Below are 45,468 nucleotides of genomic sequence, written 5' to 3'. Positions count from 1 at the left end.
CATCTGACTCTCCGTGGGTTCGAGTGTGGAAACCCAAACCTATCGGAGAGGCCACGCTCACCGCCCATGGAATCTACGAAGACGCGAAAGCTAATTCGCCCGCAGCGTCACTGGTGCGACCGGCTGCGCGGCCAACGCTTCCCCAAGCTCGCTCTGCTGCGCACGGGGGATCGAGAAGCAGACGCTGAAGCCGTCCGAGGTCGTCAGCGTCATCATGCCCTGGGTCGGGTCGGTCGACTGCTCGATGGTCCAGGAATCCAGTGGATAGGCGTAACGCAGGCTCCGGTCGCCGAAGCGGGTCTGCAGCGCCTTGCTGATCAGCCCGGGCAAGGTCATCACCAGCGCGCCGACCTGGCCGACCGACAGGCGGATGGTCGCAGGCTCGCCCCTGGAATCCTTAAAGCCCAGCGAGATGGCGCAGCCATCGGCCGCGACTTCGCAGCTGGTGAGCTCCTGGGTCTCGATATTCATGACGGCACTCCGGTCATCGCATCGATATATTCACCTGAATATATCGATGGAACGTCACCATCCAGCCGTTATAGGGGGCGTGCGGCCCGCCGCAATCGGAACGCGGCTAGAATATATCGAGGGTCTCGAGGACGGCGGAAAGCGAGGGGCGAACGCTTACAGCGTCTCCTGTTTGTGGCCGCAGTTCTTGCAGGCGAATTTCACGCGGGACTGGCCCTTTTCGGCCTGGACGCGGTTCGGCGCGCCGCATTTGCCGCAGACGGCCTCGATCCGGGTCGCGCCCTGCTTGATGACGAGGTTCCGCTTTTCCATGGTCTCGCGGATCAGGCGCTCGGCCTCCTCGCGCATCGACTGCTTCGACATCGTCCACACCGGTGATTGCTGAGGCCGGCGTCATAGCACGACCGGGTGACGCTTCAACAGCGGATATGGGGCCGCAGCCACCAAATCTGCACCGGCTACCTCGCCTCCGGGGTCAGCGCCAGCAGCCGCCGCACCAGCGCCAGCGCGGTTTCGGTGGCGGGATCCGCCGCCGTGACCGGCACGGCCAGCACGATCAGGTCGAGCGGATCATGCGCCAGCACGATGACATGCGTGGCGCTGTTCGCCGTCATCAGCGAGACCATGCGCTCGACCGCCGGGTCGATGGCAACAAGTCCCCAGGGCGCCTCGGAGCGGCGCAGCACGCGGCGGCTCGACAGGAAATCGCGCAGCAGCGGCGGGTCGTACAGCGCAAGCGCGCTTTCGCGCAGGCGCGTGGCGCTCTCGAAGATCGGATGGCGCGCCAGTTCCGCAATCAGCTGATCGCGCGTCTGCGCCGGCGAGGCCGCCACCGAGTTCAGCACGCCCGGCTCCTGCGACTCGAACAGCGCCCGCAGCGCGTCCGTCATCAGGCCGATGGTCAAGACGCCGGCGACCGCGACCGAGACGAAACGGACGATCTGCGCGGCATCGACGTCGCCGGCCATGAAGGCCGCGGCGAAGCCGAGCAGGCCGGAGGAGACCAGCCGCAGTGCCATCATCGAAAGGCCATGCCGTCGCGTCTCGGCGCCGCCGCCGGCGATCAGCATCACGGTGACGGTCAAGAGCGCGCCGAGCGCCCCGAGCCGGACCGGGATGTCCGGAAACAGCGTGCGGAAATCGGTGAGGATGAAGGGGATCACGACCAGCGCACCGACCGCGAGCCGGCCGATGCTGCGGTTTTCCGAGGCCATCAGCGCGGCACGGTCGCGGGTTGCCAGCAGCAGGGCGCAGGTGATGAAGCCGGCCAATTGGAAGAGCGCCAGCGTGATCGCATAGAGCGTAACGAACCGTTCCAGCCCAAACAGGCCACCGAGCCCCAGCAGAATGGCGCCGCCGAGTGCTGCGATCTTCACCGCGCGCGGCGCGTGCCGGCGCAGGATGCCCTCGGTGACGATGAGCGCGCCGAGCGGGATCAGCGAGGCCGGGATCACCGAGATGCGGTCGAGAAACGCGCTTGCAGTCCACCAGGCCAGGCCGCGATCGAAAAACAGCCATGCGATGACGCCGAGCGCCAGCAACAGCCGCCGCGTCAGCGGGCTGCGCGGATCCCTGCGATAGAACGTCATCATCGCGACGCTCATGCCGATCGCGCCGCAGAGATTGACGATGGAATCGGCGATCACATCAGCGGTCATGGGCCGCTCGTTTGGCGGCGCGGCCGCAGCGTGCCGAACGGGCGCGTGTCATCGAGCCAGTAAACCACCGGCAAGACGAGCCGCTGCAGCGCCAGCAGCGCCGAGGTCGCGAGCAGCGCCGGCAGCGAACCGTGCGGCACCTCGCTCAACAGATAACGCCGCGCGCCGGCGAGGTCGATGCGGCCGAGCTGCAGCACGTCGTCGCCCCTGTCGTAGTCGAGCTCGCGCTGCAAGAAATCATTGTAGATCGCATTGCGATGTTTCGGCGCGATGTCAAATGTCTTCTTCAGCGCGTCCGAGCCGCCGGTATAGGCATTGGTGATGACGAAGCGGGATTCGTCGAAGCTCGCCTCGTCGCCGACGCCGAACACCGCGCGGTGGCCGGCCATGATGCCGCGCGCGAGCTGCAGATGGGCAAAGCTCTGCCGCGCGCCGGGCAGCGGCGATGGGTAGACGTCGGAGAAGGTGTCGCTGACCATGCCGACCACCGACGGCACCTGCGTGACGTTGGAAATCCATTTCGGCCGCAAGCCATCGCGGGCGAACAGCACCAGCGCGGTCAGGCCATAGAGCACCCAGGACAGGCCCTGCCCGCGCTCATCGGGATCGACCATCACGAGGCCGAGATGCGTGACCTCGACCGGCTCGCCATCGAGGCCGACGTCCATCACCGACAGCGCGTTGAAGGCGATCGGCCGTCCCGTCTCCTCCTCGCAGATCAGGGTGATGATCGCGCGCGACAGCCGCTCCGGCTCGCCGGAAAAGATGCCGTAGGTCAGTTGGTCCTGCGGCAGCGTCTTGGCGGCGACGATGCGCAGTTGCGACACCAGGTCGTCGAGCTCGGTCTTCGGCAGCGCACGGCCCGGCTGCTCGACGATACGGGTGCGCAGGCCGGCATGGGTCCGCAGGGTCAGGTCGATGGTCGGCTGCGACAGCGCCTTCAGCCAGAAGCCCACATAGCCGTGCAACGCGGACAACGCCGCGCCCACGCGCGCAAACCCCGTTGCGCGCGGCGCCGGCTCGTCATTGTCAGAAGTCGCCATGTTGCCTGCCCGTGATCGACGGCGATTGGTGCACGTGTCCCATTAAGGAGCGATGAGCACCGCCTGCCGTCTGATGTCGCAGGGTAAACGATATCTTCAGGGAATGAGATGACTTCATCCTATCACGCCATCCCATGCTCTATCCCCTCATCCTGAGGAGCTTGCGACGCAAGCGTCTCGAAGGACGAGGCCACAGTGGGGCCGCATGGTTCGAGACGGCGCTTGCGCGCCTCCTCACCATGAGGGTTGAGAACGTCGCAAGCTGCGACAGCGGAAGCGGCGGGTGACTTGCACCCGCCGCTTCTCGCGCCTCCTTTCCGGCTTACGCTGCCTTGGAGACCTCCATCAGCAGACGCTCGGCCTTGGCATCCTCGATGCGGTTCACGAGGCGGCCGCTCTCGTGGTTGTCGCGAACGGTCTTGGTCAGGGTGACGCAGGTCTGCAGCAGCATCACGATGCCCATGGTGAGGTAGCCCTTCATCCAGAGATCGATCGGCAGGAAGAACACGCCGATGGCGACGAGGAAGGCGGAAGCTGCGAACGAAGCGTAGGTGAAGGTGACCCAGGCGCCGCTGTGGGGTTGAATGGTCTGGTTCATGGTCGGTCTCCAATGATCTCGGGGTTGATGATGTCCGGGGTTCGAAGTTCAGGCACGAGGTCTTCAGGCGGCCGGCTTCTGCCGGGCTTTCAGCCGCGACAGCACGTCGTCGGCGGTCGATTTCATGCGCGGGCCAAAGCCCTGCTCGGCGAGCTTCTCGGCGGTCGCGAGCGGGCCGGAGGCGGCGTCGATCTCGATCAGCGCCTCGTCGGCGGCCTGGGCTTCCATCTGCCGGTCGCGCAACCGCTTCAGCGTGTTCTCCGCGTCCGGCAGCGTCGATTCGTAGGGACGCGCCGCCTCGATGCCGCTGCGGCGGAGCGAGCGCACCGCTTCCGAGGCGCGGGCAATGCGACGGCCGCGATCGAGCTCGTTGATGCGCGCCTCGGCTTGGGCGACGTGGCGCTTCAGCCGGGTGATCTCGGAGGCGAACAGCGTGCGCGCGGTCATCGCAGCATCGCGCTCGGCCTCGAGATTGGCGATCGCCTGCGCCGCTTCGCGGGCGAGGTCCTCGCGGCCGCCATCCAGCGCCGCAGTCGCGCGCACCTCGAGATCGGCGATGCGGGTGTTGGTGGTCTCCAGCCGGCGGCCTTCCTGCTGGTCACTGGCGATCGCAAGGGCCAGCGTCCGCTTGGAACGATCCACGGCCGCGGCCGCATCGCGCATCTGCTGGTCGAGGATCAGAAGGGCGGTGCGGTCTTCCAGTTCCTCACCGGCGGCGGCGACGCTGCCGCGGAAAAGGGTCAAAACGGTCTTGAACATTTTTAGCTCCCTGTTATGAGCATCGCTCATGAAACTGGTATAGCACATCCTGAGCATTGCTCAAGAATTATTTGAGCGACGCTCATGACTGGGGTTAACGGCAGGTAAATCATGTCCAAAGCATTGGAAAGACGTGCGAAACTGCGAGAGGCGCTGATCGAGGCGGCCGAACGCGCGATTGCGGCAAAAGGTCTCGCGGGGCTCAAAACCCGCGAGCTGGCGCAGGAAATCGGGGTTGCCAATGGCGGCGTCTACAATCTGGTCGAGGATGTCGACGAGCTGATCCTGCGGGTCGGCTCCCGCACGCTGGCGCGATTGGATGCCTCGCTGTCGCTCGCCGAGATCGGCGGCTCCTCGAGCCCGCGTGAGATGCTGGTGCGGATCGCGGTCGCCTATTGCGACTTCGCCGCCGAGAATCTCGAACTGTGGCGCGCGCTGTTCGAGCATCGCATGCAGACCGGCAAGCCGGTGCCGGACTGGGCGGTGAGCGAGCAGATGGATCTGTTCCGCCACATCTACAAGCCGCTCGCCGCCCTCTTCCCGCAGCGCGCGCCCGCGCAACTCGGCATCACCGCTCGAAGCCTTTTCTCAGCCGTGCACGGCATGGTCGCGCTCGGGCTGGAGCAGAAGCTGATCGCCGTGCCGCTGCCGGCGCTGCGCAGCGAGATCGCCGCGCTGACGCGCGCGATGATCGACGGAATGACGGCGAGGAAGGAGTAGAGCATGATCCGGAAAAGTGTGAAGCGGCTTTCCGAAGAGATCATGCTCAAACAAAGAGCTTACGCTTCCGTCGTGTAAGCGCGCCCGGGCTTGAGCGCGTAGATGGCGAGGAAGCGCAGCGGGCGCTCCGGATCACAGTTGCGAAACAGCGTGTGCGGAAGATCGGCGCGATCCCTTAGCGTCTCGCCCGCGCGATAGCGCCGCGGCGCCTCGTCGCCATAGGCGGACTCGGCAACACCCTCGACGATGAAGACCACGCCGTCCACGGGATGCCGATGCAACGGCGCCACGCCACCCGGCGGATAGGTGACCTCGGACACGACAAGCTCCCTCTCGTCGCCGGGCAAAGCGAGACGTTCGAGAATTTTCCGCGTGACGCCGGCAAAACCGGCTTGCGGGGCCTTCGCCGGACCGTCGGCACTTTCATTCATCGACATTCCTTCCATCGAACATTGAACCGCCGCGCCGAACAGGTCGGCGCGCCGCTGATGATAGGAATGCGGCGAGGGCAACAAGATGGCGGGCGAGATCCCGGCGCTGACACGCGCGTGATCGACAGCAGCGTTGGCTACCCGAACTGCTTCGCCAACACCGTGCGAAGCGATCGCGGCGCGCGGCCGCCCAGGCGTTCAACGTCGCCAGTCACGATGTTGAAATCCCCTGCCACGAAACGCCGCTCGATATCGATCATCGCGGCCACATATTGTGGCGGGACGTTCGCCTGGAGCATGCCGCCGCGAAGCTGCGCTTCAGCCATGACGGCAAAATGCACCGGCTTGCCGATGATCTCCGCCAGCAGCTCGGCGCGTTCCCTGCCGCCGATCGCGGCCGGACCGGTTGCGTTGTAGATCGCGCCGGCGTGACCGTCGCCAAGCAGGATGCCGGCCGCCGCGGCCGCCACGTCGGCGCGCGACACGAAGGCGACGTCGCTCTCGCCGAGCCCCGGCACGACACCCGAGCCGATCGACATCGCGGCGACCTGCGCAAATGATTCAGCATAGTAATTCATCCGCAGGATGCTCCACCGCCGGGCGGTTCGCATCAGATGCTGCTCGCCGCTAAAGTAGGCTGCGAACATCTCATGCGCGTCGACCTCGCGCGAGGCAGCAGTCGACATCATCACGATGTGTCCCACGCTGGCCTCGGCCGCAGCGTCGATCGCGCTCAGGAAATGGCGATCGCGGCGGCCCGCCTCGACCTCCGAGCTCGGAATGATCAGCAACCGGTCCAGGCCGCGATAGGCCGCAATCAGTGTCTCGGGCCGGTCGTAATCGCCATGCCGCGCCTCGACGGCGGCATGAACTGTCGCGGGGTTGCGGGATATGCCGACAATCCCGTGCCCGCTGCCGCGCTCCAGCAATTCGGCCACCACCGCCTTGCCAAGATGACCGCTCGCTCCGCTGACGCCGATCTGCATTTTCGATATCCCTCTCTTCGTAACGAACAATTTGTTCGTGACGATATGTTCGATATCGACTAGACCCGCAAGAACGCACAATTTGATGCGCCGCGCACATTTTTGATCGTGCGTAGACGGGTGGGAAACGACGATGAAGCGCATCAAGCTCCGGCCTGGGATGGCAAGGCCCGGATGGGATGATCCCGAAGACTGCCGCGCCGTACTCAAGGTGCTGGACCGGATCGGCGACAAATGGACGGTGATGGCCGTTGGCGCATTGGCCGACGGTCCGATGCGTTTTAATGCGGTCCTGCGCCTCACCGGCGCGTCGCATCGCATGCTGACGCTCACGCTGCGCGGCCTCGAGGCGGAAGGGCTCGTGAAGCGGACCGCCTATGCGACGATCCCGCCGAAGGTGGAATACGAATTGACCCGGCTCGGGCACTCGCTGATCGAGCCATTGCAGAGCATCGCGGCCTGGGCGAAACGCAATCGTCGTGCCATGGAAACCGCGCGGGCGAAGTTCGAGGCGGCCAAGGCAGAATGACGCCTGCCGTCTTTCACCGCATCAAGGCGCAGCGGCGCCGGTGAGCGCGGCGGCAGGCGCCGCCTCGCGTGGCGCGCGGCGGCCGTTCAGCACCACGCCGACAAAGGTGAAGCGCACCAGCAGATGATAGCTCGCCAGCATCACGGGAAACGCAACGGCGAGGATAGTTGCGAACTTGACCGGCCAGGGCCAGTCGAGCTGTGACACCGCGACCTGCAACGCCATCACGATCGGCATGTGGATCAGATAAAGCCAGTAAGACGCATCGGCGAGGTAGCGCCGCATCGGGCTGAAGCCGGACATGAAGCGGAGCGCGAGGCCGATGAACGCGAAGGTCGAGGTCCAGATCGCCGGCGCATAGAGGATGGCGGACACCAGCCTGAGTGTGTCGCGCCGGACCGGCAGTGTCGGCGCGCCCGGCGCGGCCGAAATCACGCCGGCGAGCACGAAACCGATCAGGATCAGACCGAGCGAGAGCAGGAGATTCGACAGCCAGCGCCGCTCCAGGATCCGCAGCAGGTCGACCTGCCGATACAGCAGCCAGCCGAAGCCGAACGCGGTGCCGAAGCCGATCCACGCCTGCAGATTGGTGACGAGCGATTGGTCCGGCGTCCTCACGCCCTCCGCGTTGAGCCATCTCGGGTCGAGGCCGAACACGATGCCGATCGGGATCGCCAGGATGGCGGGCGCCAGCGGATTGCGCATGATCCCCGCGAACAGCCGATCGAGGGCCGCGCGCAACGCGCCGGACGCATCGAGCCGGACGATGGCGCTGCGCAGCACCAGCATGGCGGCATAAAGCTCGAGCAAGACGTAAAGAAACCAGAAATGGGTCAGCGGGAAATTCGGCAGCACCGGCGGCCAACCGCGGGCGCCGGGGATCGGACCGCCATGAGGAAAGCTTGCGGCCCATATCACCACCAGCACCATCGGCGTGAACACGATCGGCCAGAAGATCACGAGCGGCAGTCCGATCCGCTGCAGCCGGTCCCTGATGAAGCCCCAGCTGCCGCGACGGTGAAAGCTCATGCGGGCGAAGAAACCCGCGATCAGGAAGAAGGTCGTCATCCGGAAGACGTGGATGGCGAAGAACAGCATGGCCGGGATCAGGCTTTGGTGGATGTCCTGGATGAACCAGATCCGGGTCGGGGCCGGGACAAACGACAACGTCGCGTGCAGGACGATGCCGAGCAGCAGGGCCAGACCCCTGACCGCATCGAGGGCGTGAAGTCGTTCAGGCACAGACGGGACGGCAGTCAAACCGGACATGGCGGGCTCGCTGGATGATGGCTCTGGGAAAGAGCCTGCCCGATCACATCGGAGTCATCTTGCCCGATCCGAAAATCGGCTAACCGATTTCTCGATGCGGTTGGCCGATTTCGAAATCGCCGTCTGTATCCGGAGCCGTTTGCAGCCGGATCACGGCCTCGCGGCGGAATTCGCTCGGCGTCATGCCGGTCTCGGCCTTGAAAGCGCGATTGAACGGCCCGATCGACTGGAAGCCCGCGTCCATGGCAATGGTCAGCACCGGAACCTCCCGCTGCGTCATGTCTGACAAGGCCGCCTTGGCATCGGCGATACGATAGCGGTTGAGGAAAGCATTGAAGTTGCGATAGCCCAATCCCTCGTTGATCGCCCGGCGCAGCCGATATTCGTGAACGTCGAGCTGGGCTGCGAGCATCCCGATCGCAAGACCTTCCTGCCGGTAGATTCGCTCCACGGTCATCAGATGGTCGAGGCGCCGCAGCAGAAGGGGATCGACCGCGACCGCTGCCGCGGCGGCACGTTCGCTCGCCCGGGCTTGCACGCCGATATCGCCCGACGCGATCGCCGCCGTGGCATCGTTGACGGCGACGGGTGCGCCGAAAACACCGAGGCCGGCGAGCATGGACACCACGAACAGGCACAGCGCGCTCGGAAGACTGTCGGGCGTGCCGGGCGCAGCGACGGGAAGCGCGGCGGAACCGGCGCCGGCAAGCACCACGATCAGCCCGACATTGATCACGAGCATCGCCAGCCGCAGCCGGCGCCGTCGGGCGACCAGATCGACACGCCAGGTCCTGACCGCCTGGACCGCGACCGCGAGCGCCAGCACCACATCCACGAACGACAGGACTTCCGCGCCGCGCCTGGCCCAGACCGGCCAGACGATCCAGCTGAGTGTCACGGCAAATCCGGCGGCGACGATCGAGAGCCAAAAGGCGCCATGCCACCATCTCAGCTCGAAATCGTCGTCAAACGCCGCGCGCGCCCACAGCCAGAATATGGCGGGGAGCGCGAACATGGTCGGCACCGTCCACCACAAGGCCGATTTGGGAAAGAACGGCGCGGTCGTAATCGCGTAGAAGATGCCGCCGGCGGACATCGCCATGCCCAGCACGGCATATTGATTGAGCACATGACGCAGCAACGTCACGAGGATGATCATCAGGAACACGCCGCTCGTCGCGCCACGCAGCCCGAGATCGATCGCCGTGAGCCCCATCGCGTTCACAATCGGTATCCCCCTTTGCGGGAGACAATGTCGCATTGCGCCTATGCGGACACAACCCGAACTTGCGGTCGTGATCGTCGGGCCACCCGGCCACGCTCGCTTCACGACCCTTCCCGTGCGCGCGCCTCGATGATGTCACCGGCACCGATGCGACCGGCAGCCTGCGCCCAATCGCCGGTCGACAGCACACTCGGCGACCAGCCGTCAGTGCGAAACGTCCAGCGCAACGGCAGCCCGCCTCGCCTGCGCACGATTCGACGGGCGCGGAACCGCCACAGACGCTCGGCGCCCTGGAACGCCGCAATCTCCGGCGAGTCCAGGATCACCTCGGCATCGCCGGTCAGCTGCAACATGTCGCCGGTCTCGAAATCGACGAACACGAGGCCGGCCTTGCCGTTCAGCAGGATGTTGCCGAGCGTGTTGAAGAACAGATTGCCGGCGAAATCGGGAATCGTCAGCGTGCCGTCGTCCGCGACGCGGACGAAGCCCGCCTTGCCGCCGCGATGGGAGACGTCGACCTGGCGGCGATCCTCACGATCGGCATAGGAGGCGACGAAGAAGGTGTCGGCCGCCCTGATCATGTCGCGCGCGACGGAATCGAGCGACGCGCTCTCCTCGACATCTCCCGTGAACGGCGCGTCGGGCGCGCGAACGAAGCTGAAATCACGCAGCTGGATGTATTTCGGGCAGTTGCCAAAACTCTGCTCGAGGTCGAAGCCGAGTCCTTTGCCTGATGTGGCGCGAAGGATGCCGTTGGCGCGGTTGCGGCGTCTTGTGTGCAGCTCGATTCCGAGCAGCGCGATCGCACCGCCTTCCTGCGCACCCTCGCTTGCGGGATCCGTCGGATCGGGCCGCGCGCCGATCTCGAGAGTCGTCGGTGTCGGCGAGGAGATGAAGCCGGGCGGGCCTGCCAGCAACGTCGCCCACGCGTCGCTCTTGCGGTCGACGCTGCCCAGCACGATGAAGGGAATCTTGGCAAAGAACTCGCGGTGCTGGTCAGGCATGAAGTCGCGCACCACGCGCTGGCCGGTGGCGTCCATCCGCTCGCTCACGCCTGCCCTTTGCTGGATCGCCTTTTCGCCGGCGTGCCAGGTCGCGAGCCTGGTCTTCAATTGCATGTCGCTCATATCGTCCTCCCCGTTGCGGGTTGGACGGGCGCGCACAAGAGCGCGCCCGTAGTCCCTCATGCAGCCGCCAGACCGGCGGCGGTCTTGGCGAACGGCACGAAGCCTGGCAGCGCCTCGATCCGGTGCAGATACGCATTGACGCGAGGATAGGCCGAGAGGTCGACATTGCCTTCCGGCGCGCTCGACAGATAGGAGTACAGCGCGACATCGGCGATGGTCGGTTTCGTGCCCGCGACCCAGTCGCGATCCGCAAGGTGCGCTTCGAGCCGCTTCAGCAGCAGATGCGCCCGCGCAATCACGTCCTCCGGATTGTGCTTGGCGCCGAACACGGTGATCAGCCGCGCGGCGGCGGGGCCAAAGGCGAGATCGCCCGCGGCGACCGACAGCCAGCGCTGCACGCTAGCCGCGCCCTTCGCGTCCACCGGCAGCCAGTCGGTACGGCCGAACTTGGTCGCGAGATAGACCATGATCGCGTTGGAGTCGGAGACGACGGTGCCGTCGTCATCCAGCACCGGGACCTGACCGAACGGATTGAGCGCCAGGAACTCTGGCTTCTTGTGCGCGCCCGATCGCAGGTCGACATCGACCAGCTCGCAGGGAATGCCCAGCAGCGAAATGAACAGCCGCGCGCGATGGGCGTGGCCTGACAGAGCGAAATGATAGAGCTTCATGGAGTGCGTTCCTGACATCGTGGATGGGCCATTCCCGATCCGCGACGCCAGATTTGCTCATTGCAGCCGCAAAGATAATAATCGCAGCCGGAACTTCATTGTTGCAATATTTGCAACAGCCCCCAGACCGCATCTACACCTCGACGATGACATAATTGTCCTCGACGTGCACCGGAAACGTCTCGGCCACATACGGCCCCTTCTGCAGATCCTCGCCGCTCTCGACCGCGACCGGATAGGAGCGGATCCTGAAGCGCTTCGGGTCGAACCAGGACTGGCCGTTGCGGATGTCGAACTCCCAGCCGTGCCAGGGACAGCGCAGCATCTCGCCGATGCGCTCGCGGTGATAGATGCCGGGCTCGGGCGAGGTCAGGCGCGCGACGCAGGCGGCCTTCTCCAGCGGCGCACCTTCATGCGGGCAGCGATTGAGCAGCGCAAAGAATTCGCCGTTGACATGGAACACGACGATGTCGCGCCCCTCGATGCCGAACACCTTGTTGCCGCCGGCAGGAATATCGCTGGTGCGCGCGACGATGTGACGAGTCATTGCGCTCTCAAAATTTATATACGGCGCGCGCGTTGCTGTTGAAGATTTTCCGGCGCTCGGCCTCGGTCAGCGGCGTCTTGAAGGCATAGCGCGCGTCGTCATAGTCCCAGTGCGGATAGTCCGACGAGAACAGCAGGCGGTCGATGCCGACCCATTCGATCAATGAGCGCAGATGCTTCGCCTCATCCGGCTCGTCGATCGGCTGGGTCGTGAACCAGAAGTGATCCTTCACATATTCGGACGGCTTGCGCTTGAGATGCGGCACCTCGCTGCGGAAGCGCTCGAAGTGCTGGTCCATCCGCCACATCGCCGACGGAATCCAGCCGAAGCCGCCCTCGATGAACACGATCTTCAATCTCGGGAAGCGCTCGGGGATGCCTTCGAGCACCAGGCTCGTCAGCTGCGAGGCCACCGTGTGCGCGTTCGACTGATGCTCCTCGCAATAATAGGACGGCCAGCCGCCGCCGGTCGGCGCGTGGCCGCCATAGCCGCCGACATGGATGCCGAGCGGCAGATCGAGCTCCTGCGCGCGGGCATAGATCGGCCAGTAGCGTCTGCGGCCGAGCGGCTCGTTGGCGCGCGGCGAGACGTTGATCTGGATGTACTCGCCCGTCTTGGCGCAGCGGTCGATCTCGGCAATGCCAAGCGCGGTATCGTCCTGCCCGACCAAGATCGAGGCCTTCAGTCTGACATCGCGATGCGCCCAGAACGCCAGCTGCCAGTCATTGATCGCGCGCTGGATCGCGGCACCGAATTCGAGATTCTGCTGCGAGAAGATGAAGAGATCGAGCACCTGCAGGATGCCGTACTCGACGTCGAAGGGATCGAGATGCTGCTTGCGCATGAAGTCGAGATCGGAGCCCGGCACGCCGCCGGTCGGCGGCCAGGCATCGCGCCGCGCGATCAGCGGCGAGGAGCGCGGATAAGGCGTGGTGCCGATATAGGGCGTGCGCAGATGGCTGCCGTACTCCTTGAGATGCTGCTGCCAGCGCTTCGGCAGGAACTCGTTCAGGTCATTGTGCGAACGGAGGCTCGGGTGAATGTCGCAGTCGATGATCTTGAGCCGCGTTTGCGCGGTGCGATCTTCATCCCGCATCGGGCGGTCGATGACATCACTCATGCGATCCTCCTTTGTCGAGTCGATGCGATCTTCCTTCACCTCTCCCAAAGGGAGAGGTCGGATTGCATCGCCAGATGCAATCCGGGTGAGGGGTTAGGGTCCCTCGTGAGACCTGCGCCCCCTCACCCGGCGCTGCGCGCCGACCTCTCCCCGGTGGGGAGAGGTGTGGCACCACCGATGCGATGTGATTGCACTCAAATCTCATGCTCACAAATCCAGCTTCAAACGCGGAAAGGTCTCCAATGGATTGTCCGCGCACATCCGCGAGACGATGCTGTCAGGCAGATGCCGCGGGATCGGATCGTCGCCATCGAACTGCCAGTGCGGATAGTCCGACGCAAACAGGAACATCTTGTCCGAACCGATCTGGTCGATGATGTCCTCGACGGCAGTCGGATCGGCTGGCGCATCGAACGGCTGCATCGTCACGCGAAAATGGTCGCGGATGATCGATGCCGGCTCGCGCTCGACCCAGGGCACCTCGACGCGGACGCCGCGCCAGGTCTTGTTGGCGCGCCACATGAAGGCCGGCAGCCAGCTGACGCCTGATTCCATCAGCACAATCTTGAGATCGGGGAATTTGCCGAACACGCCCTCATAGATCAGGCTCAGGGTCTGCGCCTGGAACGCCTGGGCTTCCATCAGGTAATATTCGTAGCGATAGGACGGCCAGCCGATCGAGCTCGGCGCTGTCCGATAGGCGCTGCCGGCGTGGATCGCAATCGGCAGTCTGTATTTCTCCGCGACCTGATAGATCGGCCAGTGATGGCGACGCCCGAGCAGCGTCTCGCCCTGCGCCAGCACCAGCACGGACACGAAGCGGTTGTCGCTGGCGCGGCGCTCGATCTCCTCGATCGCAAGATCCGGCGCCTGGATCGGCACCACGATCGAGGCGCGCAGCCGCTTGTCCTTGGACAGCCATTCGGCCGCGATCCAGTCGTTGATCGCCTTGCAGAAGCCAGCGGCCATGCAGGGATCGAACACCGCCTGCGCGCCATAGACGACGTTGCAGATCGCATGGCTGGCGCCGAGCTGATCGAACGCGCCGCGCTGCACCATGGCGAGATCGCCAGCCGGCTTGCTGCCGTCGGCCGGCCGCCAGTCGGCGCGGCCAGACAGCGGCATCGATGGCGGATAGGAATTGAGATCGAGCCCGTCGATGGCGCGGCTGACCACCTGCTCCTTCCAGTGATCGTCGAGATAGGGCAGCAGCGTGGTGCGCGTTCCCCCGACCGAGGGGTGGATATCGCAATCGATGCGCGTGGCCGGCATCACGTCTCCCTCGGGTGCGTTTCCTTGGTCTTCATTGTTGGCGGCGACGCAGCCGCGGCTCCGACTGTGACGCCGACGGCGCAATCCTGCAAGCCGCCAGACGCGGAGCCGGTCTGCTTCAGCGGCGCATCTGCGCCCCCGGCGGGCGCTCACGAACGGTTCAGCGCCTGACTAAATTTTCGCCTATCGCGGGCCGAACCCACGGCTTACGCTGCAGGCGATCCCCGCTCCTTCCCGCCTTCGCCAACTTCCCCGGAGACATCATGCCCCTGCTCATCCGTGGCGGCACCGTCGTCAATCACGATCATTCGCGCCGCGCCGACGTCCTGATCGACGGAGAAGCCATCGTTGCCGTCGGCGCGATCGATCCGCCGACTGGAGCCGAGATCATCGATGCCGGCGGCTGCTTCGTGATGCCTGGCGGCATCGATCCGCACACCCATCTCGAAATGCCGTTCATGGGAACCGTCACGGCGGACGATTTCGAATCCGGCACCAAGGCGGCGCTGACCGGCGGCACCACGATGGTGGTCGATCACTGCCTGCCCGATCCCGGCCAGTCGCTGCTGTCGGCCTATCAGGACTGGCGGCGCAAATCCGAGGGCGCGGCGGCCGACTATGGCTTCCACATGGCCATCACCTCCTGGTCGAAGCAGATCCACGACGAGATGGAGATCGTGGTCAAGACCTACGGCATCAACACCTTCAAGCATTTCATGGCCTACAAGGGCGCGCTGATGGTGAACGATGACGAGCTCTACAACTCGTTCGCCCGTTGCGCGGGCCTCGGCGCGATGCCGCTGGTGCATGCCGAGAACGGCGACATCGTCGCGCGGATGCAGGAGGCGATGCTGGCGCGCGGCGTCACCGGCCCGGAGGGCCATTCCTATTCGCGGCCGCCCGAGGTCGAGGGCGAGGCCACCAACCGCGCCATCATGATCGCCGACATGACCGGCACGCCGCTCTATGTCGTGCACACCAGCTGCCGCGAATCCCATGAGGCGATCGCCCGCGCCCGCGCGGCCGGCAAGCGCGTCTATGGCGAGCCGCTGATCCAGCATCTGCTGCTGGATGCGCGCGAATATGAGAGCAAGGACTGGAACCACAGCGCGCAGCGCGTGATGTCGCCGCCGTTCCGCGACAAGGTGCACCAGGACAGCCTGTGGGCCGGCCTGCAGTCGGGCTCGCTGCAGGTGGTCGCGACCGACCATTGCGCCTTCACGACAGAGCAGAAGCGGTTCGGCCTCGACGATTTCCGCAAGATCCCGAACGGCACCGGCGGACTGGAAGACCGTATGCCCTTGCTGTGGACATCAGGCGTCGGCACCGGACGGTTGACCAAAGAGGAATTCGTCGCAGTGACCTCGGCCAACATCGCCCGCATCCTCAACATCTATCCGCGCAAGGGCGCGGTCGCGGTCGGCTCCGATGCCGACGTCGTGGTGTGGGATCCCGCGGCGACGAAAGCGATCCGCGCCAAAACGCAGTTCAGCAAGATCGATTACAACGTGTTCGAAGGCTTCAACTGCACCGGCGCGCCGGCCGTGACGCTCTCGCGCGGGCGGATCGTCTGGAAGGACAACGATCTCCGCGCGGAGAAAGGCGACGGCCGCTACATCGAACGCCCTGCGTTCCCCGCCGTCCACATCGCGAACTCGACCTGGAAAGAACTGACCGCACCACGCGCCGTCTCGCGTGGAGCCGTGACGCCGTAAGGGCGGCGCGCTTTCTTCGCCTCGCCCCGCTTGCGGGGAGAGGCCGGATCGCATCACAGATGCGATCCGGGTGAGGGGGAGTCTCCGCGAGTCCGTCTGCTAATTTTTTGAGGAAGCAGCCCCTCACCCTAACCCTCTCCCCGTGAAGAACGGGGAGAGGGGAATGAGAGAGCGCCCATGCTGCCAAACGCTACGGCTTCACCTCATCGCTCACCGGCGACGTAATCACCAGGAACACCAGATCAACCAACCCAGAATTCGAGATCGCGTGCTCGACGCCGGGCGGCAGGAAGATCACGTCGTGCTTGCGCACCACGCGTGACTCGCCCGCGATCTCCATCAAACCCTCGCCGTCGAGCACGTGATAGATCTGCTCCTGCACGAGGTGCTTGTGCCGCGCGACATGGGCCATCGGCTGGTACAGCGAGATGCGGTAGTCGAGATGGCGCGAGCCCGCGGTCTCCGGCATCACCAGCGGCTTCGACAGCGCGCCGCCGAAATGGTTGGGAAACTCGCGCCACGGCACCTCGGCGATGTTGCGGATGAAGGCACCGCTATTGTCCTCGGTCATGTCAGCATCTCCGCATCAAACCACCAGCGCGCCGCCGTCGAGATAGACCGTCGCGCCGGTCATGAAGCCGTTGGTCATGAAGGCGATGATTTGCCGCGCGACGTCCTCGCCCTCGCCGACCCGCCCGACCGGCAGCGAGGCCGCAGCCTTCGCCAGCATCTCCTTGCGTGCCTCGGCCGGCATCGCGGCGCGGATCGGCGTGTCGATGATCCCAGGCGAGATGCAATTGACGCGGAGCGGCGCCAGCTCCAGCGCGAGCGCGCGGGACAGCGATTCCAGCGCGGCGTTGGCCGCACTGATGATCGCGGAATTCGGCCGTGGGCGAATGCTCAGGAAGCCCGACACCAGGGTGAGCGATCCGCCGGCGCGGATGTCGGCCGCGCGGGCAACACGCCAGGCGCCCCAGAACTTGCTCTCCATGGTGGCGCGGACATCGTCCATCGCCACCGTCTTGAACGGACCGGTGCGCAGTTGCGCGGCGGAGACGACGACGTGATCGACCGGCCCGCTGCGTTGAAACAGATTGGCGACGCTGGCATCGTCGGTGACATCGGTCGGGATCGCCGTCGCTTTCAGCCGCTCCGCCAGCACCTCGAGCCGGCCGGCATTGCGCGAGGCGATGATGACATCGGCGCCTTCCCGCTTCGCGAGCTCCGCGGTGGCGAGCCCGATGCCCGAGGAGCCGCCGACCACCACGACCGTCTTGCCTGCAAGCGTCATTGTTGTTGTCCTTCGCTGATGATGTCGTGTGCCGCGATCAGGCCGGCTGATAGCGCGTGCCGATGCCGGCCTTGCTCTGGCCGAGGCCCGGCAATTCCCAGACGCCGGCGCCGACGGGATTGACGTCGGCGGCGATATCGACGTCGATCAGATAGGGCTTGTTCGCCGCGATGCCCCTGCGCACGGCCTCGCCGATATCGGCGGCGCGATCGATCCGCACGCCCTCGACGCCGCAGGCGCGCGCCATCGCGGCGAAATCCGGATTGTAACGCTCGCCTGTGTTGGGGTCCTTGAAGTCGGTCGCGAGCTCACGGCCGTTGAGATAGCCGCGCTGCAAGCCGCGGATCGAGGCATAGGCGTAATTGTTCCAGACCACCCAGACCACGGGCAGATTGTATTCAACCGCCGTGCCCAGCACATTGGCGTGCATGAAGAAGGCGCCGTCGCCGCACACGGAGACGCAGGGCCGGTCGGGAGCGGCGAACTTCGCGCCCATCACGCCGGCGACGCCAAAGCCCATTGGGCCGAACCCCATCGAGCCGATCAGCGAATCCGGCCGCCGCGGCTTGCAGAAGCCGAGCAGCCAGTTGTGATGCACGCCGATGTCGCTGACCAGGATCGCATCCTCAGGCAGCGCCTTGTCGATCTCGGCCGCAGCGCGCTGCGGATTGATCGGCGTGGTGTCGTCGGAGAAGCCGGGCGCGACGAAGCGGTCCCACTCCCTGCGATAGGTGTCGATCTGCGCCAGCCACTTCTGCCGCGCATCCGCTTTCGCCGTGAGACTGGCGCGGCGGTCGAGCTCGGCGTGGACCTGCTGCAGGAACACGCGCACATCGGCCATCAGCCCGAGCGCGACCGGATAGTTGCGGCCGATCTCCTCGGGATCGATGTCGACATGGATCAGCCGCGTCGGCGGGATGGTGAAGGAGTAGCCGGGAATCCACGAGCTCGAGGTGCGGTCGTCGAAGCGCACGCCAAGCGCCAACAGCACATCGGCCTGCCGCGTCGCGTGATTGGCCTGATAGTGCCCGGCGCGCGCGACGAGCCCGAGCGCGAGCGGATGGTGACAATCGAGGCCGCCGAGGCCGCTGGCGGAGGCCGCGACCGGAATCTGCAGCCGCTCGGCGAGCTTCTTCAATTCCGCCGCCGCTCCGCCATAGCGCACGCCCTGCCCGATCAGGATCACCGGCCGCTCCGCCGACAGCAGCATGTCGACGGCCTTCACCACGCCTTCGGGATCGGCGCCGCAGCGGCTGGAGATGTTGGCGTTCCACGCTTGCGCGTTCGGCGCCTCTTCGGCCGCGGATTCCATGAAGACGTCGAAGGGCACGTCGAGCACCACGGGCCCGGGCCGCCCTGATGTCATGGTCTTCCAGGCCTGCCGCACCGCGAGCGGCACCATCTCGCCGCGGGTCGGCTGGAACACCTTCTTGCACATCGTGCGCACCGTGGAGGGAAAGTCGGCCTGATAGTGCCGATACATCTCCTGGAACGCGCCGCGATTGAACTGGCTAGTCGGCACGTTGCCGGTGACAGCCATGAACGGCACGGAATCCAGGAATGCGTTCGCCAGCGAGATCGGCAGATTCGCCGAGCCCGGGCCGCAGGAGGTGAAGGTCGCGGTCGGCCGTCCCGACACGCGGTAATAGACGTCGGCCATGAAGCCCGCGACGCTCTCGTGGTGCACCGAGATGGTCTTGATGTCGGAGGAGCGCTCATACAGCGCATCGATGAACTGGATGTTGCCGTGGCCGCACAGGCCGAACACCTGCGGCACCTTCTCCTGGATCAGATAGTCGACGATGACCTGCGCCCCGTTGAGCCTATTGCCTGACATCGCCTGCACTCTCCCATGACGCCCAACGGACTTTATTTTTCGGCGGCTGACGCCGCCCTGCCGGCTTTTTGGCAGCTCATCGCCGCCCCGCCGGTTGGCCCCGGCCTTGATACGCGGGACGGTATGTCTCATAATACCGAACGTCAATTGCTATTGTGATACGGCATCACCGCCGCAAAGAGAGGCCCCGTGAAAGCGCGCACCAAAGAGAAGGCCAACGGAAAGCCGCCCGGCCTGCGCAAGGCGGCGATCGCCAAGCTGGTGCAATCGCCGCATCGCGACATCGACGAGGACGCCGAGGATCGCGCCCGCGGTGGCGTGCAGTCGCTGGGCCGCGCGTTCTCGATCCTGGAAGAGGTCGCACGTCACCGCGACGGCATCGGGCTTGCGGATCTGAGCAAGCTGGTCGGCCTGCACAATTCCACCACCTTCCACCTCGCCAAGACGCTGGTGTCGCTCGGCTACATGCGCCAGGAGAAGGACACGAAACGCTACCGGATCGGCCGCCCGCTGTTCGCGCTCGCCGCCAGCGCGCTCGACGAGATCGAGATGGTCAATGTGGCGACGCCGATTCTCGAGGATCTCTCGCGCGAGACCGGCGAGAGCGGCCACTTCGCGGTGCGGATGGGCGATGCCGTCGTGGTGATCGCGCGCACCGCGGGTCCCGGCGCGTTCCAGCTCACCGACCGCGTCGGCGTGGTGCGGCCTGCGCATTGCACCGCGCTGGGCAAGATCATTTTGGCCTCGCTGCGTCACGATCAGTTGACGCGTTTCCTGGAGCGGACTGAGCTCAAGCCGTCGACCAAGAAGTCGGTCACCGATGCGGCGGCGCTGGTCCGTGAGATCAACGAGATCAGGCGCACCGGGATTGCTTTCGACGACGGCGAGTACAATGCCGAGGTGCGCTGCATCGCCGTGCCCGTGATGGATTTCACCGGCCAGATCATCGGCGCGCTCGGCATCTCCGGCCCGATCTGGCGGCTAACCAACCAGGCGCTGCAGACGCATGCCAAGGCGGTGCGCGCGACCGCGAACCGGCTCTCAGTGGAGTTCGGTGCGAAGGGGCTGGCGAAGCCGAGCTGACCGAAGCACCGTTGAGCGCTTGCCGCGGCGGGACTGCGCCCCCTCGCCCCGCTCTTGAGGGGAGAGGGTTGGGGTGAGGGGCTCTCTCCGCACGAATGGTCATACCGAATTCGCGGAGACTCCCCCTCACCCGGAACGCATCTGGCGATGCGTTCCGGCCTCTCCCCGCAAGCGGGGCGAGGCGAAGAAGCGATCGCGGCATAACCGTCACTTCTACGACCAAAGACGCGCGGCGCTGTTTGACGTTGACACGCACCACCGCGTCCGGAAATATCCTCCAATAATAAAAAAATGTCTCTCACAATGTCGCATACGCGACGAGAGCTGGCCACGCCGCCCGGGAGGAGACCATGATCCGCTACAGCCGACGCAAGTTCCTGCACGACAGCGCCATCATCGCCGGCCTATCTACGATCGGATGTCCATCGATCGTTCGTGCGCAATCCGACAAGCTCAAGATCGGTCACCTGACGCCGCTCACCGGCTTCCTCGGCGCGATCGGCGGCTATGCGCAGCTCGGCGTGAAGCTCGCAGCCGAGGAGATCAACGCGGCCGGCGGCGTCATGGGGCGCCAGATCGATTTGATCTCGGAAGACTCGGTCAATCCCGCCACCGCATCCACCAAGGCCCAGCGCATGTTCGAGCAGGACGGCGCGGCGGTGCTGCTCGGCGAAATCTCGTCGGCCTCGTCGCTGACCATCATGCAGGTCGCCGAGCGCAACAAGAAGGTGTTCTTCTCGACCGGCGCCCGCTCGGATGCGCTGCGCGGCAAGAGCTGCAACCGCTACTCCTTCCACTGCGACATCCCCAACACCGTGATGGTCAATGCGGTCGGCACCGCGCTGCTGGCGAAGGGCATGGTGAAGGGCAAGAAGTTCGTCACGCTGACCGCGGACTACATTTTCGGGCACGATCTGCTCAAGGCGGCAAAGCTGTTCTTCGACGCCAACGGCGCCAACCTAATCGGCGACGAGATGATCGCAACCGACGTCACCGACTTCAGCCCGTATCTGCTGAAGATCCGCCAGGCCAAGCCCGACGTGGTCTGCTGCAATCTCGCCGGCAACCAGGTCACCAACCTCGTCAAGCAATATGCCGAGTTCGGCTTCCCCTATCCTTTGGTTGGCTTCAACCTCAACACCGGCGATGCCTGGGCCGCCGGTGAAGGCAATCTCAGCGGCATCTGGCCGACCGTCTGGTATCACACGCTTGCCAACGCCGGCTCGAAGGCCTTCGTCGCCGCCTTCGAGAAGAAGTACAACAAGCCGCCGGAGAACCACGCCTGGATCGAATATGTCTCGCTGAAGATGCTGGCGCAGGCGATCAACGAGACCAAGTCGACCGACACCGAGAAGCTGATCGGCTATTTCGAGAAACAGACCGAGTTCGACATCCTGAAGGACCGCAAGGCCTATTTCCGCGCCTGGGATCATCAGCTGGTGCAGGAAGCCTATCCATTCACGGTGAAGGCCAAGGGCGACATGAAGGACAAATGGGACATGCTGGTGCTGGGTGATGCGGTGCCGGCGGCCGGCGCGCCGCTGGAATCGATCTATCCGACGAAGGCGCAGAATCCGTGTGAGATGAAGGTGTGATGGACTGGCCGCAGGCTCCATTCACCTCTCCCGCTCGCGGGGGAGGTCGCATCGCATCGGTAGATGCGATGCGGGTGGGGGCTGCTTCCACAATATGACTCGCGGAGAGACCCCCACCCCAGCCCTCCCCCGCGAGCGGGAGAGGGGGCGCACTTACCGCGCGGATGCGGTTCGCCTCACCGAGCTGTAGAAACATGCAATTCTCATTCTTGCTGGAACAGGTGGTGAATGGCCTCGTGCTCGGGGGCTACTATCTCCTGATCGCGCTCGGGCTGTCGCTGATCTTCTCGGTCGGCGGCATCGTCAATCTCGCGCATGGCGCGTTCTATGCGCTCGGCGCCTATGCCTCCGTCGAGCTCACACAATATCTCGGCTTTGGCCCGGCGGTGGTGCTGTCGCCGGTCGCGGTCGCGCTGCTCGGCATCCTGTTCGAACGCTTCATCCTGCGCCGCTTCTACACGGCGGATCCGATCCTGAGTCTGCTCGTCACCTTCGGCCTCGCGCTGGTCACCGAGCAGGCGATCCGCATCGTCTGGGGTGCTGCGCCGCTGTCGGCGGCGATACCGCCGGCGTTCCGCGGCTCGATCTTTGTCGGCGACTTCCTGTTCTCGCGCTATCGCCTGCTGATCCTCGGCGTCGTGGCGGCGGTGCTGCTCGGTGTCTGGCTGTTGCTGCACAAGACCTCGTTCGGCCGCGTGGTGCGCGCCGGCATCCAGCGGCCGGACATGGTGGCGGCGCTCGGCATCCGGCTGCAGCCCTACATGACCGCGATCGTGATGCTCGGCGTCGGCATGGCCGCACTCGGCGGCGCGTTCTTTGCGCCGATCTCGATCGTGCATCCGGCAATGGGCGCCGAGATCATCACGGTCGCCTTCGTGGTGGTGGTGATCGGCGGCCTCGGCAGCTTCTGGGGCGTGGTGATCGCCGCCCTTCTTGTCGGTGTCGTCAGGGGCATTACCATCCACTTCGCGCCGGCCGCCGGTGAAGCCTCGATCTATGTGCTGATGTTCCTGGTGCTGATGGTGCGGCCGCGCGGCCTGCTCGGCGAGCGCATCGAGAAGTTCGAATGACGAGGTCCGCCGCTGACAAATATCGCCCGCTGTTGCTGGCGACACTCGCGCTGATCGCGCTGCCGTTCCTGCTGCGCGCGCTCGGCCTGTCCCTGAACAGCGGCATTCAGGTGGTGGCGCTGTCGGTCGCCGCAATGGGACTCAACCTCTGCATCGGCTACACCGGCCTCGTCTCATTCGGCCACGGCACCTGGTTCGGCATCGGCGCCTACGCCGCCGGCCTGATCCAGCTGCATTATTTTCCAGGCCAGATCTGGCTGCCGCTACTGGCTTCGACAGTCGTCGTCGCCGTGAGCGCAACGATCATCGGCATCATCATCCTGCGCCGACGCGGCGTCTATTTCTCGCTGCTGACCCTGGCGTTGTCAGCGCTGACCTATACCACCGCATTCCGCTGGACCAGCCTGACCGGCGGCGAGGACGGGCTCGGCGGGTTGAAGCGCGGCCATCTCGGCCCTCTTCATCTCGACGACACGCTGACCTATTACATCGTCGTCGCGCTGATCGCGCTCGCGACGCTCTACCTCTTGCTGCGGCTGGTGCGCTCGCCGTTCGGTCATGTGCTGGTGGCGATCCGCGAGAACCAGCTCCGCGCAGGCTTTCAGGGTTATCCGGTCGAGCGCTACAAGCTCGCGGTGTTCGTGATCTCGGCCGTCGTCACCGGCCTCGCCGGCGCGCTGATCGGCTTCCAGAACTATCTGGTGTCGGCGGAATCGGTCTCGGTGCCGTTCTCCGGCGAGCTGCTTGCGATGGTCGTCATCGGCGGCATGCGCAGCATGCTTGGCCCCGCGCTCGGTGCGCTCTTCTTCATCCTGTTCCGCGAGCTGTTCTCGATCTGGACACAAAACTGGCTGCTCTGGTTCGGCCTGATCTTCGTCGGCTTCGTGATGTATTCGCCCAACGGACTCGTCGGCATCTGGTCGCAAATATCACGCCGCCTCTGGCCCGCACCGGAAGAGGCCGCCGCGATGAGCCGGCGCAAGACCTATGACGGCCTGCCGCTGCCGGAGTTCTTGATCCCCGAGAGCCGCGTCGGCATCGTGCTCGATGTCGCCGGCGTCTCGAAATCGTTCGGCGGCATCCGCGCGGTGTCGAACGCCAGCTTGAAGATCGCCGCCGGCGAGATCCACGCGCTGATCGGCCCGAACGGCGCCGGCAAGACGACGCTGTTCAATCTGGTCTCCGGCCTCTATCCGACCGACAAGGGCACGATCGCGCTGAACGGGCGCGAGATCCAGGGCACGCCGCCGGACTTGATCTGCCACCAGGGCCTGTCGCGCTCGTTCCAGATCACCAATCTGTTCAAGGGGCTTTCGATCTACGAGAACCTGCGGCTGTCGCGGCAGGCGCAGCATCCGAGACGATTCAATCTCTGGCGCGACATCGACAGTTACAAGGACATCCACGCCGAGACCCAGGCGTTGGTGAAATTCCTTGGCCTCGAAGGCATCGAGACCATCGAGGGCGGCGAGCTCTCCTATGGCGGGCAGCGGCTGGTCGATCTCGGCATCGCGCTCGGCTCGAAGCCGAAGGTGCTGCTGCTCGACGAGCCGCTCGCGGGGCTGGCCGCCGCCGAGCGCGAGCGCGTCTCCAACCTGATCAAGTCAGTCGCCGCGAAAGTGCCGATCCTGATCGTCGAGCACGACATCGACCGCGTGCTCGGTTTCTCGCACCACGTCACCGTGATGAACCAGGGCGAGGTGCTGATGACCGGATCGCCCGCCGAGGTCCGCGTCGACCGCCGCGTGCAGGAGATCTACACCGGCACGGGCATCCCGCCGGTCGAGCATGCGCGCAGCGCCGATGCAGCCACGGAGGCCACTCCGCTGCTGCGCTTCGAGCGCGTCAACACTTTCTACGGCAAGAGCCACATCCTGCATGACGCCAGCTTCGACGTGCGCCGGGGCGAGATCGTCGCCATGCTCGGCCGCAACGGCGCCGGCAAGTCGACCTTGCTGAAGACGCTGGCGGGCTTGACGCCGATGGCGTCTGGCAGCATCGCGTTCGACGGCAAGGACATCTCCAACTTCCCCGCGCCCGACATCGCCCGGCTCGGCATCGGCTATGTCCCGCAGGGCCGCGGCCTGTTCGCGGGCATGACGGTGCGCGATAATCTCGCGCTCGGTCGCCTCGCCCGCGCCACCGATGGCGCGGGTGGCGTGGTCTGGAGCGAGGAGGAAATCCTCGATCACTTCCCGCGCCTGCAGCAGCGCATGAACGTCGCCGCCGACTATCTCTCCGGCGGCGAGCAGCAGATGGTCGCCGTCGCCCGCGCGCTGTCGGGCAACGTCAAACTGCTGCTGCTCGACGAACCCTTCGAGGGCCTCGCGCCCGCCGTGATCCTGGACCTGTTCAAAGTGTTCGACCGCCTGCGCGAAAAGATCTCGATCGTGATCGTCGAGCACAATCTCGACCTCGTCCTCGCGCTGGCCGACCGCGTCTTCGCGCTGGAGCGCGGCGCGGTGTTCCACGAGGGCCCGGCGAGCCAGCTGCTGGTCGATCTCGATTACCGGAAGAAGGTGCTGTGGCTGTGAAAGGCGCGCGGACGGGTATCGTCTTCTGAGCCGATTCGGTATATCAGGTGTGGAGGTAGAACGAAGGACGCACGGGGACCATGCCTAGGCAAGCGCAAACGGGCGGGATTATCTACAAGCGTTGCTATTTCGATTGGGGCGGCCGCTGCGCCTATTGCGGCATGGGACTGCCGCGGATCAAACGTCTGGGTAAGGTCCAGGCCACCGTCGACCATTTCATTCCGCTCTCGAAGGGCGGCCGAAATGCCAGGTTCAACCGCGTGCTGGCCTGCTTCGATTGCAACATGGCCAAGGACAACATCGATCCTCGCGAGACCAATCAGTGGCCCGAGGTCGCCAGGCGCCTCGCGGAGATCGCCGCGACGCCGAACATCAGCCACAAGCGGCTCAAGCCGCTGGTGGCCGAACTGGCGAAAGAGGTTTTCGGCGAAGCGTAGCTAGTCGATCCCTGACGGTTTGGTGGGACGGAGCGCGGAGCAGGTTCACGACGAAAAAGGCCGCCAGCGTTTCGCCAGCGGCCTTTCTGATTTGGTCACCGTCAGTTCGGCCGCATCACTGCGCGCCGGAGCCGCCCTGCACGATCTTCTCGTTCAGCTTCGCGTCGACGGTCTCCACGGTGCGGTCGATGTCGGCGCTGGGGGCGCCGAGCTGGTGCGAGATCAGCTTCACCAGCAGGTCGACACGCTCGATGAAGGGCGCGCCGGCGGCGACCGCACGCGCCGCCGATGACGGCTTCAGCAGGCTCTCCGCCGCCTTGGCGTATTTCGCGAACGGCACCTGGTCGGCCGGGTCGGCGCCGAGCTTCCGCGCGATGCCGTCGACGTGGTCGTAGATCGCCTGCGACTGCTTGATGTCGCCGTGCACGGCGTCGCGGATCGACTGCGGCTCCGATGGCGTGATGCAGCGATAGTTGCCGGTCAGCAGCATCGACCATTTCGCCAGCGGGACGAACAGCGAGTCGAACACTTTCAGCTTCACCGGCACGTCCTGGCCGTCGAGCGTCACCGCGTCGATGTCGGCTTCCAGCTCGCGCAGCACCTTGTTGTGCGCCTCGTCTTCGAACACCGCGGCCTTGAAGTTGGTGGGCAGGCCGACATGCAGCACGTTGGCCGCCTCTTCCGGCGGACGGAACGCCTGCGGATCGGGCGAGCACAGCGTGACGAGGCCCGGCTGGAAGCGCTCCCACACCTGCGCGTTGGTGTAGGCCTCTTCGAGGTCCATGCCAGCGAGCGCGGGAATGCGCTTCAGGTATGGCAGCGGCGGCATGTTCATGATCGAGAGGCACGGCAGCCCGGCAGCCGCAATTTTCACCATCAGCACGCGGACGGTGTGGTTGGTGTATTGCGGCTCCTGCATCGCCAGCGCGACCATGTCGTAGCGGGAGACGTCGACATTGCCCGGCGTCACCGCATCGAGCTTGCCGGGCAGGTTGCGCGAGACAATCGCGCGATGCACGGCCTCGTCGCGCAGCTTGATGCGCACCTCGGTGCCGTCGCGATTGATCAGCTCGGCCGTCTTCTGCCGGCACACCAGCGTGACGTTATGCCCCGCCATCAGCAGCTTGGTCCCCAGCAGCGAGCCGTAGGAGGCCCCGAGAATCAGAATATTGCGCGCCATGCTCTCTCTTTCATCGCTATGCTTGGGGCAGCCCCATACCGCGGGGGTGTTATCGCCAATCGGCGGATATGACAATCGCGCAAAGGGCCTTAAACGTTAACGTCTTTTAGCCCTGCCGGCGCCTCCGCTATGCTAGGGATCAGCCGCTGGGCCGCGCCTGCGCCAGACATTGCAATCAAGGGAGTACCCCCATCATGAAACGCCGGACATTCCTCAAGGGCGGCGCGCTGGCCGGCGCGACAACGCTGGTTGCGGCGCCTGCGATCGCGCAAGGCATGCCCGAGATCAAATGGCGTTTGACCTCGAGCTTCCCGAAGTCGCTCGACACCATTTTCGGCACCGCGCAGACCTTCGCGAAATACGTCGCCGAGGTCACCGACAACAAGTTCCAGATCCAGACTTTCGCCGCCGGCGAGCTGGTGCCCGGCCTGCAGGCGCTCGATGCCGTCAGCGTCGCCACCGTCGAGATGGCGCAGACGCCGCTCTATTTCTACATCGGCAAGGAGCCGGCGCTGGCCTATGCCACCGGCGTGCCCTTCGGCATGAACCACCGCCACCAGGAATCCTGGTGGGCGTTCGGCGGCGGCGCCGACCTCACCAACGAGGCGCTGAAGCCGTTCAAGGCGCACGCCATCCTGTGCGGCAATTCCGGCACCCAGATGGGCGGCTGGTTCCGCAAGGAGATCAAGACCGTCGAGGACCTCAACGGCCTCAAATTCCGCATCGCCGGCATGGGCGGCCATGTGCTGGCCCGGCTCGGCATCGTGCCGCAGCAGATCGCCGGCGGCGACGTCTATTCGGCGCTGGAGAAGGGCTCGATCGACGCCGCGGAATTCGTCGGCCCCTATGACGACGAAAAGCTCGGCTTCTACAAGGTCGCAAAATACTACTACTTCCCCGGCTGGTGGGAGGGCGGCGCCATGCTGCACATGATCGTCAATGACGAGAAATGGGCCTCGCTGCCCAAGCAGTACCAGGCGGTCCTCAACCAGGCCGGCTCGGCCGCGGGCGCCTGGATGCTGGAGAAATACGACAGCGTGAACCCCGCCGCGCTGAAGCGGCTGATCGCCGGCGGCGCAGAGCTGCGCGCCTTCCCGCAGCCGGTGATGGAAGCCTGCTACAAGGCGACGCAGGATCACCTCAACGAGATCTCCGAGAAGAGCCCGCTGTTCAAGAAGACCCGCGAGAGCCACGACGCCTACATGAAGGAAGTGCTGTTCTACACCCAGATCGCGGAAAACTATTACGACAACTATCTGCTCAGCAAAACCCGCAAGACCTGAGCACGCGACAACCGCGCCCTGAGGGCGCCAAGAACAACAAAGGGGAGGCTTTGATGGATCAGGCAGCAAGCGCCGAGGCGGCCCTCGACGCCGACTTGCGCGATGCGATCGCGCGCACGGACGTTCCGGGCGTGGTCGCGCTGGTCACCGACCGCGACCGCGTGCTGTACCGGAACGCGTTCGGCGTGACCGATGTCGCGAGCAGGCGCAAGCTCACGACCGATGCGCTGTTTCGCATCGCCTCGATGACCAAGGCGATCACCTCGGTGGCGCTGATGCAGCTCGTCGAACAGGGCAGGCTCGGGCTCGACGATGCGGCCGAAAAATATCTGCCGGAGCTCGTTGGCGTTCAGGTCTTTGAAAGCTTCGACGCGGCAACCGGCGCCTACAAGCTTCGTTCCGCCGCGCGCCCACCGACGGTCCGGCACTTCCTTACCCACACGTCCGGCCTCGCCTATCCCTTCACCAGCGAAATCTGGCGCGATTTCAGGCCGGCCGACGGCAAGACCTATCCGTATGGCGGGCCGCTGCTGTTCGATCCCGGCGAGCGCTGGCACTACAGCACCTCTACCGACGTGGTCGGCCGTCTCGTCGAGGTGATCGCGGGCCAGAAGCTGGAAGACTATTTCCGCGAACACATCTTCGCACCGCTCGGGATGCCCGACACTTCCTACAACGTGCCGCAGGCCAAGGCTGAGCGCCTCGTCGCGCAGCAGCAGCGCGGCGGCGCGCGGATGGACGGCGCGGTGGAGCTGCAGGATCCGCAGCTCGGGCTCTCGATTCCCTCGCCGGTCGGTGGCGGCGGTCTTGCCTCGACAGCGGAAGACTACGGCCGCTTCGTCCGCATGCTGCTCAATGGCGGCGCGCTCGACGGCGCGCGGGTGCTGAGGGCCGACACGGTGGCGCTGATGGGCGAGAACCATATCGGCGCGGTCTCGGTGCCAGCGATGAACAGCGTGCTGCCGCGCAGCGCCGACTTCACCTTCATCGCCGACAACAGAGACAAATGGGGGCTGGGGTTCCTGATCACCGTTGATCAGGTCGCGGGAAAGCGCGCGCCCGGCAGCCTGAGTTGGGGCGGCATCAACAACACCTTCTTCTGGATCGATCCCGCGCAGGGCATCGCCGGCGTGATCATGATGCAGTTCCTGCCGTTCGCCGATGCCCAGGCGCTCGCCGTCTACGACGCGTTCGAACGCGGCGCCTATCGGCTGGCGGCTGCGTCGCGGTAAAGCGGAATCGATCTGACATTCACCTCTCCCCGCGCTTTTGCGGGGAGAGGTCGACGTCGGAGCGCAGCGCAGGCGGCGGGTGAGGGGCGAGGCAAACTGACAGCCCCGCGTTCTCCTGTTTGCCGACTGATCGATCGAGGAGTCGGTCGGACTGTCCGTGTGGCACGATCGTGCACGGCCCCTCACCCGAAATTCGCTGACGCGAATTTCGACCTCTCCCCGCTAAAGGGCGGGGAGAGGTGAAGATCGTGGTTGCGATGCGATCTCTTCAAAAGCATTGCGGGGCGCCCTCAGAGAGGGCGCCCCGCATTTGTTGAGCAACCTGTCGGCTTGGCTTAGCCGAACTGGTTCATCGTGTTGTGCGCGCCGCCCGCCTTCAGGGCCGCTTCGCCGGCGAAGTATTCCTTGTGATCGTCGCCGATGTCGGAGCCCGCCATGTTCTGGTGCTTGGCGCAGGCGATGCCCTGACGGATCTCGGCGCGCTGCACGTTCTTGACGTAGCCGAGCATGCCCTGCTCGCCGAAGTAATCCTTCGCCAGATTGTCGGTCGACAGCGCGGCCGTGTGATAGGTCGGCAGCGTGATCAGGTGGTGGAAGATGCCGGCACGCTTCGAGGAATCCGCCTGGAAGGTGCGGATGCGCTCGTCGGCTTCGATGGCCAGCGGCGTATCGTCGTATTCCGGCTTCATCAGCTCGGCGCGGTTGTACTTGCTGACGTCCTTGCCGGCTTCTTTCATGGCATCGTAGACCTGCCAGCGGAAGTTCAGCGTCCAGTTGAACGACGGCGAGTTGTTGTAGGCGAGCTTCGCGTTCGGCACGACCTTGCGGATGCGGTCGACCATGCTGGCGATCTGCTCGATATGCGGCTTCTCGGTCTCGATCCACAGCAGGTCGGCGCCGTTCTGCAGCGAGGTGATGCAGTCGAGCACGCAGCGATCCGCACCGGTGCCGGGACGGAACTGGTAGAGGTTCGAGGGCAGCCGCTTCGGGCGCATCATCTTGCCGTTCTGGCTGATGATGACGTCGCCGTTCTTGACGTTCGCAGCCGTCACTTCCTCGCAATCGAGGAAAGAGTTGTACTGGTCGCCGAGATCGCCGGGCTTGTGGCTGACGGCGATCTGCTGCGTCAGGCCGGCGCCGAGCGAGTCCGTGCGGGTCACGACGATGCCGTCTTCGACGCCGAGCTCGAGGAAGGCGTGGCGGCAGGCGCGGATCTTCGCAAGGAAGACGTCATGCGGCACGGTAACCTTGCCGTCCTGGTGGCCGCACTGCTTCTCGTCCGAGACCTGGTTCTCGATCTGCAGCGCGCAGGCGCCCGCCTCGATCATCTTCCGAGCGAGCAGGTAGGTCGCCTCGGCATTGCCGAAGCCGGCGTCGATGTCGGCAATGATCGGCACGACATGGGTCTGGAAGTTGTCGATCTTCTCGATCAGCTCCTTCTCCTTCGCCTTGTCACCTTCCTTGCGCGCCTTGTCGAGCGTGCGGAAGATGTCGTTCAGCTCGCGCGAGTCGGCCTGGCGCAGGAAGGTGTACAGCTCTTCGATCAGCGCCGGCACCGAGGTCTTCTCGTGCATCGACTGGTCGGGCAGCGGCCCGAACTCGGAGCGCAGCGCCGCGATCATCCAGCCCGAGAGATAGAGATAACGGCGATCGGTCTTGCCGCCGAAATGCTTCTTGATCGAGATCAGCTTCTGCTGGGCGATGAAGCCGTGCCAGCAGCCGAGCGACTGGGTGTACTTGGTCGGGTCGGCGTCATAGGCCGCCATGTCGGCACGCATCAGCGCCGCGGTGTAGCGGGCGATGTCGAGGCCGGTGCGGAAACGGTTCTGCAGGCGCATGCGCGCCACGGCTTCGGCCGTCACCCCGTTCCAGGTCGGCTTGGTTTCGAGCAACGCCTTCGCCGACTCGATCTCTTCTTGATAGGAAGCCGGGCCCTGGAGGGTCCGATCGCTGATCCCGCGCGGTTGGAAGTTCATGTTCGTGATCCCTTTGGTGACGGTAACTGCCACCTATTTGACGCGCTGCATCACGAACCGCTAGCCATGGCGCGGAAAACTTGTCATTCTTTACAAGAAAGCGATGTAATGCTGTAATAACATTACAATCCAGAGGAATTGGACCATGGCGACCTCCCCGTCCAGCACCCGTTCCGTCTTCATGGGCCCCCGCCTGCGCCGGCTGCGGCGCGACCTCGGCCTGACCCAGGCCGACATGGCGGCGGATCTGGAAATCTCCGCCCCCTACGTCGCGCTGCTGGAGCGCAACCAGCGGCCGGTCACCGCCGACATGCTGCTGCGGCTGGCGCGCACCTACAAGATCGATCTCGCCGATCTCGCTGGCGACGGCGGCGCCGATCATGCGGCGCGGATGCAGGCGATCATGAAGGAGGCGATGTTCGCCGACATCGACATCCCCGCGCTCGAGATCTCCGATCTCGCGGTCAGCTATCCCGGCGTGACCGAAGCTTTCCTGCGTCTCTACACCGCCTATCGCGAGGAGCAGCTCGCGCTCGCCGATCGCGCAATGCCGGCGACATCAGCGGCGCCGGGCGAAAACTTCGACGCCAACGACCCCGTCGCCGAGGTGCGCCGCTTCCTCGCGGCCCGCCGCAACAATTTTCCGCAGCTCGATGACGCCGCCGAGCGGCTGGCGCAGATGCCCGCCGGCACCAATGGCTTCGTCGAACGGTTGCAGTCGCGTCACAATCTGCAGGTCCGCTATCTGCCGCCGAACGTGATGCTCGGCTCGGTCCGGCGCCTCGACCTGCATCGCCGGCAGCTCTTGATCGAAGACTCCCTCGACAATGCCAGCCTGCATTTCGAACTGGCAAAGCAGCTCGCCTATCTCGAGCTCGACGACGAGATCGGCGGAGCGCTCGAAGGCGCCCAGTTCACCTCAAAGAGCACAGAGCTGCTGGCGCGCCGCGCGCTTGCCGCTTACGCCGCCGCCGCGATCATCATGCCCTACTCGACCTTTGCGAAAGCCGTCGAGACCCGCCGCTACGACCTGGAGGCGCTGGCGCGCCAGTTCGGGACCAGTTTTGAACAGACCGCTCATCGCATCACGACCTTGCAGCGGCCGGGCCTGGAAAAGGTGCCGTTCTTCCTGATCCGCGTCGATCCCGCCGGCAACATCTCGAAGCTGCTCGATGGCGCGGGATTTCCATTCGCAAAGCATGGCGGCGCGTGTCCGCTGTGGTCGGTGCACGGCATCTTCAAGACGCCGCGCCAGATCGTCACGCAATGGCTGGAGCTGCCCGACGGCCAGCGCTACTTCTCGATCGCCCGCACCGTCACCGCCGGCGGCGGTTCGTTCGGCGCCATCCGCGTCGAGCGCGCGATCGCGATCGGCTGCGCCGCCGAGCATGCCAGCCAGTTGATCTACACGCGCGACGGCCAATGCCCGCGCGCGGATGAACCGACCCCGATCGGCGTCGCCTGTCGCGTCTGCCACCGCCCGAAATGCGCGGCACGCTCGGCGCTGCCGATCGGCCGCGAGATCTTGCCTGACGATTTCAGGACATTGAGCGTGCCGTTCGGATTCTCGGCGGATTGAGCGCGAGGGCGCTTCGATTATCGCCCGCCAGCGACCTTCGGCCGGCAATGGCTTGGCATGCAGCCTGATTTCGGCGCGGCCTCCGCGATCGTCTTCGTCTGAGGTTGGACGTGGATCACGGTGACATAGAGACCGAAGACGATGCACCCAACGGTCAGCGATGCGACCGCAACGCGCACACCGCCTTGGAACAGCAACTTGAGCAGGGGACGTAACCGCATGTCCTCTTGGGTAGAGCTGAGTCGTTAATCGTTCGTAGCCGCGCAGCGTCATCCCACGAGTTGCGTCCATATCCGCACTGAAACGCGAGACCTCACGGCCAGTCCGCGAAATTCAGCGTCGGCCTGGCGCGCCCGCTCCTGACACGCGCGGCGACGCGCCGACGCCAGGCGCCCGGCGCTTCGCCGGTGTGCTTGCTGAAGAAGCGGCTGAAATACGCCGTGTCCTTGAAGCCGAGCGCGAACGCGATCTGCTTGACGGTGGCGCTGCTGGCCTCCAGCCGCGTCGCGGCTTCGCGGACGATGCGCTGCTGGATCAGCGCGCTCGGCGATCGCTTCAGCTCGCGGCTGCACAGCGCGTGCAGGCGGTCCGGTGTCATGCCGAGCAGCGCGGCATAGTCGGCCACCCGCAGCTGCTGGTGATAGCGCTCCTCGACCAGCCTTCGGAAGCGGCTCAGGATCTCGGCGCTGCTGCCTTCCTCCTCGGACTCGCTGTCGCCGGCGAACAGGCGCCAGAAGCGCAAGGCGCAGAGCGTCAGTTCCGCCGACATGATCGACGCCGCGCCGCTGCGCGCCGGCGTCGCGATCTCGGCGGTGATCGCCGCGATCGACCGCGACACGGTCGTGGCAAGATCGGGCGCGACCGGAAGCGCGAGGATGCCGCTGGCCGCTTCCAGCGCGAGATAGGCCGGCTCCGCCGAGGGCGGCAGATAGCGATGCCACGCGCCGGATTTGAGCTGCAGCAGTTCGGCGCTCGTCCCCGCCGCGACATCGAGATGCTCGGCCGATCCCGCCGGCAGCCAGACGATGGCCGGCCCCGACAACGCGATCGCATTGCCCGCACCGACCACTTCGGCGACGCCGCCCGCATGCAGGCAGAGCAGATGGATGAACGGCCGCGCCGCCCTGGACGAGAGCGACCAGCGCCGCGCCTCATAATGGGTGGCGATCACCTCGGCCCCGATCACCGCCGGCCCGGCCGCCGGGACGGATGGCGCCCGGCCCGCCCCCGCGACCCCTCGACGCAGTTGGCCGGATTGACCGGATATATCCAAGCTTTCGCCAGATCTGTCCATTGCCGGAGCAAAGCCGAGGGTGCTTGCTGGGTCAAGTCCGGGCGTGGCGGCAAGCCACCGCAAAGAGAAAGCCGGGACGACAGGAAACGACCTGCATTGCCAACAATCGCTCGAGTGAAACTCGACAGGAGGCTCGACATGCTTGCGACGAACCGTCCAACGATGCTGCGCATCACCAGGCTGGCGGCGATCGCCGCGGCGCTGGCGACCTTTGCGCCCACGGCCGATGCCCAGGAGAAAATCCGCATCGGCTATGCGATCTCCAAGACCGGTCCCTATGCCGGCGGCGCCAGCATCACCACGTTGCCGAACTACGAATTATGGGTGAAGGACGTGAATGCCGCCGGCGGCATCAAGCTCGGCGACAAGAAGCTGCCGATCGAAATCGTCGAATATGACGACCGCTCGAGCTCGGAAGAAGCAGTGCGCGCGATCGAGCGCCTCGCCAATCAGGACAAGGTCGATTTCATCCTGCCGCCCTGGAGCACCGGCCTCAATCTCGCAGTCGGCCCGACGCTGAACCGGCTCGGCTATCCGCATCTCGCCGTTACGTCAGTCACCGACAAGGCGCCGGAGCTGGCAAAACGCTGGTCGAACGCGACGTTCTGGCTCGGCACCTCGGCGCAGATTTCCGAGGGGCTGGCCGAATTGCTCGGCAAGCTGAAGAGCGAGGGCAAGATCGGCCCCAACATCGCGATGGTGAGCGTCGCCGACCAGTTCGGCATCGAGCTTTCGGCCGCCGGCCGCGAGGCCTTCAAGAAGGCCGGCTTCACGCTGACCTATGACAAGACCTATCCGATGGGCTCGCAGGACCTGCAGCCGCTGCTCAACGACGCGATCGCGGCCAAGCCCGATGCGTTCATCGCGTTCAGCTATCCGCCGGATACGATCGCGCTGACCGAGCAGGCGCAGCTTCTGAAGTTCAATCCCAAGGTCTTCTATGTCGGCGTCGGCACCGCGTTCCCACTCTACAAGGGCAAGTTCGCCGCCAACAGCGACGGCGTGATGGGGATCGGCGGCTGGAACGCCGACTCACCGCAGCTGAAGGACTATCTCGCCCGCCACAAGGCCGCGACCGGCAAGGAGCCGGATCGCTGGGCGAGCTCGATCACCTATGCCAGCCTTCAGGTGCTGCAGCAGGCGATCGAGAAGGTCGGCAAGCTCGACCGCACCGCGATTGCCGCCGAAATTCGCTCCGGCACGTTCGACACCATCATCGGCAAGATCAAGCTGAAGGATGGCTTGCTGCAGGAAGTCTGGAGCGTCGGCCAGTGGCAGAACGGCGAGTTCTACGCGCTGGCGCCGACATCGCTGCCGGGCGCCCGCACCCCCGTCGTGCCCAAGCCGCAGTGGCAGTGACGCTCGCTTGGCGCGCGACCGCATATGAAAGGCGCGACGCTCGCCGCCGGCTCGCCTTGCCTCTCCCGCTTGCGGGGGAGGCCGACACGCATCGCAGATGCGTGGCGGGTGGGGGTGTCTCCACAGTGGGATTCCCAATGCGGCGAGACCCCCACCCCGCCCTCCCCCGCGAGCGGGAGAGGGAGGCTAGCGACGCTGCTCACATCACTTCGATGCTCTTGCAGCGAGCCTGCCTGGAAACCGATCTAGTTTTGTAACGTCCCGCTCTCGGACACAACACGCCATGCTGCTGATCGATATCGTTCTGCCGGGCCTCGTGCTGGGGGGCATGTATGCCCTGATCGCGCTTGGTCTCACGCTGCAATATGGCGTCGCGCGGATCATGAACCTGTCCTATGGCGAGTCGCTGATCGCGGCCGCGTTCGGCGCGCTCACTTTATATACCGGCCTCGGCGTCAGCCCGCTGGTGGCGCTGCTGCTCGCGGTGCCCTGCGCGGTGGTGCTGAACTGGCTGCTGTATCGGCTGCTGCTGGCGCGGCTGATGCGGCGCGGCAAGGATCGCGGTGCGCAGGAGATCGACAGCATCCTCGTCACCTTCGGCGTGCTGTTCGCCGTCCAGGGCGTCATGCTGATCGCCTTCGGCGGCCAGTATTACAGCTACAGCTACCTCTCGATTCCCGTCGTCGTCCTTGGCACGACATTGGCGGTGAATCGCCTGGTCGCGCTGCTGTTCGCGGCTGCGATCGGCACCGCGGTTTATCTCCTGCTGACGCGCACGCGGGTCGGCACCGCGGTCCGCGCCATCGCGGTCGATGCCGGCGCCGCGCGGCTGGTCGGCATCGACGTGCCGGCGATGTCCGGCTTTGCCTTTGCCTGCGGCGGCGGGTTGGTCGCGATCGGCGGCGTGCTGGTCAGCATGTTCCTCACCTTCAACGCCTCGATGGGCGTGGTCTTCACCATGAAGGCGCTGGTCGTCGTGATCATGGGCGGTGTCGGCAATGTCTTGGGCGCGCTGGTCGCCGGCCTGATGCTCGGCGTGGTCGAGACCGCGGTGGCGCGGCTGGTCGATCCCGGCCTGACGCTCGCCGCGACCTATGCGCTGTTTCTGGCAGTCCTGCTGATCCGGCCGACCGGCCTGTTCGGGAGGGCCGCCGCGTGAGCAAAGCCATCGCATGCTGTGCGGGGCTCGCGCTTGCCGCGGCTCTCATCGCCTTCCCGCTCTACGTCAACGGCTACTATCTCGCGCTCGGCATCAGCGTGCTCTACTTCACGATCCTGGCGACCGCCTGGGCGATGTTCTCCGGCCCGACCCGTTACATCTCGCTGGCGACCGTCGCCTTCTTCGGCATCGGCGCCTACACGGCCGCTGTCCTTGGCGAGACCTGGTCCTGGCCCGTCGTGCTGCTGGCCGCAGCGGCGATCGGCGCGCTGGTGGCCGCGATCACCGGCCTCTCGACGCTGCGGCTGTCCGGCATCTACTTCGTGATCTTCTCCTTTGGCCTCGCCGAGCTGATCCGCCAGCTCGTGATCTGGTATGAGGTCAACATCCACAAATCGGTTGGCCGCTATCTCTTCAGCGCGGTCACCCAGGACGTGCTCTACTGGCAGCTGCTCGGCCTCACCGCGCTGGTGTTCCTGACCGGCTTCCTGCTCGGACGCTCGCGCTATGGCCTGGCGCTGCGTGCGATCGGCGCCGACGAAACCGCCGCCAGCCATTCCGGCATCGACGCTGTCCGCATCAAGCTCGCGGTGTTCATCCTCAGCGCCGTCTTCATGTCGGTGACCGGTGCGATCATGGCGCCGCGCTGGACCTACATCGATCCGTCGATCGCCTTCAATCCGATGATCTCGTTCCAGGTCGTGATCATGGCGCTGCTCGGCGGCGCCGGCTCGCTGTTCGGTCCAGTGCTCGGCGTGATCCCGCTGGTGCTGCTGTTCGAAGTTCTGACCGCGACTCTGCCGAACCATTTCAGCATCGTGCTCGGCGTGATTTTCGTGCTGATCGTGATGCTGCTGCCGAGGGGCGTGATCGGGCTGATCTCGCCCTGGTCATGGTCGACTCCCGAGGGCGGCGCCAAGGGCACAGCACCGGTTCGCGCGCGGAGCGGGCCATTGCTGCAAGTCGACGGCGCCAGCAAATCCTTCGGCGGCCTGCGCGCCGTCGACAATGTCTCTTTCGAGGTCGCAGCCGGACAGATCGTCGGCATCATCGGCCCGAACGGCTCCGGCAAGACGACGCTGCTCAACCTGCTCTCCGGCGCACTGGCGCCGTCATCGGGCGCGATCCGGTTCGGCGGCACTGTCATCACCGGGCTGAAGCCGTACAGGATCGCCAGACTCGGTCTCGCCCGCACCTTCCAGCTGGTGCGGGTGATGGCCGATCTCACCGTCGCCGAGAATGTGGCGGCAGCCGCCCTGTTCAGCACAGCACCTGCGCGCGCGACCGGCCGCGAGCTGCTCGACCTCGTCGGCCTCGCCCAGATGCACGACACGCCCGCCGGCGAGCTGACCTATATCGACCAGAAGCGGCTGGAGCTTGCCCGTGCGCTCGCGCTCACGCCGCAGCTCGTGCTGCTCGACGAATGGCTCGCCGGTCTCAATCCGAGCGAGCTCGAGACCGGGATCGCGCTGATCGCCAGGCTGCGCGATCGCGGCACGACCATCATCATGGTCGAGCATGTCATGGATGCGATCCGCGCGCTGTGCGGCCATTGCATCGTCATGAACGCCGGCAGCGTGATTGCGCGCGGCGTCCCCGACGAGGTGCTGTCCGACCCCACGGTCGTGACCGCCTATCTCGGAGGCGCCGATGCTTGAGGTCAGGGCGCTCTCCCATTTCTATGGCAAGCATCAGGCGCTCGCCGATGTCGCCCTCGAAATCGCAAGCGGCGAGATCGTCGCGATCCTCGGTGCCAACGGCGCCGGCAAGTCGACGCTGCTCAAGAGCATCGCCGGCCTCGTCACGCCGGCATCCGGCACCAGCATCCGCTTCGAGGGCGCAGACCTGACGCAACTTCCGGCGCATCAGATCGTCGAGCGCGGCATCGCGCTGGTGCCGGAGGGCCGCGGCGTCTTCGGCGAGCTGACGGTCGCCGAAAATCTCCAGCTCGGCGCCTATCCGGCCCGGGCGCGCGCCGGCGAGGCCGAGCGGCTCGCAAAGGTGCTGGCGCTGTTTCCGCGCCTGACTGAACGCATGACCCAGGCGGTGCGGACCATGAGCGGCGGCGAGCAGCAGATGGTCGCGATCGGCCGCGCGCTGATGTCGAACCCGACATTGCTGTTGCTCGACGAGCCCTCGCTCGGACTTTCTCCATTGCTCAGCCGCGAGGTGTTTCGCGCGCTGACGCAGATCCGCGACGGCGGCGTCAGTGTCTTGCTGGTCGAGCAGAACGCGCGCGCCAGCCTCGACATCGCCGACCGGGTCTATCTGATCGAGTCCGGCCGCAACGCGGGCACGGGCTCGGCCGGCGACATGAAGAACAACCCCGACATCCAGCGCGCCTATCTCGGCAAGGCGCGCACTTCGACCACTGCATCACGGCCAACCCCGTAGACCCCATGGAGTCTCCCATGAACGCAATCGATCTCCTCATCGGCGGCAAGGATCAGTCGGCGACCAACCAGCGCACCTTCCAGCGCCGCAATCCGATTAGCGACGAGATCGCGACCATCGTGGCGGCCGCCTCGATCGACGACGCGATGCGCGCCGCCGATGCCGCGGCTGCCGCTTTCCCGGCCTGGTCGCAGCTTGGCCCCTCCGAGCGGCGCAAGCGCCTCAGCGCCGCCGCCGACATCCTGGCGCGCCGCGCCGGCGAGTTCACCGAGCTGATGGTCGCCGAAACCGGCGCCACCGCCGGCTGGGCCGGCTTCAACGTCCATCTCGCCGAGGGCATGCTGCGCGAGGCGGCGGCGATGACCACACAGATTTCCGGCGAGGTGATCCCGACCGACAAGCCCGACAATCTCGCGATGGCGTTCCGCCAGCCGGTCGGCGTCGTGCTCGGCATCGCGCCGTGGAACGCGCCCGTGATCCTCGGCGTGCGCTCGGTTGCGATGCCGCTCGCCTGCGGAAACACGGTGGTGCTGAAGGCCTCGGAGATGAGCCCGGGCGTGCACCGGCTGATCGGCAGCTGCCTCACCGAAGCCGGCCTCGGCGACGGCGTCGTCAATGTCGTGACCAATGCGCCGGAGGACGCGCAGGCCGTGGTCGAGGCGCTGATCGCACATCCGGCGATCCGGCGCGTCAACTTCACCGGCTCGACCCGGGTCGGCCGGCTCATTGCGCTGGCCTGCGCCAAGCATCTGAAGCGCGCGCTGCTCGAGCTTGGCGGCAAGGCGCCGCTGGTCATTCTCGACGATGCCGATCTCGATGCCGCGGTGAACGCAGCCGCCTTCGGCGCCTTCATGAACCAGGGCCAGATCTGCATGTCGACCGAGCGCATCGTGGTCGACGACAAGGTCGCCGACGCCTTCGTGGCGAAGTTTGCGGCCAAGGCGAAAAGCCTGCCTCATGGCGATCCCCGCAAGGGCAATGTGGTGCTGGGCTCGCTGGTGAGCATTGCGGCCGCGGACCGTGTCGGTGGCCTGATCGACGATGCAGTCGCCAAGGGCGCGGTGCTCGCCGCCGGCGGCCGTGGCAAGGGCACCATCATGCCGGCCACCATCGTCGACCGCGTCACGCCGGCGATGCGCATCTATGGCGAGGAAAGCTTCGGTCCGGTCGTCACGGTGGTCCGCGTCAGCGGCGTCGACGAAGCCGTGCGCGTCGCCAACGACACCGAATACGGCCTCTCCTCCGCCGTGTTCGGCCGCGACATCCCGCGTGCGCTCGCGGTCGCCAGGCGCATCGAGGCCGGCATCTGCCACGTCAACGCCCCGACCGTGCATGACGAGCCGCAGATGCCGTTCGGCGGCACCAAGGCCTCCGGCTACGGCCGCTTCGGCGGCAAGGCTGCGATCGACGAATTCACCGAGCTGCGCTGGATCACGGTGCAGACCGGCCCGCGGCACTATCCGTTCTGAGGTTGCGGCCGGCGGGAGGCACCTGACCGCGCCTCCCGCCCACGGCGCTGTGACAAATTCGACACGACGGGCAAATCAGCGAGCCCGTGCAAAACCTGTCAAGCGCCCCTCGCAAAAATAATATTGTTTACACGAACTTCTGATTATAGTAATAACACGTCATCTCACCCTCTGAGGGGCGTTGCGCAACGTCAGGAACGCGGGTCGGGATGCGATGGACGCCGAGCGTGCAATTGACGTGTGTGCGCAAGGTGTACGGTGAAGTCGTGTGGGCCTGCCGCCCCGATGTTGGTGGTAAGTATGCGAGAGGTCCAAAGCCGATCGCTGACGATGGTGGCACAAAAGCAGAGTCTCACCAGGGCGAGCGCGTATAAGCCGTAAAGCCATCGCGCAGGGAAGGCCGGCGTGCCTCCGCTGCTCTGTATGCCCGTGTGCGCCACTTTCTATCCATTGCACATGGGACCGCGGGTGCAGCGTGCACCCGGTCTTCCCTGCGCCCTCACTCAAGAGAGAGGGCGGAACGAGATGGAAAACTCGGGCAGAACGTGTCGCGAGAATGCGGACGCATACCTCAACTGTCGTCGCCCGCGCATGCGGGCGATCCAGTACGCCGCGGCTTCTCGATTCAAGCGCAGCCGTCTCTGGAATACTGGATCACCCGCATGCGCGGGTGATGACGTCGGATGGGCTGTTTGACTGTGTGAATTGGGATCGTGGCTTGCCGAGCCGTAGCTCGCGGACACAAGCCCGCCTTCGCCCGTCGGGCTTCGGCGTGGCAGCCTTCGCACGCTTCGCGAGCGAAGGCTGGTGGGCGCGACAGGGATCGAACCTGTGACCCCTACCATGTCAAGGTAGTGCTCTCCCGCTGAGCTACGCGCCCGAATGTCCAGATCGGTGGGGTCCCTATAACGGACCCCGGCGGGGCAGGCAAGGACGCAAAGTCCTAATTTATGGGCCGAATCAGGCCGCCAGCATCTTGTTCACTTCGCTGACCAATTCCCTGAGGTGAACCGGCTTGGCCAGCACCTTGGCGTTCTTGGGCGCCTCCGAATCGGAATTCAGGGCCACCGCCGCGAAGCCGGTGATGAACATGATCTTGATGTCAGGGTCGAGTTCCGAGGCGCGGCGGGCCAGCTCGATGCCGTCCATCTCGGGCATCACGATGTCGGTCAGCAGCATCTCGAACGGCTCCTCGCGCAGCCGCTGATAGGCCGACATGCCGTTGTCGTGCGGCGAGACCTTGAATCCGGCGTTTTCCAGCGCCTTGACCAGGAAGCGGCGCATGTCGTTGTCGTCTTCGGCGAGGAGGATTTTTGGCATGGCAGGACGAGTCGAATCCGGCTGGAGGATCAGTGAAGCACACTAAGCCCGACAGACGGTAAATTTCGGGTGAAGGTTGGCGGTCAGCGTCGGCCGCGAGCGTGGCCTATTTGTGGACCCGCGGCGGCTTGAAATCAACGCCTGCCGGATCGACGGGCTGCGGCATTTGTTGTTCTTAAGACGCGTTCCAGCGCGCCGCCCACTCTTTTCGCTTGGCAGCGGCCCCGCGATTACGGACAATGCCCGCCCATAAAACCTCCGCTTTTCCGGCAGAATCTTTTTTCTGAGAGGTGGAGGCGGATCAAAGGGACGGCGCCAAGGGAATGACCGAGTTTGAGGGCGAATTGTCGCCTCCGTTCGAGATCGTGGAGCCCTCGAGCTGGCGGGCGCCGATCATCTTCAACTCCCCGCATTCCGGCTCGGTCTATCCGGCGGAGTTCGTGAACGCGTCGCGAATCGATCTCGCCGCGCTGCGACGCTCCGAAGATTCCTTCATGGACGAGCTGATCTCAGGTCTCGCTGTCAGCGGCTTCCCGACCGTGCGCGTCAACTTCCCGCGCTCCTATGTCGACGTGAACCGCGAGCCCTATGAGCTCGATCCCAGGATGTTCACCGGGCGGCTGCCGAGTTTTGCCAACACCCGCTCGATGCGCGTCGCCGGCGGTCTCGGCACCATTCCGCGCGTGGTCGGCGACGGCCAGGAGATCTATCGCGAGCGACTCAATGTCGAGGAAGCGCTCTCCCGCATCGAGGTGCTCTACAAGCCCTATCATCGCGCGCTGCGCCGGCTGATCAACAAGGCGCATCAGGCGTTCGGCACCGTGATCCTGGTCGACTGCCATTCGATGCCGTCGGTCGGCGTCAGCAGAGACGAGCCGCGGCGCCCCGACGTGGTGATCGGCGACCGCTACGGCACGAGCTGCGCGCCGCTGCTGCCCGACCTGGTCGAGCAGACGCTGGGCTCGCTCGGCTATTCGACCGGACGCAACAAGCCCTATGCCGGCGGCTTCATCACCGAGCATTACGGCAATCCGGCCAGCGGCCTGCACACCGTGCAGATCGAGCTCAACCGCGCCGTTTACATGGATGAGCGCCGCCGGGAGCGCGGACCGCGCTTCGCGCAAGTCGCCGCCGATTTCGCCGTGCTGGCGGAGGCGCTGGCGAAAGTTCCGCTTGGCGATCTCGGGCCGTTCCAGGCCGCCGCAGAGTAAAGCCGCTTCCGATCGCGGGCGTGTCGCCGGCGCGTGCAGGTTCCGAAATGATTCCGAGTTCATCACGCGTCCGCGCGCTGTGAGCACGGATTCATCGCACCCAGGAAAAGAGCGCCCAAAAGAAAAAAGGGCCGCTTGAATGACAAGCGGCCCAAGTCTAGGGAGGAAACGCCCAAGGAGGGCAGCGATAGCGCGAGGCGCTACCGCACCGCAACAATATGCGGCCGCGCTGCACAAAACGCAAGAACTTTCGAAAGGTATGAGGCATAATCTTTAGTGGACTAACGAATATGCCCGAACCGGCCAGATATAGAATTCAGAAGAAAATTCAGTTACTTGCGACGGAAAGACAGCTGCCCGGCACAAATTGCATAGCCCGTATACCGGAACTCGCGGGTTCGTGAACGGCCTTGAGGCGCGAAAGCGAAGCCAAAGCGAAAGTCCAAGCGCGAGTTGGCGCGGGATAACGCTCCGTTAATCGTGCGCCGTGCATCGGATTGAGCTAGGCAAGAGTGACAAGCGGAATGCTGCGCGTCCAAAGACCCCCGAAGGAACTGCCGTGACGGTCATCGATTTCACCGCCTTCATCGGCCGGCTCGCCACCGCTTCCGGCGAAACCATTCTGCCGTTCTTCCGCACCTCGCTGTCGATCGACAACAAGAGCGCCAGCGACTTCGATCCGGTCACCGAGGCCGATCGCGCGGCCGAAGCGGTGATGCGGCGGCTGATCAAGGCGAACTTCCCTCAGCACGGCATCGTCGGCGAGGAGTTCGGCAATGAGCGCGAGGACGCCGACTACGTCTGGGTGCTCGATCCGATCGACGGCACCAAATCCTTCATCGCGGGCTTTCCGATCTGGGGCACGCTGATCGCGCTCTTGCACAAGGGCACGCCGGTGTTCGGCATGATGCACCAGCCCTATATCGGCGAGCGCTTCCTGGGCGACAGCGGCTCGGCGACTTACGCCGGCCCGACCGGCGCGCGGAAGCTGACGGTGCGGCGCTGCTCGTCGCTGAAGGAGGCGACGGCCTACACCACGAGCCCGCTGCTGATGAAAGAGGATGATCGCGCCCGCTTCCAGCGGATCGAGGGCGCGGCCAAGCTGACCCGCTATGGCGGCGATTGCTACTCCTACTGCATGCTCGCGGCTGGCCATCTCGACCTCGTTGTCGAGACCGAGCTGAAGGCCTACGACATCGCAGCCCTGATCCCGATCGTCACCGGCGCCGGCGGCATCGTCACCACCTGGGACGGCAAGCCGGCACAAAAGGGCGGCCGCATCATCGCCGCCGGCGATCCCCGCGTGCATGAAGCGGCGATGAAGCTGCTCAACGCGTAACAATTTCACTGTTGCCGAACGCCTCCTCTGCCCTCATCCTGACGCCAACGAGAAAAGTCAGGGAGGCGCTGCGAATGCGGATGGGCTGCAGACTGTTGGCAGGGGTCCTGCTGGGCCTGATACCGAGCCTGGCTCTCGCGCAGGATTTCCCGACCAAACCGATCAAGCTGATCGTGCCCTTCCCCGCCGGCGGCCCCAACGACATCGTCGCCCGCATCGTCGGGCAGAAGATGTCGGAACTGATGAAGCAGCCAATCGTGATCGACAATCGCGGCGGCCAGGGCGGCACGCTCGGCACCGACGCGGTCGCGAAGGCCAATCCCGACGGCTACACGATCGGCATCGTCAATGCCGGCGCGCTTGCGATCAACCAGAGCATGGAGAAGATCCCCTACGACGCGCTGAAGGATTTTGCGCCGGTCACGCTCTGCGTCACCGTACCCGAGATGCTCGTCGTCACCAGCAACGTGCCGGCCAGGAACATGACCGAGCTGGTCGCGCTCGCCAAGGCGCAACCGGGGAAACTCAACTTCGCCTCGACCGGCCCCGGCAGCCTGCCGCACCTCGCCGGCGAGTTGTTCAAGCTCACCGCGAAGGTCGACATCGTCCACGTGCCCTATCGCGGCGCTGCGCCCGCGGTGAACGACCTGCTCGGGCAACAGGTCGAGATGACCTTCCTCGACCT

The 45,468-nt window shown here is 65.3% G+C and carries 40 protein-coding genes, 1 tRNA gene and 1 pseudogene (1 of these 42 running past the window's edge); 19 read left to right on the top strand and 23 right to left on the bottom strand.

Annotated features, from left to right (window positions below; genetic code table 11):
• Positions 1 to 90 precede the first annotated feature (90 nt).
• The 6 genes from JQ604_RS22960 to JQ604_RS22935 all read right to left on the bottom strand — a co-directional run bounded on the left by JQ604_RS22960 (position 91) and on the right by JQ604_RS22935 (position 4,529).
• Positions 91 to 471 carry a hypothetical protein gene (locus tag JQ604_RS22960; RefSeq protein ID WP_212362120.1) on the bottom strand — a complete coding sequence of 127 codons (381 nt, stop codon included), beginning with the start codon at positions 469 to 471 and terminating at the stop codon, positions 91 to 93.
• 156 nt (positions 472 to 627) lie between these two features.
• Positions 628 to 834: a hypothetical protein gene (locus JQ604_RS22955; protein WP_212362117.1), complete on the bottom strand. Its 207-nt coding sequence runs from the start codon at positions 832 to 834 to the stop codon at positions 628 to 630.
• 95 nt (positions 835 to 929) lie between these two features.
• Positions 930 to 2,129 carry a hypothetical protein gene (locus JQ604_RS22950; RefSeq protein ID WP_212362114.1) on the bottom strand — a complete coding sequence of 400 codons (1,200 nt, stop codon included), beginning with the start codon at positions 2,127 to 2,129 and terminating at the stop codon, positions 930 to 932.
• Positions 2,126 to 3,172: a hypothetical protein gene (locus JQ604_RS22945; protein WP_249158567.1), complete on the bottom strand. Its 1,047-nt coding sequence runs from the start codon at positions 3,170 to 3,172 to the stop codon at positions 2,126 to 2,128. Before JQ604_RS22945 ends, JQ604_RS22950 begins: the two co-directional genes overlap by 4 nt.
• A gap of 322 nt (positions 3,173 to 3,494) precedes the next feature.
• A complete protein-coding gene (locus JQ604_RS22940; RefSeq protein WP_212362111.1) occupies positions 3,495 to 3,770 on the bottom strand; it encodes a YiaA/YiaB family inner membrane protein in 276 nt (91 codons plus the stop codon).
• 63 nt (positions 3,771 to 3,833) lie between these two features.
• Positions 3,834 to 4,529: a PspA/IM30 family protein gene (locus tag JQ604_RS22935; RefSeq protein WP_212362108.1), complete on the bottom strand. Its 696-nt coding sequence runs from the start codon at positions 4,527 to 4,529 to the stop codon at positions 3,834 to 3,836.
• A 111-nt stretch (positions 4,530 to 4,640) separates the two neighbouring features.
• On the opposite strand from JQ604_RS22935, the gene JQ604_RS22930 reads away from it, so the two are divergent.
• Positions 4,641 to 5,249 (top strand): TetR/AcrR family transcriptional regulator, encoded by a 609-nt coding sequence (locus JQ604_RS22930; RefSeq protein WP_212362104.1) that lies wholly within the window; start codon positions 4,641 to 4,643, stop codon positions 5,247 to 5,249.
• Between the two features lie 59 nt (positions 5,250 to 5,308).
• Here JQ604_RS22930 and JQ604_RS22925 read toward each other — a convergent pair whose 3' ends face one another.
• The gene (locus tag JQ604_RS22925; RefSeq protein WP_249158566.1) at positions 5,309 to 5,686 is read right to left on the bottom strand and encodes a cupin domain-containing protein; all 378 of its coding nucleotides are present in this window, start codon (positions 5,684 to 5,686) and stop codon (positions 5,309 to 5,311) included.
• 131 nt (positions 5,687 to 5,817) lie between these two features.
• Positions 5,818 to 6,810, bottom strand: a complete 993-nt coding sequence (locus JQ604_RS22920; RefSeq protein ID WP_249158565.1) for an NAD(P)H-binding protein — start codon at positions 6,808 to 6,810, stop codon at positions 5,818 to 5,820.
• Between JQ604_RS22920 and JQ604_RS22915 the strand changes: the two genes are divergently transcribed.
• Positions 6,800 to 7,195 (top strand): winged helix-turn-helix transcriptional regulator, encoded by a 396-nt coding sequence (locus JQ604_RS22915; protein WP_249158564.1) that lies wholly within the window; start codon positions 6,800 to 6,802, stop codon positions 7,193 to 7,195. The genes JQ604_RS22920 and JQ604_RS22915 overlap by 11 nt on opposite strands.
• A gap of 21 nt (positions 7,196 to 7,216) precedes the next feature.
• Here JQ604_RS22915 and JQ604_RS22910 read toward each other — a convergent pair whose 3' ends face one another.
• The 7 genes and pseudogenes from JQ604_RS22910 to JQ604_RS22880 all read right to left on the bottom strand — a co-directional run bounded on the left by JQ604_RS22910 (position 7,217) and on the right by JQ604_RS22880 (position 14,426).
• Positions 7,217 to 8,464: an acyltransferase family protein gene (locus JQ604_RS22910; RefSeq protein WP_212362101.1), complete on the bottom strand. Its 1,248-nt coding sequence runs from the start codon at positions 8,462 to 8,464 to the stop codon at positions 7,217 to 7,219.
• 79 nt (positions 8,465 to 8,543) lie between these two features.
• Entirely contained in the window at positions 8,544 to 9,680 is a 1,137-nt protein-coding gene (locus JQ604_RS22905; protein ID WP_212362158.1) for an AraC family transcriptional regulator, read from the bottom strand.
• A 143-nt stretch (positions 9,681 to 9,823) separates the two neighbouring features.
• Positions 9,824 to 10,816 (bottom strand): annotated as a pseudogene (locus tag JQ604_RS22900) (pyridoxamine 5'-phosphate oxidase family protein); the annotation flags it as partial.
• 56 nt (positions 10,817 to 10,872) lie between these two features.
• Complete coding sequence (locus JQ604_RS22895) at positions 10,873 to 11,487, bottom strand: glutathione S-transferase family protein (RefSeq protein WP_212362095.1); 615 nt, start codon at positions 11,485 to 11,487, stop codon at positions 10,873 to 10,875.
• Between the two features lie 133 nt (positions 11,488 to 11,620).
• Positions 11,621 to 12,034 carry a Rieske (2Fe-2S) protein gene (locus tag JQ604_RS22890; protein WP_212362091.1) on the bottom strand — a complete coding sequence of 138 codons (414 nt, stop codon included), beginning with the start codon at positions 12,032 to 12,034 and terminating at the stop codon, positions 11,621 to 11,623.
• 7 nt (positions 12,035 to 12,041) lie between these two features.
• Positions 12,042 to 13,154: an amidohydrolase family protein gene (locus tag JQ604_RS22885; RefSeq protein ID WP_212362087.1), complete on the bottom strand. Its 1,113-nt coding sequence runs from the start codon at positions 13,152 to 13,154 to the stop codon at positions 12,042 to 12,044.
• A gap of 207 nt (positions 13,155 to 13,361) precedes the next feature.
• Positions 13,362 to 14,426 carry an amidohydrolase family protein gene (locus JQ604_RS22880; protein WP_212362084.1) on the bottom strand — a complete coding sequence of 355 codons (1,065 nt, stop codon included), beginning with the start codon at positions 14,424 to 14,426 and terminating at the stop codon, positions 13,362 to 13,364.
• 263 nt (positions 14,427 to 14,689) lie between these two features.
• On the opposite strand from JQ604_RS22880, the gene hydA reads away from it, so the two are divergent.
• The gene (hydA, locus tag JQ604_RS22875) at positions 14,690 to 16,141 is read left to right on the top strand and encodes a dihydropyrimidinase (RefSeq protein WP_212362082.1); all 1,452 of its coding nucleotides are present in this window, start codon (positions 14,690 to 14,692) and stop codon (positions 16,139 to 16,141) included.
• 190 nt (positions 16,142 to 16,331) lie between these two features.
• Here hydA and JQ604_RS22870 read toward each other — a convergent pair whose 3' ends face one another.
• The 3 genes from JQ604_RS22870 to JQ604_RS22860 are packed head-to-tail and all read right to left on the bottom strand — an operon-like array spanning position 16,332 to position 19,269.
• On the bottom strand, positions 16,332 to 16,712 hold the full coding sequence (locus JQ604_RS22870; protein ID WP_212362080.1) for a cupin domain-containing protein: 381 nt from the start codon (positions 16,710 to 16,712) through the stop codon (positions 16,332 to 16,334).
• 15 nt (positions 16,713 to 16,727) lie between these two features.
• Complete coding sequence (locus JQ604_RS22865; RefSeq protein ID WP_212362075.1) at positions 16,728 to 17,432, bottom strand: SDR family oxidoreductase; 705 nt, start codon at positions 17,430 to 17,432, stop codon at positions 16,728 to 16,730.
• A gap of 37 nt (positions 17,433 to 17,469) precedes the next feature.
• The gene (locus JQ604_RS22860) at positions 17,470 to 19,269 is read right to left on the bottom strand and encodes a thiamine pyrophosphate-binding protein (RefSeq protein WP_212362073.1); all 1,800 of its coding nucleotides are present in this window, start codon (positions 19,267 to 19,269) and stop codon (positions 17,470 to 17,472) included.
• A gap of 189 nt (positions 19,270 to 19,458) precedes the next feature.
• Between JQ604_RS22860 and JQ604_RS22855 the strand changes: the two genes are divergently transcribed.
• From JQ604_RS22855 to JQ604_RS22835, 5 genes are all read left to right on the top strand, one after another.
• Complete coding sequence (locus tag JQ604_RS22855) at positions 19,459 to 20,352, top strand: IclR family transcriptional regulator (protein WP_212362071.1); 894 nt, start codon at positions 19,459 to 19,461, stop codon at positions 20,350 to 20,352.
• Between the two features lie 350 nt (positions 20,353 to 20,702).
• On the top strand, positions 20,703 to 21,947 hold the full coding sequence (locus tag JQ604_RS22850; RefSeq protein WP_212362060.1) for an ABC transporter substrate-binding protein: 1,245 nt from the start codon (positions 20,703 to 20,705) through the stop codon (positions 21,945 to 21,947).
• Positions 21,948 to 22,141: 194 nt separating this feature from the next.
• Complete coding sequence (locus JQ604_RS22845; protein ID WP_212362058.1) at positions 22,142 to 23,017, top strand: branched-chain amino acid ABC transporter permease; 876 nt, start codon at positions 22,142 to 22,144, stop codon at positions 23,015 to 23,017.
• On the top strand, positions 23,014 to 25,551 hold the full coding sequence (locus JQ604_RS22840) for a branched-chain amino acid ABC transporter ATP-binding protein/permease (RefSeq protein WP_212362056.1): 2,538 nt from the start codon (positions 23,014 to 23,016) through the stop codon (positions 25,549 to 25,551). Before JQ604_RS22845 ends, JQ604_RS22840 begins: the two co-directional genes overlap by 4 nt.
• 80 nt (positions 25,552 to 25,631) lie before the next feature.
• Complete coding sequence (locus JQ604_RS22835) at positions 25,632 to 25,988, top strand: HNH endonuclease (RefSeq protein ID WP_212362054.1); 357 nt, start codon at positions 25,632 to 25,634, stop codon at positions 25,986 to 25,988.
• A 115-nt stretch (positions 25,989 to 26,103) separates the two neighbouring features.
• Here the strand turns inward: JQ604_RS22835 and JQ604_RS22830 are convergent, their stop codons facing one another.
• Positions 26,104 to 27,168, bottom strand: coding sequence for a ketopantoate reductase family protein (locus JQ604_RS22830; RefSeq protein ID WP_212362049.1), 1,065 nt, complete (start codon positions 27,166 to 27,168; stop codon positions 26,104 to 26,106).
• A gap of 194 nt (positions 27,169 to 27,362) precedes the next feature.
• Between JQ604_RS22830 and JQ604_RS22825 the strand changes: the two genes are divergently transcribed.
• Both JQ604_RS22825 and JQ604_RS22820 read left to right on the top strand, forming a co-directional pair.
• The gene (locus tag JQ604_RS22825) at positions 27,363 to 28,451 is read left to right on the top strand and encodes a TRAP transporter substrate-binding protein (RefSeq protein WP_212362047.1); all 1,089 of its coding nucleotides are present in this window, start codon (positions 27,363 to 27,365) and stop codon (positions 28,449 to 28,451) included.
• Between the two features lie 53 nt (positions 28,452 to 28,504).
• The gene (locus tag JQ604_RS22820) at positions 28,505 to 29,683 is read left to right on the top strand and encodes a serine hydrolase domain-containing protein (RefSeq protein WP_212362044.1); all 1,179 of its coding nucleotides are present in this window, start codon (positions 28,505 to 28,507) and stop codon (positions 29,681 to 29,683) included.
• A gap of 335 nt (positions 29,684 to 30,018) precedes the next feature.
• On the opposite strand, the gene JQ604_RS22815 is transcribed toward JQ604_RS22820, so the two are convergent.
• Complete coding sequence (locus tag JQ604_RS22815; protein WP_212362041.1) at positions 30,019 to 31,659, bottom strand: isocitrate lyase; 1,641 nt, start codon at positions 31,657 to 31,659, stop codon at positions 30,019 to 30,021.
• 145 nt (positions 31,660 to 31,804) lie between these two features.
• On the opposite strand from JQ604_RS22815, the gene JQ604_RS22810 reads away from it, so the two are divergent.
• Complete coding sequence (locus JQ604_RS22810; protein WP_212362040.1) at positions 31,805 to 33,238, top strand: helix-turn-helix domain-containing protein; 1,434 nt, start codon at positions 31,805 to 31,807, stop codon at positions 33,236 to 33,238.
• 313 nt (positions 33,239 to 33,551) lie between these two features.
• On the opposite strand, the gene JQ604_RS22805 is transcribed toward JQ604_RS22810, so the two are convergent.
• Positions 33,552 to 34,424: a helix-turn-helix domain-containing protein gene (locus JQ604_RS22805; RefSeq protein ID WP_349631133.1), complete on the bottom strand. Its 873-nt coding sequence runs from the start codon at positions 34,422 to 34,424 to the stop codon at positions 33,552 to 33,554.
• 246 nt (positions 34,425 to 34,670) lie between these two features.
• Here JQ604_RS22805 and JQ604_RS22800 point away from each other — a divergent pair, with 246 nt between their 5' ends.
• From JQ604_RS22800 to JQ604_RS22780, 5 genes are all read left to right on the top strand, one after another.
• Positions 34,671 to 35,891 carry an amino acid ABC transporter substrate-binding protein gene (locus JQ604_RS22800; RefSeq protein ID WP_249158563.1) on the top strand — a complete coding sequence of 407 codons (1,221 nt, stop codon included), beginning with the start codon at positions 34,671 to 34,673 and terminating at the stop codon, positions 35,889 to 35,891.
• A 283-nt stretch (positions 35,892 to 36,174) separates the two neighbouring features.
• Positions 36,175 to 37,050 carry a branched-chain amino acid ABC transporter permease gene (locus JQ604_RS22795; RefSeq protein ID WP_212362037.1) on the top strand — a complete coding sequence of 292 codons (876 nt, stop codon included), beginning with the start codon at positions 36,175 to 36,177 and terminating at the stop codon, positions 37,048 to 37,050.
• Positions 37,047 to 38,708: a branched-chain amino acid ABC transporter ATP-binding protein/permease gene (locus tag JQ604_RS22790; protein WP_349631132.1), complete on the top strand. Its 1,662-nt coding sequence runs from the start codon at positions 37,047 to 37,049 to the stop codon at positions 38,706 to 38,708. The genes JQ604_RS22795 and JQ604_RS22790 overlap by 4 nt, the downstream gene beginning before the upstream one ends.
• Positions 38,701 to 39,444 (top strand): ABC transporter ATP-binding protein, encoded by a 744-nt coding sequence (locus JQ604_RS22785; protein ID WP_212362036.1) that lies wholly within the window; start codon positions 38,701 to 38,703, stop codon positions 39,442 to 39,444. The genes JQ604_RS22790 and JQ604_RS22785 overlap by 8 nt, the downstream gene beginning before the upstream one ends.
• Positions 39,445 to 39,461: 17 nt before the next feature.
• Positions 39,462 to 40,913 carry an aldehyde dehydrogenase gene (locus JQ604_RS22780; protein WP_212362033.1) on the top strand — a complete coding sequence of 484 codons (1,452 nt, stop codon included), beginning with the start codon at positions 39,462 to 39,464 and terminating at the stop codon, positions 40,911 to 40,913.
• 805 nt (positions 40,914 to 41,718) lie between these two features.
• Here the strand turns inward: JQ604_RS22780 and JQ604_RS22775 are convergent.
• Both JQ604_RS22775 and cpdR read right to left on the bottom strand, forming a co-directional pair.
• Positions 41,719 to 41,793, bottom strand: a tRNA-Val gene (locus JQ604_RS22775).
• An 80-nt stretch (positions 41,794 to 41,873) separates the two neighbouring features.
• Complete coding sequence (gene cpdR, locus JQ604_RS22770) at positions 41,874 to 42,233, bottom strand: cell cycle two-component system response regulator CpdR (protein ID WP_044539148.1); 360 nt, start codon at positions 42,231 to 42,233, stop codon at positions 41,874 to 41,876.
• Between the two features lie 323 nt (positions 42,234 to 42,556).
• On the opposite strand from cpdR, the gene JQ604_RS22765 reads away from it, so the two are divergent.
• The 3 genes from JQ604_RS22765 to JQ604_RS22755 form a co-directional block, all read left to right on the top strand.
• Entirely contained in the window at positions 42,557 to 43,444 is an 888-nt protein-coding gene (locus JQ604_RS22765) for an N-formylglutamate amidohydrolase (protein WP_212362029.1), read from the top strand.
• 559 nt (positions 43,445 to 44,003) lie between these two features.
• Complete coding sequence (hisN, locus tag JQ604_RS22760; RefSeq protein ID WP_212362025.1) at positions 44,004 to 44,783, top strand: histidinol-phosphatase; 780 nt, start codon at positions 44,004 to 44,006, stop codon at positions 44,781 to 44,783.
• A gap of 74 nt (positions 44,784 to 44,857) precedes the next feature.
• On the top strand, positions 44,858 to 45,468 hold the 5' portion of the coding sequence (locus JQ604_RS22755; RefSeq protein ID WP_212362020.1) for a Bug family tripartite tricarboxylate transporter substrate binding protein. Its footprint extends 358 nt past the window's final position; 611 of the gene's 969 nt are visible here — the first part of the coding sequence; its start codon is at positions 44,858 to 44,860; its stop codon lies off the right edge, out of view.

This window comes from Bradyrhizobium jicamae (assembly GCF_018130695.1).
Lineage (GTDB): Bacteria > Pseudomonadota > Alphaproteobacteria > Rhizobiales > Xanthobacteraceae > Bradyrhizobium > Bradyrhizobium jicamae_B.
This window is presented reverse-complemented; position numbering and strand designations above follow the sequence as displayed.

What these genes read in the sequence shown, in the direction of transcription:
- JQ604_RS22870 (WP_212362080.1), bottom strand. Translation starts at nt 16,712, where the DNA reads ATGACCGAGGACAATAGCGGTGCCTTCATCCGCAACATCGCCGAGGTG.
- JQ604_RS22950 (WP_212362114.1), bottom strand. Translation starts at nt 2,129, where the DNA reads ATGACCGCTGATGTGATCGCCGATTCCATCGTCAATCTCTGCGGCGCG.
- JQ604_RS22820 (WP_212362044.1), top strand. Translation starts at nt 28,505, where the DNA reads ATGGATCAGGCAGCAAGCGCCGAGGCGGCCCTCGACGCCGACTTGCGC.
- JQ604_RS22865 (WP_212362075.1), bottom strand. Translation starts at nt 17,432, where the DNA reads ATGACGCTTGCAGGCAAGACGGTCGTGGTGGTCGGCGGCTCCTCGGGC.
- JQ604_RS22815 (WP_212362041.1), bottom strand. Translation starts at nt 31,659, where the DNA reads ATGAACTTCCAACCGCGCGGGATCAGCGATCGGACCCTCCAGGGCCCG.
- JQ604_RS22800 (WP_249158563.1), top strand. Translation starts at nt 34,671, where the DNA reads ATGCTTGCGACGAACCGTCCAACGATGCTGCGCATCACCAGGCTGGCG.
- JQ604_RS22910 (WP_212362101.1), bottom strand. Translation starts at nt 8,464, where the DNA reads ATGTCCGGTTTGACTGCCGTCCCGTCTGTGCCTGAACGACTTCACGCC.
- JQ604_RS22960 (WP_212362120.1), bottom strand. Translation starts at nt 471, where the DNA reads ATGAATATCGAGACCCAGGAGCTCACCAGCTGCGAAGTCGCGGCCGAT.
- JQ604_RS22810 (WP_212362040.1), top strand. Translation starts at nt 31,805, where the DNA reads ATGGCGACCTCCCCGTCCAGCACCCGTTCCGTCTTCATGGGCCCCCGC.
- JQ604_RS22915 (WP_249158564.1), top strand. Translation starts at nt 6,800, where the DNA reads ATGAAGCGCATCAAGCTCCGGCCTGGGATGGCAAGGCCCGGATGGGAT.
- JQ604_RS22780 (WP_212362033.1), top strand. Translation starts at nt 39,462, where the DNA reads ATGAACGCAATCGATCTCCTCATCGGCGGCAAGGATCAGTCGGCGACC.
- JQ604_RS22765 (WP_212362029.1), top strand. Translation starts at nt 42,557, where the DNA reads ATGACCGAGTTTGAGGGCGAATTGTCGCCTCCGTTCGAGATCGTGGAG.
- JQ604_RS22795 (WP_212362037.1), top strand. Translation starts at nt 36,175, where the DNA reads ATGCTGCTGATCGATATCGTTCTGCCGGGCCTCGTGCTGGGGGGCATG.
- JQ604_RS22825 (WP_212362047.1), top strand. Translation starts at nt 27,363, where the DNA reads ATGAAACGCCGGACATTCCTCAAGGGCGGCGCGCTGGCCGGCGCGACA.
- JQ604_RS22945 (WP_249158567.1), bottom strand. Translation starts at nt 3,172, where the DNA reads ATGGCGACTTCTGACAATGACGAGCCGGCGCCGCGCGCAACGGGGTTT.
- JQ604_RS22935 (WP_212362108.1), bottom strand. Translation starts at nt 4,529, where the DNA reads ATGTTCAAGACCGTTTTGACCCTTTTCCGCGGCAGCGTCGCCGCCGCC.
- JQ604_RS22885 (WP_212362087.1), bottom strand. Translation starts at nt 13,154, where the DNA reads ATGAGTGATGTCATCGACCGCCCGATGCGGGATGAAGATCGCACCGCG.
- JQ604_RS22955 (WP_212362117.1), bottom strand. Translation starts at nt 834, where the DNA reads ATGTCGAAGCAGTCGATGCGCGAGGAGGCCGAGCGCCTGATCCGCGAG.
- JQ604_RS22860 (WP_212362073.1), bottom strand. Translation starts at nt 19,269, where the DNA reads ATGTCAGGCAATAGGCTCAACGGGGCGCAGGTCATCGTCGACTATCTG.
- JQ604_RS22920 (WP_249158565.1), bottom strand. Translation starts at nt 6,810, where the DNA reads ATGCGCTTCATCGTCGTTTCCCACCCGTCTACGCACGATCAAAAATGT.
- JQ604_RS22890 (WP_212362091.1), bottom strand. Translation starts at nt 12,034, where the DNA reads ATGACTCGTCACATCGTCGCGCGCACCAGCGATATTCCTGCCGGCGGC.
- JQ604_RS22930 (WP_212362104.1), top strand. Translation starts at nt 4,641, where the DNA reads ATGTCCAAAGCATTGGAAAGACGTGCGAAACTGCGAGAGGCGCTGATC.
- hydA (WP_212362082.1), top strand. Translation starts at nt 14,690, where the DNA reads ATGCCCCTGCTCATCCGTGGCGGCACCGTCGTCAATCACGATCATTCG.
- JQ604_RS22895 (WP_212362095.1), bottom strand. Translation starts at nt 11,487, where the DNA reads ATGAAGCTCTATCATTTCGCTCTGTCAGGCCACGCCCATCGCGCGCGG.
- JQ604_RS22925 (WP_249158566.1), bottom strand. Translation starts at nt 5,686, where the DNA reads ATGTCGATGAATGAAAGTGCCGACGGTCCGGCGAAGGCCCCGCAAGCC.
- JQ604_RS22830 (WP_212362049.1), bottom strand. Translation starts at nt 27,168, where the DNA reads ATGGCGCGCAATATTCTGATTCTCGGGGCCTCCTACGGCTCGCTGCTG.
- JQ604_RS22840 (WP_212362056.1), top strand. Translation starts at nt 23,014, where the DNA reads ATGACGAGGTCCGCCGCTGACAAATATCGCCCGCTGTTGCTGGCGACA.
- JQ604_RS22785 (WP_212362036.1), top strand. Translation starts at nt 38,701, where the DNA reads ATGCTTGAGGTCAGGGCGCTCTCCCATTTCTATGGCAAGCATCAGGCG.
- JQ604_RS22940 (WP_212362111.1), bottom strand. Translation starts at nt 3,770, where the DNA reads ATGAACCAGACCATTCAACCCCACAGCGGCGCCTGGGTCACCTTCACC.
- JQ604_RS22880 (WP_212362084.1), bottom strand. Translation starts at nt 14,426, where the DNA reads ATGCCGGCCACGCGCATCGATTGCGATATCCACCCCTCGGTCGGGGGA.
- cpdR (WP_044539148.1), bottom strand. Translation starts at nt 42,233, where the DNA reads ATGCCAAAAATCCTCCTCGCCGAAGACGACAACGACATGCGCCGCTTC.
- JQ604_RS22845 (WP_212362058.1), top strand. Translation starts at nt 22,142, where the DNA reads ATGCAATTCTCATTCTTGCTGGAACAGGTGGTGAATGGCCTCGTGCTC.
- JQ604_RS22850 (WP_212362060.1), top strand. Translation starts at nt 20,703, where the DNA reads ATGATCCGCTACAGCCGACGCAAGTTCCTGCACGACAGCGCCATCATC.
- JQ604_RS22905 (WP_212362158.1), bottom strand. Translation starts at nt 9,680, where the DNA reads ATGGGGCTCACGGCGATCGATCTCGGGCTGCGTGGCGCGACGAGCGGC.
- JQ604_RS22835 (WP_212362054.1), top strand. Translation starts at nt 25,632, where the DNA reads ATGCCTAGGCAAGCGCAAACGGGCGGGATTATCTACAAGCGTTGCTAT.